We start from the raw sequence: 45,033 nt of genomic DNA on the forward strand, positions 1-45,033 counted from the left end.
TCGGCCGCCTCAAAGACTGGAGGCGCGTCGCGACACGCTATGATCGTTGCCCAAAGGCCTTCTTCTCCGCCGTAGCCCTCGCCGCTACCGTCATCTTCTGGCTCTCATCAATGAGTCCTGACCCTAGCTTTAGGCACTGCGTTGACGCTTGTCGGAATTGGGCTCAAGTCCCCATCGTTCTATCTGGTTGCCTTCGCGCTTACAGGCGCGGGATTCGGCACCTTCTTTTACGGGACCTTGCGTATGATTGTCCCCACACCCCTGCGGATGAGCGAGGCGAACTTTTCGCTTCCATTTTCACGTTCAGCTACATCGCCTTTGGGCTTCCCGTGATCCTCGCCGGCCTGATCATCCCGTGGGTCGGGCTGTCCGCCACCGTCTTCGCCTACGGAAACGCCGTGGCCGCCATGGCTGCGATTGCCGGATTGTGGCGGATGTTCGGATCGGCCAGCTAGCGCAGGCGCAAAGGCGTTGCCGCAAGTGTCCCGGCTTGCGGAACCCGGCCCCTTCCCCCGACTGCCGGAAGCGGCCCGGCCTCGGATGCAGACAGGGACATTTCTTGAATTGTATTAATTCGAAGCCGTGACTAGGATCGCACCGACGCGCCCGCTGAAAACAGCGTGCGATCAGTGAAAGGAAGATGCGATGCGATCTTCATCCACTTCATCCGATTTCACGCGCCGAGGCTTCCTCACATCGACCGCCGTCGCCGCGCTCATCGCCGCGAGCGGCGATGCGCTCGCCAGGGTGGTCGGCGGCGCCCAGCCCTTCAAGACATTCGACTACGCACCGCCGGAAACGCTGCCCGGCGGCCGCTGGTACTTCTTCACGCCGGATGAGGCGCGCACCGTGGGCGCGATCGCCGAGCGGCTGATCCCGGCCGACGACCTCAGCATGTCGGGCAAGGATGCGGGCTGCGTCGAGTTCATAGACCGGCAGCTCGCCGGGTCCTTCGGGTCGTTCGAACGGCTCTACATGCGGGGCCCCTTCCAGCAGGGCGACCAGTCCCCGCTCGTGCCGCGCGAACGCTACCGCCAGGGGCTCGCCGCGCTCGACGCCTGGAGCCGGGCCGGATCGGGACAAATGTAATTCTTCACATGCCCTTCATACACGCGATAGTTGTGCATGGTCATGTAGGCTTTGTCCTGAACGCGTTGCCGGCAATGGCCGAGATAAAGCTCCGCCAGCCCGCTTATCCGCATTTTTGCGGATTTCAGCCGCAGATTTCCGGCATTCAGCCTGTTGTCGATCTCGATCCTGAATATGTCGGCATCGCCCTTCTTCTGGAATTGCCGCCGCTGCCTTATCCCGTCCCTGTCGATATAGGATACGATCCAGGCAGTTCTCGCTTGCCCTGATCTCGTTTGCCATGTTCGTTTCGTTACTGACGACATTGGTTGATCACTTTCTGTTTCTTTTTGACATGACTGGAGAACCATCATCGATGCGATGGCGCTTCCGTTGTTTTTTCTTCTTTTGTGGAGCCGGACTATTCTGCTTCAGAGATAGTTATGAAACACTCTGCTGTGCATGTTACACATGAAGTACCTTTGTTTTGATGTATTTTACTGCATGGCTCACGAAAAGAGGCGTTCGTTGAAAATTATTCTTTCATTTTGTTTCTTATAAAATCCTCCAGATCCTGCTTGGGCGCACACCACCTCCCTCCAATTTTGAATGCGGGGATGTTTTTTGCTTTTGCCTGGTTATAAATGCGCCGAAGCACATGTTTTTCTGCACTTCCATAGAGGGCCAAGGCGATTTCCGCAGCGCCATAAAAAATCTCGCCCCGCTGTGCGCCGCCGTCTGGCCGCGGTGAATGTCCGATAGTCACTTCAGCATCTCCAGTGTGTGAGTAGAGGTCAGGTGCGTATCCGTGTCACGCATCCGTCTTCATTGTAGCTGAAACGACGATTGCCGGAACAAATTTTTTGGCTACGGGATGTTTTTGTATTGCTTTTGATAACGAATCACCTTGACCTTGATTCGTATTCGAGTGAATTTTCTCTGATTTTTGATCGGAGATACATTTTTCATGCTTTCGTCAACGTCATTTTTCCCAGAATTTATAAATTATGGATACTGACAACTGCGATCCGGACGATGGAGAGACCATCTTTGCATCCTTACACGAATCAGACATTGACGTCAGGTACTGATTCGTATGCCAATACACAGAATGAAAATGTCGCTGGAGATGCGGCGCGCATCACAAACGAATCCAACTCTGACGTTAATGTCTGATTTGTGCGGGAACGCGCCGGGGCGCTATGACGTCAGGTGTTTCTTGTTTCTTGTTTCTGTTTTCTGTTTTTCTTGATGGGGATTGTTATTGTTATTTACATAACTCATGTATTATTTTTGCATATTTGTTTTTCATTCGTGGTATTTGTAATTTTTTATGTCCTATGCTTGTTCTGGATTGCTCCGGCTGTGAAATGCAATCTCTGAATAAAGAAGTCCGGCGCCATTGCAAACTGAACAGCGAACTGAACAGCGCCCCCGTTGCCGTCCATGACGAAAGACGCCGATTTCCGGCAGATTGCCGGTCACCATGCACATGAAGAGCTGTGGGGAAGCAGGCGGCGCCCTGCCCTGGCCGACCAGCAGGGAGATCAGAGGCGACGGTGACGCGCCCGGCAGGTCCCGTAGATTGAAGGTGTAGTCCGAACCTTCTCTTGCCGCCTCATTCCGACCGTCTCGCCGCGGCAATCAGTTGCTCCAGGCGCGCGATACTGGATTCGAGATCGTTGCGGAATGCGGTCAGTCCGGCAAGTTGCGCATCCGCCTTCGCGCGTTGTGCCTTGAGAATTGCCAGCACCTGTTCCTTGTCCCTGATATCGACCAGGTCCTCGAAGTAGACGTCGATAACGGCAGCGATCTCCTCGAGGCTGAGGCCAAGATACTTCAGTGCGGCGATCTTCTCCAGCCGCTTGAGGACGTCCTCATCGTAGTAGCGATAGCCGGCCCCCTCACGGTCACCAGGCCTCAGTAATCCGAGCTTCTCGTAGTGATGAATGGTGCGATGGCTGACGCCGGCACGCTTCACAATCTCGCCGATCTGCATGAGAGAAGAGAACAACCCGTCATCCATCCCTTAAGAACGAACCTGGCATATAAATGCAGCCTTATGTCTGCCGTCGTAGCAAGTCAACAAGGGATCCGCATTGAACTGGGAAAGACGTTACCGGCGGTCCGGATGTCCACGTCGGGGTGCGCTTTGTCCCGGTTTCCAGGCGAACACTGTACAGATCAGAGCCCGCGGCCGTTCCGTGCCGCCGCGGCGATGATCGCACGCCGACGGCGGCGTTTCCGTTCGCGTTCCTCTTTGTCCTCGATCGGTAGCGGGGGATCAGGATTCGCGTCGGTCTGTTTCTCGGGGTGCGGGCCGGTGGGATCGGGGGCCGGGGTCGAGACGCCCTGTTCTGGTGCGGTCATCTTGAAATTGGCGTCGGCGGAAAGATCCGGCGTTTTCTGCACGGCGATTGTGTATCCCTTGGGGAACTCCTGCCGGCCGACAGTTCGTGCGACATCGTCCAGGGCATGGAAGCCTGCTCGGATATTTTTGCCTTCCCGGATCACGTCGGCGAGATCGTGTAACGCACCGACAACTGATCCGGTGCCGGTTCCCCTGCCCTGCCGGCCCACATTGATTTATCCGGGGTCGGCAGCACCGACTGCCCGGACGTTTAGCGGGGCGGCGCCGGACGTCGAAATCGGGACTGCGATCTGATGGTCGAGTGCCGGAGGAAAGGAGAGAGCGTCTGGCAGATCTGCTCATACCTTAACCCGGCGCGATCACTCGACCGATTCCACCGCCTGTTCGGCGGGCCGCGCCTCTTTGCGCGTCCGCCTCGAGCGGGGGTCGGATGGGGCAGGCACCTTGGCGCGCGTGGTTCGCTTGCGCGCAGGTGCCGGTTCGGATTCCACCTCCGCGACAGGAGAAGGGACTTCGGCTGCAGCTTCCGCTTGCGGTGCGGATTCGACGTTCTTGCGTCCCAGCCCCAGTCTTCTGGCAGCTTCCCGCCGTTCCTCCGAATTCCGGACCCGGTATTCTATGTTGAACGGTCGGATACGGGCGAGGTCTGGCGCGTTCTCTGCAGCAAACGCGACATCCCGGCAAGGCTTCAGGATCTGGCCATCGCGCTGGATTCCGGTCTCGGCGACGGGAGCCATGCCAGCCGCATCGTCAGCGCGGGGAACATGATGGTGCTGCCGCTGCTCGCCTGGGCCACCGTGGTGATGGTCAGCAGTGCGCCCCAAGCAGAAGCCGCGCCCCGGATTGCCGCCGTCGACACCGAGACCAGGCCGGATGCGCCCGGCGCATACGACGACCATGTCCTCGCCGAGGTCGACCGGCTCATGGCCGAACGTAAACTTTATCGCGATCGGGATCTGACGCTGGACCGGCTCTCGCGCCGCCTTGGGATTCCCGCCCGGCAGGTTTCCGGCGCGATCAACCGCAAGCTCGGCCGGAACGTGTCGCAGGCCATCAACGAATGGCGGGTCCGCGAGACGATGGAGCTTCTCGTGCAGTGCGGATCGCGATCCATGCACCTGCCAGGGATGGTTATACGCCTCCGGGCGCGCAGAAGACGCTGGAGGATGAACGGACGCTTACCGGCCGCGACTGAGCCTCACTCGTCCGCATCGGCGGCTTCCGTGGAAGTGCCGCGATCAGCGTGGATCACGCCGGCGCACCGTCGATGACAGCAAATAGAGAAGCCTGCCGCCGTGTTCAAAACTCGCGCTGGAGCCGCAATCTCGCCTGCACCTGATCCTCCGATCGCCGCCGGCTTTCGATGACCTCACCGGCGAAGCTCTTGCGTTCAGCCTTGGAGTAGAGCACCTCGATGCCGATATCGAAGGCGCTCACCGGCGACCAGATCAGATTCGATCCAACTGCCCATACATCGAAATTGCGCAGTTCCGCATAGCCAGCCTTGACTGCATTGTCATACGTCACACCCGTATAGCTGCCAAATACGCTCTGCCGCACCGACGGCGTCCAGTAGTGGAGGAAAGCGGCGGTGGCGTTCCAGCCGCGCGTCGTCTTGACATCGCCGTTGACAATGGCGCCGTCCGTCGCGATCGACAGGAAATCCCCGGCCTCCACGTCACCGACACCCAAATAGTTCAGCGCGCCATCGGCATAGGCGCCCTGGAGCCACAGCACGTCGCCCTCGGCGAAGGCCGGCAGGTTGATCGTCACGCCGCCCTGCACCGCAAAGCCATAGGTCGTATCCACCCGTTGCGCGAAGGGTCCATGGAGCGAGGCCGAATTGAGCTGGTGCAGTGCGCCGGACAGCTGCGCCGAGCCCCAGTCCTGCTCCACGCGCAGGTTGACGACGACATCCGGAAGCCGCTGACCGGCAGCGTCATACCAAGTCTCATTCACCTGACGGGTATTGCGGTCTTCCAGCGAAAGCGTCGCGGAAAAGCCGTCGCCGAACGTGGCCGTGTAGGCCAGCAGGTTGATCGTGGTGTCGGAGCCGAAGGAGCCCACCAACCCTTCCCCGAAGTTGAGGTCGTTGGCGTAGAAATCGAAGAAAGACGTGGCGTGACCAGCCGTCAGACCCGCCCACTGAATATAGGCGCTTTCAACAAGGGCGCCGTCTTCGTCCTCGCTGAAGATGCCGGAATTCTTTTCGATCTCGTAGCGGATGAAAGTCCGCAGCAGGCCGAAGTCCGTCGCGGTGCGGACATCAACCTCAAGACGGGCCTGCGCCTTGAAGCCGGTAGCGTCACGCTGGCGCCCATCGCGCGATGCGCTGACAATGTCACCGTTCGCATCGGTCTCGATAATCGTCGCCCCCCTGGGCTGGGAATAGCCGAAATCCGCGCGCACGCGCCCGCCGATCCTGATGCAGGTGTCCGTGCCCGGCACGTAGAAGAAGCCTTCGCCATGCGTCGAACAGACACGCACATAGTCGACCGGTGCACTCTTCGAAACCGGCAGATCGGCGGACCATGCCGGGATTCCCGTAACGAAAAACACTGCACCTGCCGCGAGATATAACCTTGAACGTTTCATATCCTGTCCTCTTGATATCAGCGATAGATGGATGTGCGCGGCTCGGTCAGGCCGGTTCCTGCTCGTGAATGGAGGGTTTTCCGGTGTTGGCGGCAGCGACCTTGACGCCATGGCGTTTCGGGCCAACGAGACAGGCGATACCGAGGATCAGGCCGGATATGGTTGCGATCATGCCGGCGGCGCTGACGCTGGAATGTCCGCCGAACCAGAGCGGGCCGTAGCCGGCGAGGATATAGCCGACCACCGCTGCGACGGTCGCGAACGCCACGCTCCAGGCGATCTGCGGACCCATGCGATCGGTCATCAGCCGTGCCGCGGACGGCGGGCAGATGAACATGGCGATGACGATGATCGAACCAACGGCGTCAAAGGCGGCGACGGCAGCCACCGCGACCATCACGATCAGTCCGAAACTCACCGCAGTCGGCCTCGCGCCGATGCTCTGCGCGAAGGCGGCGTCGAAGGTGCCGATCACCAGCTCCTTCCAGAACACGGTGATGAAAGCGGCGACCGCGAGAAGCACGATGGCCAGCCGCGGAAGCTGGGAGGGAATCTCGGCCAGCGCCTGCCAGTCGAGGAGCGATCCCCAGTCCTCCCCCGCGAGCCAGATCAGGCTTTCCAGATTGCCGTAGAGCGCATGTTCCACATCGAGATGCACCTTGCTGGTGTCGGTCTGCTCGAGCAGCAGCACGCCGGCGGCGAACAGCGTCGTGAACACCACCCCCATCGCCGCACCCGGCTCGACATGGCCGACCTTGCGGATCAGCTCGATCAGCAGCACTGCGACGATCGCCGCAACCGCCGCACCCACGAGCATGGGGCCGGCCGCCAGCGTGCCGGTGAGAAGGAATGCGCCGACAATGCCGGGCAATGCGACATGCGACACCGCGTCCCCGATCAGGCTCTGGCGGCGCAGGACAAGGAAATTGCCGGGCAAGGCGCAGGCGATGCTGGCGAGCACGCCGATCACGAGGGGTGTGAGGGACAACTGGACGAAGTCGTTGCTCATGATTGCACCTGCTGCAATGAAAGACGCTGGTCGAGTTCGGCAACCAGATCGGGCGGCAGCACCTCCCTGATGGCGGTGATGCCCTGATGCGTCGTACCCGCCGCCTCTTCCGGGTAGAGACGGCGGTAGAGCGCCCAGCGCGCCTCGTCCCTCACTGCTTCGGCCGCAGCCGCCTTGCCCTTCAGGGTGGCGACGCCGTCACGGCGGATCAGCCCCTTCTTCAGCAGGATGTTCAGCGTCAGGGAATCATAGATCGCCTCGCCGCGCGCCAGTGCGAGCAGACCCTGCCGCTCGTGGACATCGCGCTGGAACGCGAACTTTCGCAGGCTGCCGGCAAACAGCCCGCGACGCGGCGAGAACAGCAGCGAGATCACGAAAAGACTGAAGGCCATCAGCACGATCAGCGCGCCGGTCGGCAGCCCCCTGTCGATCGAGGAGATCGCGGCTCCGAGGTAGGCCGACACCGCCCCGATGACAGCGGCGATCAGCGTCATCGGCTCGGGACGATCGGTCCAGAAGCGGGCCGCGACGGGCGGGATGATCGTAAGCGCCACGATCAGCACGAGGCCGGCCACCTTGAGGCCGATGACGGTGACCGCGAGCAACAGCCCCATCATGGCGAGGTCGGTCGCACGCACGTTGATGCCGCGCACGGCTGCGTATTCCTGATCGAAACAGACCAGCGTGAACGGACGGCGCAGCATGAAGATCGCGGCGCCTGTCAGCAATGCCGCCACCGCAATGGTCTCGGCTTCCGAGCGCAGCATGCCGGCGGTCGAACCGACGAGATAGCCGGAAATGCCTGCCTGCCGTCCCGTCTCCAGCGACTGGATGACAGTGAGCAGGACGATGCCGAAGCCGAAAAAGACCGACAGCACGGTGCCGATCGCGGCATCTTCCGTCAGGCGCGTCCGGCGCGTGATCCATTCGACGATGATCAACCCGAGGCCGGCGCTCGCGGCCGCGCCGATCATCAGCCCGGCGATCCAGCGGCCGTCGCCTGTCACCAGGGCCATGACGATGAAGGCGAGCGCGAGGCCCGGCAACGTCGCGTGGCTGATCGCGTCACTCACCAGCGAGCGCTTGCGCAGCAGCACGAAAGTGCCGATCGCCCCGGCGCTCGCGCCGAGAATGGCAGCGCCGACCGAAACGAGCGCCGTGTTGTAACCCGCCTGAAGGAGAAGGGCGGTGAGGAAAGCGTCCATGCGTTTGATCCCGACGAGTGTTCCCGTGAACCCGAACTGGTCCCGTGAGCGATGTCCTGCCCGGTCACGAACCGGTGGCGGCGAGCTGGTCGACCTGCGCGGTCGCGAGACGCCCGCCGTAGGTGGACTGCAGATTCTCAACCGTGAAGGTCGTGGCCACCGGGCCATCGGCGATCTTGCGCACGTTCACCAGCAGGACATGGCTGAAGTAGTCGCGCACCGTCGCCAGGTCGTGATGGACGCAAATGATGGTCTTGCCGGCGGCATTCAGCGCCTTGAGCACGGAGACGATGGCGCGCTCGGTCGCCGCGTCGACGCCCGCGAAGGGCTCATCCATGATATAGAGGTCGGCTTCCTGGGCGAGCGCGCGGGCGAGAAAGACGCGCTGTTGCTGGCCGCCGGACAACTGGCCGATCTGGCGGCGGGCAAAGCTCTCCATGCCGACACGCTTCAGGCAGTCCATCGCCTTTTCGCGGTGCTTCCGGCCCGCGAAACGCAGGAAGCCGATGTCGCGGTAGAGGCCCATGATGACGACATCGAGCACCGTCGCCGGAAAATCCCAATCGACGCTGGCGCGCTGCGGGACATAGGCGATGCGGTGGCGCGCCTCTTCATAGGGCTTGCCGAACACCGTGACCTCGCCGGTGACGCGGGGCACGATGCCAAGCGCCGCCTTGATCAAGGTCGACTTTCCGGCCCCGTTAGGCCCGACGATCGCCAGCATGGCCTCCTTAGGCGTGACGAAATCCACTGAGAACAACACCGGCTTCTCGCCATAGGAAACCGTGAGACCGGCAATCGCCAACGGACTGTCGGGATAATCGCGCGCCAGCGTGACGCCATCTCGCGCCACGAGCTGCGGGGCTTGTTCGATTGCCATCTCTGATCCTTTATGAAACAGGCATGAGGAATGCTGGCGGCCGGGGGTGCCCTGTCCCGGCCGCCGGTCGTTGTCGGGAGGTCGGGTCGGAGGTCAGGAACCGAGCTTGCTGTTCAGTCCCTTCTCGGGAGCCTCACCGTCAAGCGCGCGGGTGATGACGGTCGCGTTATGGTCGATCATGCCGATGTAGGTGCCCTCGTAGGTGCCGGGTGCGCCCATGGCGTCGGAGAACAGCTCGCCGCCGATGACGACCTTGTGCCCCTTGGCGCCAGCGCCCTCGATCAGTGCCTTGATGTTGCGATCAGAAACCGAGGATTCGACGAAGATCGCGCCGATCTTCCTGTCGACCAGCACGTTGACCAGATCCTCGATCTGCTTCAGCCCCGCCTCGCTTTCCGTCGAGATGCCCTGGATACCCATCACCTCGTAGCCATAGGCCTTGCCGAAGTAGTTGAAGGCGTCATGGGCGGTGACCAGCACACGCGATGCCTCGGGCACCGTGGCGAATGCCTTGTCAGAATAATCAGCGAGCGCATCGATTTCGGCCAGGTGCCGGTCGGCATTCGCCTCGAAAGCGGCCTTGCCGTCGGGATCGAGCTTGATCAGTTCGTCGCGGGCCGCCGCGACGACGCCCTTCCACAGGCGCGGATTCATCCACACATGCGGGTCATAGCGGTTCTCGTAGTCCTCGTTGGGAAGAAGCTGATCCTTCGGCAGGCTTTCAGCCAGCGCGACGACGTTCTTGCGCTTCGCGAGATCGTGGAAGAATTCCTCGAGCTGGGCTTCCAGATAGAGGCCGTGCCAGAACACGGCATCGGCGTTGGCCATGGCCGCGATGTCTGATCGCGTCTGGCGATAGACATGCGGATCGACGCCCGGCCCCATCAACGCCTTGACGTCAACGCGGTCACCGCCGACCTGCCTGACCGCATCGGCGATCATGCCGGTCGTCGCGACGACGGTCAGTTTCTTCTCCTGCGCGGCAGCCGGCGTCATCGTCATCGCGACAGCCAGCACTGCTCCCGCCATGCCGGCCAGAACGGACCGCCTCATCTTATCGAACATGCTCGGATCTCCTTGTTGGCGAAAGCGTCTCGCCATTGATCGGATTGCATTATCAAATGCAATTGCGACTCATTTGCATAAATTGATTGACGTGCGTGCGGGCTCATTTATTCTGCAACTGCGAGCGAATTGCAATAAGGATTCGACACGGAGGACAAGAATGACTGCCGAACGGACCGAAAATCCGCAGGATGCCAGCCTTTCACGCCGACCCGCACGTGACCTTCTCGCTGTCACCGGCCTGCGGGCAACGCAGCAGCGCCTTGCCCTGACGACGCTCCTGTTCGATCGCGGCGACCGCCATGTCAGCGTCGAGACACTCCACGATGAAATGGTCCGTGCGGGCGCGCCGGGATCGATCAGCTCGATTTATCGCGGTCTGAGGGATTTCAGCGACATGGGACTGCTGCGGCGCGTCCCCGTTTATGGCTCAACCACCTGGTACGACACGCAGACCGGCCATCACCACCATTTCTATGCGGTCGATGAAGACAGGCTGATGGACGTCCCGGCCAACTGCATCACGGTTCAGGACCTGCCCCCACCGCCCGAAGGCTACGAACTGGTCAGTGTCGACGTACTCCTGCGGATCCGCCGCAAGGAAGACCGGCAAGCCGCATGACCCTGACGCCCATGACATAGACGCCCACAACCCTGACGCCGCTGCTCCCACCCGCTCTCCGACACAACCGACGGATATCCCGATGCTCCTCGTTCCCGACGAAACCCGGCAACGCCTCCGCGCCGAGCGGGACAGGTTTCCCCTCACACGCGCGCATGTCCTCGACGTCCTGCGCAACGCCGGGCTGCGGCCCACGCGCCAGCGGGTTGCCCTCGGCGGTCTCCTGTTCCGGGAGCACCACCGTCATGTCACGGCCGATGGCCTGCATCAGGAAGCGTTGGGTTCCGGCGTGACGCTCTCGCTGGCGACAGTCTACAACGCGCTGCACCAGTTTACCGAAGCCGGCCTGCTGCGGCAAATTTCCGTCGACGGCGAGCGGACCTATTTCGACACCGACACCGGCAATCATCATCATTTCTACATCGAGGCGGAGCGCCGGATCCTTGACGTTCCCCCGGGGCAGGTCCGCATCGGACGACTGCCCGAACCGCCCGCAGGCTACGAGATCGCCAAGGTCGACGTCGTCATCCGGTTGAAGCGCCGGAACGCGAACGCCGGACATGCCTGCTCCGGCCCGGCTGCTCCAGGTTGCAGACAGTGCGGCGCCTGCCGTCGCGGCGAACCGGAGTGATCATCTGCAGGTGACACGGACAGCGCACCAGATTTGCCGGCCGCCCGTCCGGATCGGGCGAATGAAACCGGCCTGAATGATCCGGACAGAAACCGACATCGCGAAAGGAACACAGTCCATGCTGACCATCGGTGCCAGGCTCCCCGCCTTCGACTTGCAGGCTGTCGTCGCGACAGACCCGTCCAGTGCGTTCACCCGCATTACGGACGCAACAGACGTAGACAAATGGAAAGTGATCTTCTTCTGGCCGAAGGATTTTACCTTCGTCTGCCCGACCGAGATCGCCGCCTTCGGCAAGCTGAAGGGCGAGTTCGCCAATCGCAACGCTGTCGTCTACGGCGTGTCGACGGATAGCGAATACGTCCACCTCGCCTGGCGGCAGCAGCACCCCGACCTCCGGGATCTGGCCATTCCCATGCTCTCCGACATCAAGCGCGAGCTGAGCACGGCGCTCGGCATCCTGCACCCGGATGAAGGCGTGGCGCTACGCGCGACCTTCATCGCCGATCCTCAAGGCGTCATCCGCTTCGTATCGGTCAATGACCTCGACGTCGGCCGCAATCCGGAGGAGGTGCTGCGGGTGCTCGACGCACTGCAAACCGGCGCGCTTTGCCCCTGCAACTGGCAGAAGGGTAACGACGTCCTGCAAGCCGCCTGACCGGACAAGGAGAGCAGGACCATGACTCATGCACCTTTTTCCCGCGCCGCCCGGACAGCTCTCACATCTCATCTGCCGTGCCTAGCCATTGTCGGCAGGGGCGACGAGTTGTGGAAGAAGCTGACCGCAGAGGCCAACCGCGCCTATGTGCGAAACGACATTGCCTCGGCACGCAAGGTTTACGGCCAGGCGCTATCCGAAGCGGAGAAGCTGTTCGACGCGGCGATGACCGGACGGGGGCTCCCGCCCGGTCCGGTCATCTATAACGTTTCGTGCCACAATCTTGCGGAACTCGAAGAGAGACAGGGAAGTCAGGACGCCGCCGGAATCTATTTCCGGCGCGCCTACGACAGGCTGATGGAAGCCGCAGGATCACCGGCCGTGCCGCTGGCGCAGCGGGTTAGCTGTGTCCAGCACCTGAAACAGGCCCTCGCGGCTCTCGTCCGGCATCTCCATGAAAATGGAGGATCGGAAACCGGCGAAACGGCCGACCTCGTAAACGACCTCGTATCCCGCGCGCACCGGACGGCCTTCAACGTCTACCACGTCGCGCGGCATGCCGAGATTGCCGATGCCGGCTGTTCCCACTGCGCAATCGGGCTCTCGTAAGCGGCCCGTTAGACATGACGCCCCCAGATATCAGGATCCCTGACGTGAACACACTCGACGACACGATGAAAGCCTTTCTCGCCAAGCAGCTGCCGATCCAGGCAACCGTCAGCCGGGACGGCCTGCCGGACATCGGCCCCAATCGGAATAGCCGAAGCCATCGATCGTCTCCGACCAGATTTCGATCTTGCCGGAAGGTGTCTTCAACGGGTTGGCAGCAGGGTCTTCACGGAAACTCCGCAGGAAGGTCTCGGGCGCGGGCGTCCCCTCGAAGTCGATGATCCCACTGGCCCAGAAGGCCTCGAATTCCGGCAGCTCGACGCCTGCGGCTATCGCGCGCGGCCTGGCGTCGTCATAGAGCACGCGCAACCAGCCTTTCGCGTCACGACCTTCTGTGTACGATCCGGCAACGCCGAGACGTTCGGCCAGCCCGCGAAAGATCTCGAAATCGTCGAGAGCCTCGCCGGCCGGTGGAAGGAGGCGGCGCATGGCGACAATATGCGCCTCGCGCGCTGAGAAGCCGATATCGTCGCGCTCCAGCGTCGTCGTCGCCGGTAATACGATATCTGCCATCTTCGCGTGGGCGTTCCAGAACTGCTCATGCGCGACGACCGTATCAGGCTTGCGCCACAGCTTCGTCAGACGATAAAGGTCCTGGTGATGATGGAACGGGTTACCGCCGGCCCAATAGATCAGCCGGATATCCGGGAAACGGTGCGAGCGACCGTTGTAGTCGAAGAGCTCACCCGGATGCTCCAGCATGTCGGCGATACGGGCGACCGGGATGAAAGCATCCACGGCGTTGCGACCCTGCGGCAGGGTCGGCCCCGAAAATCGGGCGCTGCGATGTCCGATCGAATTCGTCGCGCCATAACCCAGGGAGAAGCCGCCACCCGGCAGGCCGATCTGCCCGAGCACGGCCGCCAGCGCCACCACGGCCCAGAACGGCTGCTCGCCGTGATGAGCCCGCTGAAGCGACCACATCGCTGTCACCAGTGTCCGCTCGCGCCCCAGTGCGCTTGCAAGCTCCTCGATCGTCTCTCGCGGTGCGCCGGTAATCCCCGCCGCCCAAGCGGCATCCTTGACGATGCCGTCGACATGCCCGAACAGGTAGGCATCGAGACGTTCCCAACCGATGCAATGGGTCGCAAGGAAATCCTTGTCATGGCGGCCGTCCTCGACCACGCCATGAGCGAGCGCCAGCATCAGGGCAGTGTCGGTGTTCGGCCGGATGGGCAGCCACTCGGCATGGGCACCGGGTTCGGTGTCCTCACGGTTCGGGCCGACATTAACGATCCGGACGCCGCGCTCGACAAGTCCCGCCATGGCGTCGCGATGGCGATGGCGACCCGCACCGCCGGACTCGTTCTGTGTCGTCTTGGCAGGCATGCCTCCAAAGCTGACGATGAGGCGGGTATTCTGGACGAGCGTGTCCCATGAATCGCTGTTCGCGAGCACCACGTCGATCGGTGCAATGATGTGGGGCAGGATCACGCTGCCCGCGCCGAAACTGTAGGAATCGACGCTGCGCACATAACCGCCCAGCACGTTCAGGAAACGATGGAGATGGCCAACGGAATGATGAAAACGACCGGCACTTGCCCAGCCGCAGGATCCCCCGAAGATTGCGTCGTTGCCATGGGTGTCGATCACCCGTCGCAGTTCCACCGCAAGCAACTCGAATGCCTCGTCCCATGACACCTCGACGAAGGGTTCCGTGCCGCGTCCTTCGCGGCTCTCCCATCCGCCCTTCAGCCCAGCCTGCCCGGACAGCGGGGCGAAGAATGCGTTGCGGCGCATTATTGGCCGCCAGCATGTGCAATCCAATCGGAGAGGGATCTGGATCCTGCGCCCAGGGCACGATGAGCGGCTGCCCGCCTGCATCGCGTTGCACTTCGTAGATTCCCCAATGCGAAGCGGTGTAATGTGCGCTATTCACCGATTACCTCTACTTCCAGGATCATCAAGAACTGCCCCAACCGCCGCCGAGAGGACTTGCCGGAGGTGTCGGATAGAACACCGCGTACCGGAGAACGACCCTCGTACCGCATTTTAGATCGTTTCTGGCGCCGCTGCCATGCCCACAAGAAGCAAAAGGTCGCAGCGACCGAGCGTCTGTAATCAGCTCGCCGCGCCGCACGAAGCTCGGCCTCTCAAAGTACAACTGACGGGATCATATCACGACCTGCACGACGTAATGGACGCCGATGACGATACCAATGCCGCCAAGGGTTCGACGGAGCAACATTTCAGGCAGCCAGGGCTGCAAGGCCGCACCCGCATAAGTACCCGCGAAACCACCGATGCCGAGTGCAATGCCGAGCGGCCAATCGGGAGCAATATTCCCATGGTAGCCGAGACTCAGCACAATGTATGTGATGAGCCCGGCCACTGAGGTCACCAGGGTGGACGTCAATGCCGCAGGGGCGACACTGGAGACGGCGAAGCCCATGCCTACCAGGATCGGAGCCAGAAGAGAACCGCCGCCGATACCGTAGATGCCGCCGATGACGCCGACTACGAGGGCCAGGCCGATAATCAAAAGCCGCTGGCGACCGTGAACATCGTGCCCCTCACGGGAAGGCGTATGTTTGCCGAACAGCAACCAGATGCCGAGCGGAATCAGCACCGAGGCGACCACCAGAAGAAATTCCTCTGGCCCGGACAGCCACCAGACACGGATGATCGCGCCAACGACAGTGCCGGGAATCGTGCCTGCAACCAGCAGCCAGGTCAGCGACCGGCGAATCCGCATACGGCCGTTGTAACGCAGCAGCCCGCCAGGAATAGCAACGAGATTGTACAGCAGGTTCGTAGGTGTCACGGAGGGGCTTGGCGTATGCAGCACGCTTAACTGTACAGGCATGAGGAATACTGCGCCGGAAACTCCGACGGGAGCAGTCATCATCGCAATCAGGAACGCCAACACGGCCGCCAGAAGAAGCGTCACGGGTGTACCCTCTCTTTCTCACGACCAATAATAATACGGTGTTTTGCAGAACGGTGGATCCTGGACCCATCGGCAGATGGAGCGCTGCTTGTCGGAACCGGCGACGCCGGGATCGCGACGTGGACCCCACTGAAGTTGCAGGCCGCTACTTGAGCGCCTATGTCAGCCGGAATGAGAAAGATCCACTTTCCCATGGACACTCCATAGGCTGCTTATAATTACTTTTACATCAACAGGCCGCCGCGCTCGTACCAGCCTTTGGAGCGGTTCACGATCCACACGACGGAGAGCATCACTGGCACTTCGATCAGCACCCCGACGACGGTGGCGAGCGCCGCGCCGGACTGGAAGCCGAACAGGCTGATGGCGGCGGCAACCGCAAGCTCGAAGAAGTTCGAAGCGCCGATCAGGGCTGACGGCCCCGCCACGCAATGCTTCTCGCCGGTGACACGGTTCAGCAAATAGGCCAGCCCGGCGTTGAAATAGACCTGGATCAGGATCGGAACGGCGAGCAACGCGATAACGAGCGGCTGGGCCAGTATCTGTCCGCCCTGAAAACCGAACAGCAAAACGAGCGTGGCGAGCAGCGCCGCCAGCGAAAGCGGCTGGAGCCGGTCGAGGAAACGTTTCAGGGTCGGTTCTCCGCCCGTGGCGAGCAGGCGGCGGCGCACGAACTGCGCGGCGATCACGGGGACAACGATATAGAGCGCCACCGAGAGGACCAGCGTATCCCACGGCACGGTGATGGCCGAGAGGCCAAGCAGCAGGCCGACAACCGGCGCGAACGCAAACACCATGATGGCGTCGTTGAGCGCCACCTGGCTCAACGTGAAATGCGGCTCGCCCCTGGTCAGGTTCGACCAGACGAACACCATTGCCGTGCAGGGCGCGGCCGCAAGGATGATGAGGCCGGCGATATAGCTGTCGATCTGGTCAACCGGCAGGTAGGGCCGGAACAGGTATCCGATGAACAGCCAGCCGAGCGACGCCATCGAAAACGGCTTCACCGCCCAATTGACGAACAGCGTCACGCCGATGCCGCGCCAGTGCTCCTTGACCTGCCCGAGCGCGGTAAAGTCGATCTTGACCAGCATCGGCACGATCATCAGCCAGATGAGCACCGCGACCGGCAGATTGACCTTGGCGACCTCCGCCGTGCCGATGGTATGGAAGATGCCCGGCAGGAAATGGCCCAACGTGACACCGGCGACAATGCAGAGCGCGACCCAGAGCGTGAGATAGCGTTCAAAGGTGGACATGGCGAATGTGGCGGGGACAGATTCGGCGGGCGCGGATTGGGTCGGGACAGACATGCTGCATCCTTATGCCGTCGCCACGCGGCGGCCGTGTTCGTCCACCACGCGCTCGCCGTCCTCCTTGATGAACTCCCTCCGCTGCGGCGGCAGCAGGTCGAGCACCTGTTCGGACGGGCGGCAGAGCCGCACGCCCTTCGGGCTGACGACGATGGGTCTGTTGATCAGGATCGGATGCGCCAGCATGGCGTCGAGAAGCTGGTCGTCGGTCAGGGCCGGATCGTCAAGGCCAAGCTCCGCATAGGGCGTGCCCTTCTGGCGCAGCAGGGCGCGGACCGGGATGGCCATGCGCCCGATGAGTTGCGCGAGCAGCGCCCGTGTCGGCGGCGTTTTCAGATATTCGATGACATGCGGCTCGATACCGGCATTGCGGATCATGGCGAGCGTGTTGCGCGACGTGCCGCAGGCAGGGTTGTGATAGATGATGACGTCCATGGTTCACCTTATGTCGGGCTCACCTCATATCAGGTCGGGCCGGGGCGGCGTGCCCCCTTCGCTCTGGCCGATCTCGCGCAGCTTCGCGCCGAGGACCGTCCTGTCGAGGCTTTCGATGGGTAGGGATGCAAAGATGGAAACGCGGTTTCTCAGATAGCGGAACGCGGTGACGAAGGCCGCCTCCTTCTCGATGTCCACCCCCTCGGCGGCGGCGGGATCCTCTATGCCCCAATGCGCTGCCATCGGCTGCCCCGGCCACATCGGACAGGTCTCACCGGCCGCGGCGTCGCAGACAGTGAATACGAAATCCGGCACGGGCGCGCCCGGCTCGGCGAATTCGTCCCAGCTTTTCGATCGCAGCCCTTCTGTGGGGTAATCGTAGCTCTCCAGCACCTTGAGGGCGAAGGGATTGACCGTCCCCGTCGGCCGGCTGCCCGCCGAGAAAGCGCGGAATCGGCCGGCACCATCCCTGTTGAGAATGCTCTCCGCCATGATCGAGCGGGCGGAATTGCCGGCGCAGATGAACAGCACGTTGTAGATGCGGCCGGTCGGGTGGGCGTCAGGCATCGGCCTGCTCCCCGACAGGCTCGCAGCAGCAGGACAATGTGGCGATGGCGGGATTGCACACTTCGGGATGGCCCTGGCAGCAGTCCCGCATGAGGAACGTGATAAGACCGGCAAGGGCCGGATAGGCGGCGCTGTAGATGATCGAACGCCCCTCGCGGCGGGACACGACCAGCCCGGCATGTTCCAGCTGGCCCAAGTGGAACGACATGCGCGAGGACGACGCGCCATCCATCGCCTCCCCGATCGCCCCGGCCGGCAAACCTTGAGGGCCGGCCGTCACCAGCAGGCGGACGATGCGCAGCCGCGTTTCCTGAGAAAGCGCGGCGAAGGCTTCGAGGGCTTGCTTTTCGTTCATCGTGGCCTCAATATATCGATATCTATTGAAATATGGATACATGAAGATGAACGACAGCGCCAGCCCCCGAAAGATGAATTTTGAGATGAATTTTCACGGCGATGCCTCGCTGGGCGCCCTGCTGGCCGCGCTGGAGCCGCACACCGGCAAGGCTCTGGTCATCGACTACGGCGGGCCCAGGATCAGGCCGGGCTATCATGTGACCGAAGTCAAGGCCGGCTCCTTCGTTACCCTCGATTGCGGCGCAAACCCCGAGTCGTGGCGCGAGACGATCCTGCAAGTCGAGGACTGCGGCCCGATAGAGGACCGCGATTACCTGTCCGTCGACAAGTTTCGCGGCATTCTCGACCGGGTCGGGCGACAGATCGCACTCGATCCCGACGCCCGGGTGACTTTCGAGGTCGGCCCGCCCGGCACGGCGATGCAGGTTTTCGACGTGGACGCGCTGCATCCGGAAAGCAGCTTTGTCGTGCTGCGGCTCGCTGCCCGCCCGGCTATCTGCAAGCCGAGACACCGGGCCGGGCAGGCAGCGCCGGCGTGTTGCGGCCCGCAAGCGACGGCAGGGACCTGCTGCGCGAGGTGATGAGCGGGTTTGACGCGGCTCCGCGGCGGGTGTTCAGGTTGCTGTCAGCAAGCGTCCCCATTGATGACCCGGCCATTCACGCCTGCCGTACAGCCGGGACAACGCATGCTCGATCTCTCATCCGACCGCGCGATGGCGGCGCTGACCGGCGCCACCGTGGCGGGCATGGGCCTTGCCGCTTTCGACGCTTTCGCCGCTCCCGGATACTGGGGACCCGTGGGCCTCGCGCTCGTCTATCTCGCGGGCGGGCTGCCGGCGAGTTGGCGGGCGCTGGCGGCGCTGTGGCGCGAGCGCATCCTCGACATCGACCTGCTGATGGTAGTGGCCGCGCTCGCCGCCGCCGCCGTCGGCGCGCCGCTGGAGGGGGCGGTGCTGCTCACCCTCTTCAGCATCTCCACCACGCTCGAACACCGCGCCATGGGCCGGGCACGGCGTGCGGTCGAGGCGCTGATGGCGCTGCGCCCCGACACCGCCCTGAAGCGCCTGCCTGACGGAGTGGTGAGCGAGGTGCCGGTCGCGGAACTCGTTCCAGGCGACGTCGTGGTGCTGCGGCCCGGCGCGCGGGTGCCGGCGGACGGCACGATCCTCAGCGGCGAGGGCTCGCTCGACGAGGCCACCATCACCGGCGAATCGATGCCGGTGCACAAGCGCCCCGGCGCCAAGGTTTTCGAGGCGACGGTGAACCTCGACGGCGTGCTGGCGGTCACGGTCGGGCGCTCCGTCGCCGACAGCACCGTGGCGCGGATGATCGCGCTTGTGACCGAGGCGCAGGCCGCCCGCGCGCCCTCGGAGCGCTTCAGCGCCTGGTTCGGCCAGCGCTATACGGTCGCCGTGCTGGCGGGGTCCGCCCTCGCCTTCGCCCTCTTCCTGGGGCTCGGCTGGCCGGCGCGGGAGGCGCTCTACCGCGCGGCGACGCTGCTCGTCGCGGCAAGCCCCTGTGCCATCGTGATCTCGGTCCCCGCCGCCATCCTCTCGGCGCTTGCGGCGGCGGCGAGGGGCGGCGTGCTGTTCAAGGGCGGCGCGGTGCTGGAAACGCTGGCGGACGTCGACATATTCGCCTTCGACAAGACCGGCACGCTCACCACCGGCAAGGCGGAGGTGACGGCGGTCGCGGCCGGCGGCGACGAGACCGCGTTTCTCGCGCTGCTCGCGGGGCTGGAAGCGCAGTCCGAACACCCGATCGCCGACGCCATCCGCCGCTACGCGCAGACGCGCGGCGTCACCCCCGCCACGGTGCGCGACGTGCAGGCCATCCCGAGCGAGGGCATCCGCGGAACCGACGCCGCGGGCGTGGTCTGGGCGGGCAACCGCCGCATGGCGGCGCGGATGACCGCCCGCATCCATGCGCTGGCCGACGCGCCGGCTTCGGAACCCGACACGCGGCCCGATTTTGCGGCGCTCGCGGACAGCGCGGAAACGGTGGTCTATCTGGGGCGCGGCAGCCGGGTTCTGGGCGCCGTCAGCGTGGCCGACCGCCCGCGCGCGACGTCGGCGGCGGGGCTTGCGGCGCTGCGGGCCGAGGGCGTGACGGCCATCGCCATGATGACGGGAGACCGCCGGCCCGTGGGAATCAGGATCGGCGCGGAACTCGGCTTCGCGCCGCAGGACGTCCATGCCGATCTGCTGCCGCAGGACAAGGTGCGGCTCGTCGGCGAGCTGACCGCGCGGGGCAAGGTGGCCTTCGTCGGCGACGGCGTCAACGATGCCGCGGCTCTGGCGCGCGCCGACATCGGCATCGCCATGGGGGCGGCGGGCAGCGACGTCGCGCTCGCCGCCGCCGACGTGGCGCTGCTGTCCGACGACATGCAGCGCCTCGCCGCCGCCCGCAGGCTGGCGCGGCGCACGCGGCGCATCATCCGCCAGAACCTGGTCTTCGCCATCGGCGCGATGGCGGTGCTGGTCGCATCCAGCCTGTTCCTCGCCCTGCCGCTGCCGCTCGCCGTGCTGGGGCACGAGGGCGGCACCGTGCTCGTGGTGCTCAACGGGCTCAGGCTCCTCGCCGATCCCATCCGCGGCGACCGGAGCTGACGATCCGGCTCCGGCCGTCGGCGCGATCAGCTCCGCTGCGGCACGACCATGCGCCGCAGGGTGCCATCGTGCAGCCAGAAGGCATGGAAGAGCGCGCCGGCCGCGTGCACGACGATGAGGATGACGAAGGCTGGCTTCGATATCTCGTGCACCTCGTTCCACGGCTCGCCGAGATAGAAGCCGAGCAGGCCGGTGACCGGAGCGGCGAACAGCAGCAGATAGAAGAGATGATGCGCGCCGGTGGCCGCCAGCCCCAGCGCGCCGCCACCGATCGGCGCCGGGGCGCCTTGCACGATACGCAGCAGCAGACGCAGCGCCGCCAGCGCGAGAACCGCGATGCCGACCCAGTAGTGGGCGTTGCCGAGCGCCGTTTCCGTGCCGGAAAGGACCTTGCCTTCCTCGGCGGCCTCGACCATCTCCGCCATGCTCTCTCCGAAGACGAGCTGGAAGATGACGAGCGCGGCGACAAGCCAGTGAAGCGCGATCTGCGCGGGTGAATATCCGGTTCGTACAAGCGCGGACATGGGTCAGTTCTCCTGTGTGCCGGGCGCCCCGGGGGCGGGTGCGCGCGTGCCGGAAGACGGAAACGGTGAAGCGGCGGGCGGCCGCTGAGGGGCGGCCGCGGCGCACAGATCGGCAAGGCTGCCGCCGGGGGCGAACTCCACATCGAGGCGGCGCAGCGCCAGTGTGTCGGGCGCCATCCGCGCCTCGATGCGGTTGCCGCGCGTGTCGCGGAGATGAATCCTGTAGCAGCCGCCGTCGGTGCGGATTCGCCGCACCTGCCAGCCCATCGCCCGGCCCATCTCCTCCGCCGCCCGGCCGGCCGCCTCCCGCGGCTGCCAGCTCGCCATCGGCACGCCGCAGCGATCATCGGCCAGCGCGCCGCCGGCACCTGTTCCACCCCACAGCACGAGCGCCATCAGGATACACCGTTTCATCCCGTCAATCCCTTCCAGCGATCTTTTGCCAGCGGTTATTGGCCAGCGGCTGTTTGCCTGCGGTCATTTGAACAGTTCCAGAAAGTGCGGCGATGAACTAGCGTTCCCGGCTACCGGGATGAGCGAATAGCCTGACGGGAGACTGAACGGGGCAGCGGCGCGCGTTCAGCCGCCTGTCAGTTCGCAGGCCGACGAGCATGGAACGGAAGGCGAAGGAACGGGCATGCGCATCCTTCTGGTCGAAGACGATCACGGCATCGGCGATGCCGTGCACGCCCAGATCGCCTCCGACGGCCACACGCCCGACCGGGTGGCGACGCTCGCCGACGCGCGCGCCTGCGCCGATACCGTCGTCTACGACCTGATCCTGCTCGACCTGATGCTGCCCGACGGTGCCGGCCTCGGCTTCCTGCGCGCCTTGCGCCGGCAGGGCTCGGCGGTGCCGGTCATCATCCTCACCGCCCGCGACCGGATCACGGAGCGGATCGAGGGGCTCAACGCCGGCGCGGACGATTATCTCGTCAAGCCGTTCGATCTCGCCGAGCTGTCGGCCCGCATCGGCGCGGTGGCGCGGCGCTATGCGGGCAACCCCAACCCGCTGGTCGAACTCGGCCACCTCGCCATCGACCTCGCCGCCCGCCGCATCACCGGCCCGGAAGGAGAGATCGCCCTGAGCCAGCGCGAATGGGCGGTGTTCGAGACCCTGCTGCAGCGCCCCGGCAACATCGTGCCGAAATCCGTGCTGGAGGAACGGCTCTATTCCTTCGATGCGGAGGTGGAGAGCAACACCATCGAGGTCTACGTCAGCCGTCTGCGCCGCAAGCTCGGGCGGGGCAGCGTCGAAACGCTGCGCGGCCTCGGCTACCGGCTGGGGCGCGGGTGAAAGCGGTGGATGCGCGCCGCCCCCGAACCCGCCCGCGCAGCCTGCGGCGCGACCTCGCGCTCGGCCTTTCCGCCGGGCTCTGCCTCTTCTGGCTCTTGGCGATGGCCGCCGCCGCGCAGATCGTCCGGCACGAGCTGGAGGAGATCTTCGATTCCGCCCTGCGCCAGACCGCCGAGCGCATCCTGCCGCTCGCGGTGATCGAGCTGATCAACGACGAGGAAGCACCCGGGACCCGCCAGGTCTCCGCCGTGGGGCCGCGGCGCGAGGGCCAGATCACCTATGTCGTGCGCGAGCGCGACGGGCGCATCGTGCTCGCCTCCGACGACGCCGACCTGGCGGTCTTCGGCCGGCCGCTGGCCGAAGGCTTCCACACCGTGAACGACCATCGCATCTATGCGCGATACGCCGTGTCGGGCACCTACCGGATCGAGGTGGCGGAGCCGTTTTCCTACCGGCGCGAGGCGCGGTGGGAAACCATCGGCTTCATGTTCCTGCCGTTGCTCCTGCTGCTGCCGGCGAGCCTTATCGGCATCGCGCTCTTCACCCGTGCGCGCCTTGCCCCAGTGGCGGCGCTGTCGGCGGAGGTGGCGGGGCGCGACGCCTCGGACCTCTCGGCCCTGACCACGCCCGGCCTGCAGGAGGAACTGGCGCCGATCCGCGACGCGGTGGACCGGCTGATGGCGCGGCTTGCGCGCACGCTGGAGGCCGAGCGCGCCTTCACCGCCAACGCCGCGCACGAATTGCGCACGCCCGTGGCGGCCGTGCTGGCGCAGACCCAGCGGCTGGTGGCGGAGGCGCCCGAGGGACCGTTGCGCCAGCGGGCGCTTACCATCGAGACGGAACTGAAGCGCCTCGCCCGGCTCGCCGAAAAGCTGCTACACCTGTCGCGGGCGGAAGGCGGCGGCGTGCTGGCCGGGATCGAATGCGACATGGCGCTGATCCTCGCCCTGGTGGCGGAGGATTTTTTCCGCGCGGGACACGGGGAGCGCCTGCGGCTCGCCCTGCCGGAAGGCGGCGCCCGGATGCGCGTCGACCCCGACGCCTTCGCCATCCTTGCCCGCAACCTCATCGAGAATGCGCTGATCCATGGCGATGCCGCCGCGCCCGTCGAGGTGAAGCTCTCCTTTGGCGGCACACTCACCGTCGCCAACGCCGGCCCCGCCGTGCCGGCCGACAGGCTCGCGCGGCTGACGGATCGCTTCGAGCGGGCGGGCAGCACGGCGAGCGGCTCCGGTCTCGGCCTTGCCATCGCCGCGGCGATCGCGAAGGGCACCGGCGCCGCCCTCACCCTCGCCTCACCCGCTCCGGGCCGGAATGACGGCTTCGAGGCCCGGTTCCAGCCGCAGGCACCGCCCGCGACGGCTCGCTGAGCGGCGAGCTCATTCGCGCCATCGTCCCGGACTGGCGCACTGGCGCCTGGTTCTGCGGCTCCGCCGGTTTCGGCGCGGCGCTGCGGCGGAACCTGGCCGCGCATGGGATACCCGTGCAGGAGAGGTTCCAGCGGGAAGCTGTTCGACCTGCTGCAACCGATGACGATACTCGCTCTACACAGCCTGCCCACTGTCCGCGCCCGAGCGATTGCCTCGACGAGGGGCACGATGCAACAAAGCGACCTGCCCGGCGCCCGCCCCGGGCGGGAGGCGCAGCAGGCGCATGCCGTTGGCGATGACCACCAGCACCGAGAGCTGATGGACCAGCATCCCGCCCGCCATATGGACATGGCCGCTGAACACGCCCGCCAGCAGGCCGGCCACGGTCAGCAGCGCGATGATCAGGTTCTGGCGCATGTTGGCGAGCGTCGCGCGCGAGATGGCGATCGCCTCGGGGATCTTGCCGAGGTCGTCGGACATCAGCGCGATATCGGCGGTCTCGATCGCCACGTCGCTGCCCGCCGCGCCCATGGCGATCGAGGTGTCGGCCGCCGCGAGTGCCGGCGCATCGTTGATGCCGTCGCCGATCATCGCCACATGGCTGCCCCCGGCGCGGAACTGCCGGATCAGTTCCAGCTTCTGCTCGGGAAGCAGACCCGCGTGGATATCGTCGATGCCGACCTCGGCCGCCACGGCCTGCGCCGCCTGCTTCTGGTTGCCGGTCAGCATGGCGATGTTTGTGACGCCGATCTCGCGCAGCCGGGCGATGGCGGCCCTGGCCGTCGGGCGCGGCCGGTCCGACAGGCCGAGGATACCCGCCACCCTGCCGTCGAGCGCCACGATCACCGGCGTGCGCCCACGCTCCAGCAGCCCGGCCAGCGCCGCCCCGGCCTCGGGATCGAGCGCGATGCCCAGCCGGTCCATCAGCCACCGGCTGCCGGCCGCGATCTCGCGGCCGGCATGGCGGGCGACGATGCCCATTCCCGCCTGCTCCTCGACCGCATCCGGCGCCGGGATCTCGCCCGCCGCCCGGCCGGCCTCGACGATCGGCCGGCCGAGCGGATGGTCCGAGCCGGATTCGGCGATCGCCGCCCAGTGCAGCACCTCATCGCCGTCGTGGCCGCCGAGGGCGACTACTTCGGCCAGGCTCGGCCGACCCTCGGTCAGGGTGCCGGTCTTGTCGAGGGCGAGCGCGGTGATCCTGCCCGCGCTTTCCAGATGCTGCCCGCCCTTGATCAGGATGCCCGAGCGCGCCGCCCGGCCGATGCCCGCCACGATCGACACCGGAGTCGAGATCACCAATGCGCCGGGGCAGCCGACGACGAGCAGGGTCAGCGCCAGCCGGATGTCGCGGGTCGCAAGCCAGGTTCCCAGCGCCAGCAGCATGATCGCCGGCGTGTACCACTGCGCGAAGCGCTCGATCATGCGCTGGCTGGGAGCGCGCTCCTCCTGCGCCTCCTCGACGCGGCGGATGATGCGCGCCAGCGTGGTGTCGGCGCCGATGCCGGTGGCGCGGATGCGCAGGAGGCCGTTCTCGGCGATGGTGCCGGCATGGACACGGGCGCCGGGCGCTTTCTCGGCCGGGATCGGCTCGCCGGTGATCGGGGCGTCGTTGACGGCGGCGTTGCCCCCGGTGACCTCGCCGTCGACGGGAATGCGCTGGCCAGCCTTGACCAGCACGATCTCGCCCGGCCGCACCGCGCCCGCCGCCACCTCGACCGGCCGGCCGTCGCGGATCACGGTCGCGACTTCGGGCGCGGCCTTCAGCAGGTCGGCCAGCGCGCCGCGGGTCTGGCGCATCGTCCGTGCTTCGAGCCAGGCGCCGAGCATGAACAGGAAGGTGACCGCCGCCGCCTCCCAGTATTCGCCGATCACCAGCGCGCCGGTTGCGGCGACGGTGACCAAAAGCTCAATGGAGAGATGCCGGATGCGCAGTGCCTGCACCGCGCGCACGGCAATGTCAGAGCCGGCGAGGAATGCGGCAGCGATCATCAGCGCCGCCCGGACCTCGCGCGCATCGAAACCGTAGCGCGCAACGAGGCCGATGATGATCAGCGCGCCGCTGCCGATGGTCAGCCACAGGCGCCGGGTGGCGGGGTGCGAAAGCCCCGCCCGAATGGAGGTGAACATGTCGGTGTTCCCTGTGCCGGATGCCGGAAATCCCGCCGCCCGACGGGGCGGCGGGGCATGGAGATCAGAAGGCCGCGGGCCGCGCCTCGTAGCCCGTCGAACGCACGGCCTGCACGAGGGTGTCGACCGGGGCACGGGCGGGATTGTGGTCGATCTCGATGCGGCCGGTGCTGAAATGCACCCTGGCGTCTTCGACGCCGGGCAGGGCCTTCAGCGCCTTCTCGATCTTCGCCACGCAGGACGGGCACGAAAACTCGTCGCTGCGAAGAATGGTTTTAAGTTTCTCGGACATCGGTCTGCTCCTTTGGCTCTCTGCCGGGCCGGCTGACGGCCGGAGGTTGCTGGCAACGGAAAGATATGCTGTCCTCTCACGCACAGGGATTGGCGATATGGGCAAGGAGTCCTTGCATGGAAGCACAGGCGGCGAACTGGGACGATCTGCGCCTGTTTCTGGCGGTGGCGCGGGTGGGCACGCTCTCGGGCGCGGCGCGCACGCTCGGGGTCAATCATTCGACCGTGTTCCGCCGGGTCGGCGCTTTCGAGGACCGGCTCCGCGTGCGGCTGTTCGAGCGGCTGCCCAACGGCTATGCCTTGACCCCGGCGGGCGAGGAGATGCGCGACGCGGCGATGCGGATCGAGGAGCAGATCGCCGCTCTCAGCCGCAGGGTCACCGGGCGGGATCTGCGGCTCGGCGGCACGGTCCGCATCACCACCGTCGACATGCTGGCGCTTGGCGTGCTGCCCGGCCATCTGGCGGCGTTCCGTGCGCAATATCCAGGGATCGTGCTGGACGTGGTGGTGTCGAACGCAGCCCTCGACCTGACCCGGCGCGAGGCCGATGTCGCGCTGCGCGTCGGCAATGCCCCGTCCGAGACGCTGGTGGGCCGGCGGGTGGCGCGGCTGGCCTTTGCGATCTACGCTGCGGCCGGTGGCCCGACCGTGCAGGACGGGGAATTGACAGCGCGGGACTGGATCGGCTTCGACGACGAGCACGCGCCGCTGGCGCGGCACATGGCCCGGCTCTATCCGCAGGCGCGGCTGGCTTTTCGCACCAATTCGATCCCGGCGGCGATCGGCGCGGCGCGGGCGGGGACGGGGCTGGCGCCGCTGCCCTGCGGCCTCGCGGACCGCGATCCCGGCCTGATCCGCATCGCCGAGATGCCCGAGCCGTTCACGCTGGACCTGTGGCTGCTCACCCACGAAGACCTGCGCGCCACCGCCCGCATCCGCGCCTTCATGGACTTCATGGCCGAGGCCTTTGCAGCGGAGGCCGACCTGCTCGAAGGACGCCGCCCGGGACGGCCCTCCAGCGCCCCTCCTGCCGGACAGGACCAGGACGGCGGGAAACGCAACTGCGTTTCCTGAGACAGCGCATCGCGCTTCAAAAGCCTCCGGTTCGTCACAGGACCGGGCAGCTTTCATCCCGTGCCCAATCGGAAAAGCTGAGATAATAGGCGTGGACATCATTGAAACCGGCGCGCATGGCGGCAATGGCCGCGAGTGCCGCCCGTCCGCCACCGTCGCAATGGGTCACGATGTGATCGCCGGGCTGAAACCCGGCAGCCGAGAGCATCCGCCGCAGCGTTCCGGCGGAATTGACGCGTCCGTCTTCGAGCAGATCGGCATGGGGCAGAAGCCGCGCGCCTGGAAGATGACCGGCCCGCGCGTTGTTGCGGCTGTCGGTGCCGGAGAACTCCGCCTCCGTCCTTGCGTCGAGAATGGCGGTACTGCCGAGTTCCGCCTTGAGGCGGTCACGCGTCACGAGGCCGACGGGACCCGCATGGACCCTGGCGCGGAACGCCTCCCCTGCGTCATGGACCGGAATCGAAAGGGCGACACTCTCCCCTTTGAGGGCGGGCCAGCCTCCGTTCACGATGACTGCCCTTGCGCCAAAGAATTGCAGGACGAACCAGACACGCGCGGCTTCCGTCATGCGGCCGTCATCGAAGATCACCGCCGTCAGCGCATCCGTCAGCCCGAGAGCCGAGATTTCCGCCTGCCAGTGGTCCAGGTTGTCGAAGGACGATTGCTCGGTTCTGGCGGCTTCGATCCACGCCTCGACCGGCACCCGGATCGCGCTTTCCGCATGGTCCGCCGCAAAGGAGTCGCGGTCACGCACGTCCAACAGGAACGGGCGGTCGAGACGCGGAATGTCGGCGGCTTCGATGACGGGATCGGCCATGGCGCTGCCTTTCGTGAAGTTTCGGCGACGGCAAGCCTACGGGATTGCATTGCGCGATACAATATCCGATAACGAAGAACGATATTGGAAAACGATATGATCGAAAACCCGCACGATCGCAAGCTGGAGCATCACGACCTGCTCTCGGGGCTGGTCCGGCTGCATGTGCTGCATCACGCCGCCGAGCACGAGATCTACGGGCAATGGATGATCGACGAACTGGCCAGCCATGGCTATCGGCTCTCGCCCGGCACGCTCTACCCCATGCTGCACAAGATGGAGCGGGACGGTTATCTCACGTCCCGCAGCGAGCGCGACGGCCGCACGGTGCGCAAGTTCTATTCCATCACCGAAAAAGGCAAGGCGGGCCTGGCTCTGGCCAAGGAGCGGGTCCGCGAATTCACCGGCGAGGCCATGCGACAATGACCGACACATCCGCAAACAACAGCAGTGCCGCGGCCAAAGGCACGTCCGGCGAGGTTCTGGCGGCTTTCCTCAAGCTGGGCCTGACGTCCTTCGGCGGGCCGATCGCGCATCTGGGCTATTTTCGCGAGGAATTCGTCGCCCGGCGCGACTGGATCGACGATCGCGGCTATGCCGATCTGGTGGCGCTGTGCCAGTTCCTGCCCGGCCCGGCCTCCAGCCAGGTCGGCTTCGCGCTGGGGTTGCAGCGGGCGGGGCCGCTGGGGGCGCTCGCGGCTTTCGCGGGATTCACCCTGCCATCGGCCATCCTGCTGATCCTGTTCGCCTGGTGGGCGGCGGCCTTGTCCGGCCCGCTAGGCCAGGGCGTGATGCACGGGCTGAAGGTCGTCGCGGTGGCGATCGTGGCGCAGGCGGTCTGGGGCATGGCCCGCACGCTCTGCCCCGATCGCGAACGCGCGGGGATCGCGGTCGCCGCCGTGCTGGTCGCGATCTTCGTCGGCGGCGCGGCCGGCCAGTTGGGCGCGATCCTGTTGGGAGGGCTGGCGGGCCTGTGGCTGTGCCGCGAGGCCGGGACCGGGGCTGGGACCGCCCTGCACTTTCCCGTCTCGCGCCGCGCGGGCGCCTTTGCGCTGATCCTGTTCTTCGCCCTGCTGATCGGCCTGCCGCTCATGGCCGCAGCGATCCCGGCGCAGGGGCTGGCAGTCGTCGATGCCTTCTACCGCGCCGGCGCGCTGGTCTTCGGCGGCGGCCATGTGGTGCTGCCGCTGCTGGAGGCGGAGGTGGTGGCGCCCGGCTGGGTCTCGCCCGACGCTTTCCTTGCCGGCTATGGCGCGGCGCAGGCGGTGCCGGGGCCGCTCTTCACCTTCGCCGCCTATCTGGGCGCGGCGCTGGAACCCGCCCCGAACGGGATCGCCGGCGCGATGATCGCGCTTCTGTCGATCTTCCTGCCCGGCTTCCTGCTGCTGGTCGGCGCGCTGCCGTTCTGGAACGCCCTGCGCGCGCAACCGAGGGTCCGGGCGCCGATGGCCGGGGCCAATGCGGCGGTGGTCGGCATCCTGGGTGCGGCACTCTACCACCCCGTCTGGACCGGCGCGATCCTGCGGCCCGAGGATTTCGCGCTGGCGCTGGTCTGTTTCAGCGCTCTGGTGGTCTGGAAGGCACCGCCGTGGATCGTCGTGCTGGTTGCCGCCACCGGCGGGGCGGTGCTGACGCTGATCTGACCCTCACCGCCCGTCACCGCTGACATGCGGCCCGGTCCCGGGCAGGGATATCGTCATCGACGCGTTGAATTCTCCCGTCGCGATTTCCACTTTCACAGGAAATCGGTGCGCTTGATGCGGATCAAGGCCCGGTTTCCCGAATCGGAAGACGGTGCGGTGGTGCGGAACAGAGGTTGATCCAACTGATGGCCGGCGTGCGGCGGGCAAGTGTGCAAGTAAAGACAAGTGTGCAAGTGAAGATGCTGCTGGCCCTGCTGGTCGCGGCGGCGCTGCTGGTTGCGCCCTTCGCCCACGCTCTGTCCGTCACATGCCACGACCGGGCGGATCAGGTGCATGCGACCGATGCGGGAAGCCCACAGCACGCAACCGCTGCCGAACAGGATGACCACTCCGATCATTCCCCGGCTGCAGAGCGTGGGGATTGCTGCACTTTTGCCTGTGGCGCCTGTCCCGTCGCGACGGACAGAGCGGCCGGCATGACCCTCGTCCCGGTTTACGCCAGCCAACACTATGAGCGGTCCGACCGGATCGCTTCCGGGCGATCGATCCCGCCCCCTCTCGCTCCTCCTCGATTCCGGGCCTGATCCGGTCCGGGCCGTGCGGTTCCTGCGCGCGGCCCGGCCTTCCCGCGCGCGCCACGCGGCGCGTCCAGGCCAATTCGCCGGCATTGCATCGGCACGGAACCGAGTATCCCATCATGAAACGCCGCGACTTTCCCGGCCGGCTGAAGGCCGATGCCGCCGCGCGTGACGCACGCGTCACGCGCGTGATGTTCCCGATACCGGCGTGGACCCATATCCGCCCTGCCGGACGGGAAGGCGCAACTGCCCGGGAAGACGACACCCACGCCGTTTCCGCCTTCGTCCAACGGATCAATTGCATCGGGACAAGTCCCATCCCTCCCGGAGACATCCGCCGATGACCGATCACGAATCCCATGCCGGCCGTCATGGCCACCACGACCGTCATGCCCATGCCCAGCACCGCCATTCGGCCGGCGGCACAGTCATGGCTGCCACCGGCTCCGGCCATGCCGAACATGGCGGTCATGGCGGGCATGACCACGGTGCGATGGTCGCGGATTTCCGCCGTCGCTTCTGGATCACGCTGATCCTGACACCGCCGATCCTGCTGCTGTCGCCGATGATCCAGCACTGGTTCGGGATCGCCGGGGCGATGGCTTTTCCCGGCGACCGCTACGTGCTCTTCGCGCTCTCGACCATCGTCTATGTCTATGGCGGCTGGCCGTTCCTGACGGGCCTCGCCTCGGAACTGCGCAAGCGTCAGCCCGGCATGATGACCCTGATCGCGCTGGCGATCTCGGCCGCCTATTTCTTCTCGGCCGCCGTCACCTTCGGTTTCCCGGGCGAGGAATTCTACTGGGAACTGGTGACGCTGATCGCCATCATGCTGCTCGGCCACTGGATCGAGATGCGCTCGGTGATGGGCGCCTCGCGGGCGCTGGAAGAACTCGTCCGCCTTCTCCCCGACAGCGCGACGAGGATCGACGCGGACGGCACGATGCACGAGGTTGCGATCTCGGCACTTCAGCCCGGCGACCGCGTGCTGGTGCGCCCGGGCGCCAAGGTGCCGGTCGATGGCGAGATCGTCGAGGGATCGTCGGGCTTCAACGAGGCGATGCTGACCGGCGAATCCCGGCCCGTCACCAGGGGCGTCGGCGCCACCGCCATCGGCGGCGCGATCAACGGCGCCAGTGCCGTGACCATGAAGGTGACCGCCACCGGCGATGCCACCTATCTGGCGCAGGTCATCGACCTGGTGACAAGGGCACAGGCCACCCGGTCGCGCACCCAGGACCTCGCCAATCGCGCCGCCTCGTGGCTGACCTGGATCGCGCTCACGGTCGGTTTCGGAACGCTCGCCGTCTGGTGGCTGGTGCTGGACGCGCCGTTCGAATTCGCGATGGCACGGATGGTGACGGTGATGGTCGTCGCCTGTCCGCATGCGCTGGGTCTTGCCGTGCCGCTGGTCGTTGCGGTCAGCACCTCGCTGTCGGCCGGCAACGGGCTGCTGATCCGCGACCGCGCCGCCTTCGAGCGGGCGCGCAACCTCGATACCGTGGTCTTCGACAAGACCGGCACGCTGACCGAGGGGCGGTTCGGCGTCAGCGACATCGTGCTGCTGGCGGAGGGCGAGCAGAATACGGAACTGGCCTTCGCCGCCGCGGCCGAAAGCCAGTCCGAACACCCCATCGCCCACGGCATCGTCGCCGAGGCGAAGGCCCGCAACCTGACCGTGCCGAAGGCCAGCGAGGTGCGCAACATCACCGGCGAGGGCATCACCGCCCGCGTCGACGGACAGGATATCCGCATCGTCAGCCCCGGCCATCTCGCACGGCAGGGCAACGCCATCGCCCATGACAGCCTCGGGCGCCTTGAAGCACAGGGCAAGACGGTCGTCGTTCTCGTCCGCGACGGCACGCCGCGCGCCCTCCTCGCGCTGGCCGACATCGTGCGCCCGGAATCGAAGGAGGCCATCGCCGAACTCAAGTCCCTCGGGATCAGTTCCGTCATGCTCACCGGCGATGCCGAGGGCGTCGCGAAGGCAGTGTCGGGGGAACTCGGCATCACCGAATACTTCGCCGAGGTGCTGCCCGATCAGAAGTCGCGGAAGATCGAGGAGTTGCAGGCGCGCGGGCGTTCCGTCGCCATGGTCGGCGACGGGGTGAACGACGCGCCCGCGCTGGTCGTGGCCGATCTCGGCATCGCCATCGGCGCCGGCACCGACGTCGCCGTGGAATCGGCCGATGTCGTGCTGGTCAGAAGCGACCCGCGCGACGTGGCGGCGATCCTCGGCCTGTCGCGCGCCACCTGGCGCAAGATGGTGCAGAACCTGATCTGGGCGACGGCCTACAATGCGCTGGCCGTGCCGATGGCGGCCGGCATCACTTTCGGCACCGGCTTCCTGATGACGCCCGCGGTGGCCGCAGTGTTCATGTCCGCGAGCACCGTCATCGTCGCCGTCAACGCCCAGTTCCTGCGCTCCTACAGGCGGCACGGATGAGCGGCAATTTCCGTGCGAACTTGACGCCGATCCCTTCATTGCCGGGCAGGCGGCAACATGCTGCGGCATTCAGGCGCCTGCTCATCCTTCTTGTGTCGCGCCGGAACCGGTGCGGCGCGACAGTGAAATCCGCAAGCGAGATATGACGATGCGACACAATCACATTCCAGGCCGGCGCGCCTTTCTGACGGCCGTCGGCGCATTCTCCGTGCTGATGTCCATGGCAGGTGGCGGACAGGCCGGGGCGCTGCCCCCGGTGACCGTCACCAGGGATCCGTCCTGCGGATGCTGCGACGGCTGGGTCGCGCATATCGAGGCCGCAGGCTTCCAGGTGCGGGTAGTGAACTCGCCGGATGCCGACAGCCTCAGGCAACGGCTCGGCGTGCCGGCCGACCTGGTGTCGTGCCATACCGCTGAAGTGGGCGGCTATGTGGTCGAGGGGCACGTTCCCGCCGCCGCGATCCGCCGCCTGCTGGTCGAGCGGCCCGAGGCGACGGGGCTGGCCATTCCCGGAATGCCGGCCGGCGCGCCCGGTATGGATTTCCCCGGCGTCCAGCCGGAGCCATATGAAGCGTTCCTCTTCGATCCGACCATCCGGACCTTCGGACGCTTTGTCGGCTCGCGGGAAATCTGAGCGAGGCACCCGCATGACCGCCCCGCCCGCCGGGTATCCGGGACAATGCCGACAGGAGGGAATCCCGCCGGTCGTCGGCGCTGTCATCGCGATCTGCATCCTGTTGCTTGCCATCGGCGCACTGGTTCTTCAGGCGCGGTCGCACGCCGGTCCTGCCGGACTCGCCATCCATCACCAGCAGGCCGCCGCCACGACGCCTTTCTGCGCCGGGCACCACCTGCCGGACATGCAGGACGCGGCTCTCTACGCCGGCTGCGCAAGTGATGAGAGCGGCGGGTATCCCGCGGATTGCTGTCAGTCCTGCCTGATCGTCGCCCTTTCTGTCGGATCGCCGATACCCGCCCCGCCCCTGCGCGGCGAATTCTTCATGGTCAGGTATCCCGATCCGCTCGGACGATCCCCGGAAGGCCCCCTGAGGCCGCCACGCCTCGTCGCCATGTGAAGCGCCGCACCGGCGCAGATCCGCAAGACCATGCGAACAGGGCGGAGACCCGCGACCGCGAACCGGATTGTCGGCGCTCCGCGATCAAAGGATGAAATCAATGTTACGAACCGCAATCGTTCTTTCCGTCGGCATTCTGGCAGGGCTGCCGGGCGCCGCTCTGGCCCAGGTCGGGCATGCCCCCCACCACAGCGGAACACCGCTGGCGAAGACGGTAGAGACGGACAGGCGCGTGCCCGACGTCACCCGCGCCTATGTCGAGGCGATGGATGCGATGCACGGGCCGATGATGGACGGGGTCATGGCCGGCGATCCCGATGTCGCCTTCGTCCGGGGCATGATCCCGCATCATCAGGGCGCGATCGACATGGCCAGAATCGTCCAGCAGTACGGCGACGATCCGAAGACAAAAGAATGGGCCGCCCAGATCATCGAGGCGCAGGAACGCGAGATCGCCGAAATGCGGGCATGGCTGGAGGCGAATGCCGGCGTGTTGCCTGCGGCGCTCGGCCAGACCGGCGGGACCGTCTACACGGCCAACGAAGGCGGCGGCTCCATCAGCGCCATCGACCTCGGCACCGGAGCGGTCACGACGGTTTCGCTCCCGGTCGCGCCCCATAACGTCGATCTGACGCCGGATGGCAGGCTGCTGCTGGCGGTCGGAGATCCTGCCCCCGAGGGAGATCACGGATCGAACGGGCACGGGCATGGCGCGGAATCTGCCGCCGCGGGGCTGCTGGTCATTCTTGATCCGCAGAACATCGCGGCGCGCGGGACGATCGTCGCGGTGGGCCCTCACCCGGCCCACGTGGTCGCCGACCGGCTGGGGCGCGCCTATGTCTCGCTTGCCGGCGGAGACGAGATTGCCGTGGTCGACCTTGCACAAGCAGAGGTCATCGCGCGCATCGCGACGGGCGCCTATCCCCACGGTCTGCGGCTCAACCCGGGTGAAACCGAACTCTACGTCGCCAATGTCGAGGACGGGTCGGTGTCCGTCGTCGATACGCAGGCGCTTGCCGAGGTCGCGCGCATTCCGGTGGGCAAGGCGCCCGTTCAGGTCGGCTTCACGCCCCCGGGTGACCAGGTTTATGTCTCGCTTCGCGACGAGAACCGTGTGGCTGTCATCGACACCGCGTCCCGCGCGGTGACGAACAGGATCGGCGTGGGGCCGAATCCGATCCAGGTGTTCGCGACCACGGATGGGGCTTTCGTCTACGTGGCCAATCAGGGCACCGGGGATGCGCCGAACGACACCGTGTCGGTGATCGACACCGCAACCGGACGGGTGGTGGAAACCCTCACCGCCGGCGGCGGCGCCCACGGCGTGTCGGCATCGGCGGATGGCGCCTGGGTGTTCGTGACGAACATCGCCGATGACAGCGCCTCGGTCATCGACGTCAAGCGGCGCGAGGTCGTCGGCACGGTGCCGGTCGGCGATCGGCCCAATGGCATCGTCCACGCCAGCCCGGTCCGCTGAGCGGCCGGCGCCGGAGCCTGCTCCGGCGCCGATTCAATCATGCTCGGCGCCGGCTGGAGATTTCGACAGTCTTTCCGGTAAGGTTGCAGCCATGGACATCGCCCCCGCGACCCGGCTCGGATGACATGTCTTCAGCTGATCCGGCTGTGTCATGTCCACAGTCTATCTCCCGATGGTCGAGGCCGTCGCTACAGTCTTGCTTGAGAAAATGCGCCATTCGTGCGCCCATCCGTGCGCCTTGGAAACAATGTCACCGGTGGGCAATGTCCGGCGGATTGTCTGGAAGCAGTTGGTCCTGAACAGAGGTACCCGTTGCCTCCTTGGGGTCAATGAGGGTAATTCTGGTCATGTTCTTTCTCTCCGATTTGCCTGGAGGGGAGGAATTGCCGGTTCGTCGATGGCAGTCGGCGAGCCGGCCCATTTCGGGCTGATGCTTGCGGAAGCACAGATCCATTCAGTTGGCCGGCGCAACCCTGCCGGGAAGACTGAGGTCGCCGGATGCGACCTTGAACACGTTGTCGACGCAGAGCAGCGGCGCATGCAGGTTGGCGTTGACCTTCAGCCCGGCCGTGACCCCGTCGAACGACGCCCCCGTGATACCTCCGATGAGCGAAACCGGGATGGACACCTCGACCTTTTCGCCGCTGAACGTGGTCGGATATTCTGGACTGTCGATCAGCAGCGGGACGTTCGGCCAAGTGGGTGGAACCTTCGGAGTTGCGCCCTTGGGAATATCGATGACCTTGAGGCCACCGCCGCACGCCTTGTCCTCGGCCAGCACCACCCAGTGCGGGTGCCAGACGTGACGGTTCTTGCCGCCATAGGCGGCATCGTCGAAATCCGGGTGGAAGGTCACGGCGAGCGCCACGATCCCCTGATCCGGCTCGAAACCGATATCGCCGCTGTCGAGGGTGGTCGGCCAGACATAGGCGTAGACGGCCGATCCTTCGAATTTGCCGGTGGCGTCAGGCTTGTCCTTGCCCGCTTCGCCACGAACGCGAGTGGTGAAGATGGCGTTGTCGCCGCGTGTGACGATCGTCGTTTGGATGATGTCAAAGGAGGCCCTCACGGCCTCGGATGGCGCGGGCGTGATCGACTGCGCGGCGGCGGTGTGAGTCGCGACCAACGCAGCCGCGAGAACAGCCGCTGCCCAAAGGGTGTTTTTCAGCATGTCATGAACCTCTTTCTTCATTCGCCTGGAGGGAAGGACGATCCTTTTGGAACGCATTCCAGGTGGCAGCCCGAAATGAAGGATCGGCGGTTTCGTGTTCGCGGCAGTCGATCCGTAGATCCTGCTGGCCGAAGGCCGCGTCCACGAAATTGCAGTGATGCGGCCTTGCCGCACCGGCATGGGCATGAGGCCGGAAATAGCGGCAGCTCACGCACATGCGCTGAACAGGTATGGCGTTCGTCTCCTGCATGTGGCGGATCATCGCGATCAACGTGACAAGCAGGTGCTCCTGCTCGTCGGGGACCAGCGATGCGACAGCCTGCTCGGCGATGCCCGTGACGGCATGCCCGGCCTCCAGTGCCGCTCTGCCTTGCTCCGTCAGAAGGATATTCACGGAACGGCGATCGACAGGATCAGGATGCTTCACGATCAGTCCCTTTCGCTCCAGGGCTGCGATCGAATCCGTTGCCGTCGGCTGGGAGACGCCAAGCTGGAAGGCGAGATCCTTCACACTGAGGCCGGCCGGCCGGCCATCGAGATGATCGAGAATGGCATATTGGGTCGGATTGACGCCGGCGGCCTTCGCCCTCTGCCAATCATCCGCGCGCATGGCGGTGGCGATACGGGTCAAACCTTCGCGAATGCGGTGGTGAAGAGGGGTCGGGGGCTTCGGCGTTTCCATAGTCGGAGTATACATAGGATTCCTATATATTGGCAAGCCGCCTTCATGGGCCGTCAAGCGTGTATCGGGATTGACTGGCGTCGTTCCTCCATTGTGCCGCTCTTCAATACGGGGCCCGTCCCTCTTCCTTGCCCCACACTGAGGGACGCCTCAGCATCGTTCGGGCTCCCATATCGCGACTGAAAGATTCTCGCGGTGACAGGGGTTGTAGGCTTTCAACAAAGACACGTCACAAATCGGCTGCGGAGATCGTCATAGGAGTGTAACGCCTGAAGGAGACCACTGATGACGACCAAGCCCGTAAACCACTACAAAACCGTTCCCACCGTCTTTGCCGCGCTGGAAAAGGTGCATGGCGCGATCGACGAGCACGGCCTCGATCGGATGCTGCACCATCTCGTCCAGCTTCGAGCCTCCCAGATCAACGGTTGCGCATATTGCGTGAAGATGCACACCAAGGAAGCGCGTGACGATGGCGAAACCAGCGAACGGCTCGACCGCCTCGTGGTTTGGGACCATGTAAACGATTTCTCGCCCAAGGAACGCGCCGCGCTCGCCTGGACGGAAGCGCTGACCCAGATCGAGCGGAAGACGGATTACGGCGCATTGCGCGCCGAGCTGCGCACGCATTTCAGCGACACCGAGATCAGCGCGCTGACCGCGACAGTGGCGATGATCAATCTCTGGAACCGCATCCAGGTATCCACGCACTGATATGGACAAGCACGAAACGGACCTGTTCGAAGCCCGGCGCCCGTTCCTGACCGGGCTGGCCTACCGCATCCTCGGCTCGCTCGCCGAAGCCGAGGATGCGGTTCAGGACACCTGGCTGAAATGGCAGGGTGCCAAGCGCGGGGCAGTTTCCAACCCCGCCGCCTGGCTCACCACCACCTGCACGCGCCGTTGCATCGACATGCTGCGCTCGGCCCGGCGGGCGCGGGTCGATTATGTCGGCGCGTGGCTGCCGGAGCCGATCCAGACCATGACCGACGAGACCCCCGAAAGCGCGGTAGAACTGTCGTCCTCGCTCTCCCTCGCCTTCCTGCTCATACTGGAACGGCTCGCGCCGAAGGAGCGGGCCGCCTATGTGCTGCGCGAGATATTCGACCAGCCCTATGAGGATGTCGCGGCGACACTGGGCATTCAGGAGGCGACATGCCGTAAACTCGTATCACGCGCGCGCAATCGCGTCGGTCTGGCCAAGCCGGGTTCCGTCGTCCCGAAAGAGCGGCAGGAAAAGCTGCTCGCGGCCTTCCAGGAAGCGATCACGACTGGGACCACGGCTCAACTCGCCGCACTGATGGCTGAAGACATCGAGCTTCGGACCGATGGCGGAGGCAAGGCGCTCGCACTGCTGCAACCCCTTTTGGGCAAGGCCGGTGTGCTCAGCTTCCTCGGCGAAACCCTGCATCGGTCCTGGCAGAGCTTCAGATGGCAGCCTGTGCACATCAACGGCACACGGGGGGCGCTCGTTTTCGACGGGGCGCAGATCGTCGCCTCGATCAGCCTCGCCTGCGATGGGCAGGGTCGCCTGTCGCGCGTCTACATCATGCGCAACCCGGACAAGCTGGCGCGCATCGGCGAAGCCGAAAGGAGGGTTCAATGACTGGCTCCAATCGGCCTGCGGTTTCGTCGGGCTGGGGCAATCTGCTCTCTGGCGCCAACCTTGTCCGCTCGCTTGCGCTGAGCGGCGGGGTCGCCCTTCATGCTGTCAACCTTTACATCTCGACCACGATCCTGCCTTCGGTCGTGCGCGAGATCGGCGGTTTCGACTACTACGCCTGGAACACTACCCTGTTCGTCATCGCCTCGATTCTTGGCGCGGCGCTGTCGTCGCCGCTCCTCGCACGGGCCGGCCCGAGGGGCAGCTATGTCGCGGCAGTGCTCGGCTTCATTGCCGGCACGCTGGTTTGTGCCGCCGCGAATACGATGGAGATCATGCTGGCCGGGCGGTTCGTACAGGGGTTCGGAGGGGGTATCCTTTTGGCCCTAGCCTATGCCATGGTGCGCCGGGTGTTCGCCGAGCCGCTCTGGCCCCGGGCTTTAGCCCTCCTGTCGAGCATGTGGGGCATTGCGACCCTACTGGGTCCCGCTGTTGGCGGCGTCTTTGCCGAACTCGGTTTCTGGCGTGGCGCGTTCCTGTTTCTGATCCCCGCTGCCAGCCTGGTCGCCCTTGCATCGCTCTTCGTCTTGCCGCCGCGCGTAGAAAAACGAACTGAGAGCAAGCCGCTTCCAATCGTTCAGCTTGCTCTCCTGACGCTTGCGGTATTCGCCGCATCCTGGGGCGGCATGGGCGCGAACCTTTCATCCACCGTCGTTGGCATGGTCACCGCCCTCGGTCTGGTCGGGCTTGTCATCGTGACGGAGCGAAAGTCCAGGCATAGGCTGCTACCGGCCGGAAAGTTCGAGCTCCCCACCGCTCTGGGCAGCCTCTACATGGCTTCCGCGTTGCTCGCCGTCACCGTCACCTGCACGGAGATCTTCCTGCCACTCTTCTTGCAGGAACTGCATGGCCGTTCTCCAATGGAGGCCGGGTACATCGCGGCTGTAATGTCTGCGGGGTGGACGGCGGCGGCGATCTATGGATCCGGCCTTAAAGGCGATCGCCGCACCAGTGCAGTGCGCGCGGGACCTGTGCTCTCGCTTGCATCGATGGCGACCCTCGCCGCGGTCATGCCGTGGACGGGGGCGGATGGCGACTGGCTCCCCCTGGCGCTCATCTGCACAGCCCTGGTGACAGGAGGCGCGGGCGTCGGCCTTGCCTATCCGCACCTGTCGGCAATGATCCTGCATTTGGCGCCGCAGGGCGAAGAAGACAAGGCAGCATCGTCCATCATGACGGTGCAGCTCTGCGCCACCGCATTCGGTGCGGCCATTGCTGGACTGGCGGTCAATCTCGCAGGAGCGAGCAGCACTCCCGACGACATGGATGCGGCCAATGCGGCGCGGTGGCTGTTCGTGACAGTGGCAGTCGCGCCGATCACCTGCCTCGTTGTCATGAACACTGTGTCGTTCAAAGGCGCCGACCATGCGTCTTGACGATCCACCATCCTGACGATCCATATGGGTGAACCTCGCCGACCCGGGAAGCGACGCGGTGACGGCCACGGCTTGAGGACTGCCACTGGCGGTTCACGCACGCCTGTCCGCGACAAGCAGATTCAACGCATTGACAAAGCTGCGGGCCGCCGGACCGAATGGCTCGTCAAGGCGACGGGCTAGATAGCTCTCGGATTCGAGTTGACTGCGACGCCCGAGTGATTTCGTGGCAAGCCGGACCAGCCTTCCGCTTTCGAGATCCTCCCTGACCCGCCATAGCGGAAGCCTTCCCCAGCCGACGCCTGTCACGATGAGCGCATGCTTGGCATCTTGCGTGTTCACCCGGCAGGTCTGCGGCGAGATAACGCCGAAATCTCGACCCTGCGATTGCGCAGTCGGGTCAGCTAGCACAATCTGGAGGTGGTTCGCGATGTCCGAAACCTCGACCTGCCGTTCGGAGCCCAACGTCGCCAGCGGATGACCGGGGGCGACGACGGCCACCTGATGAACGGGGGCGAGCGCTTCGAAGACCACCCTGGGGTCACGGAAATCCTCACCGACCATGATCGCGAGCGTCGCGCGCTTTTCGATCAACGCCTGCAACGGCCCGCCAAGCGGCTCGACAGAGAGTCGGATCGTGACTGATGGGTGAAGGCGGCGCATCGCGGCAATAGCCAATCCGGCCACCGTGACCGGAAACAGCGTATCGACCGCGATCGATAGGTCAAGCTCGACATCCTCCCCGAAACCACGCGCCCTCGCGCGCATCGCATCGACGCGCAGCAGAATGTCGCGCGCGTCGGCAAGGATTGCCTCTCCCTGAGGCGTGAGCTTCGGGCGATGGCCAGATCGATCGAACAGCAGGAGGCCGAGTTGCGCTTCCAGGTTGGCAACGGCCGTGCTGACGCCCGACTGCGCCCGCGACAGGTGACTCGCGCCTGCACGGAAACTCCCGCTTCCGGCGACCGCGACAAATGTCCGGATCTGATCGAGGGTAAGCGCGTCCAGCATGATCACCTCCAACGATCATTTTGATACGAACTATATCACTTATGGTGGACTGATGACAGGCATATCCTTCGGGCGAGATCGAAAGTGGTAAGGAGAATACGATGACAAAGGTTCTTGTGCTTTATTACTCGTCCTACGGACATATCGAGACAATGGCCGATGCGGTGGCTCAAGGTGTGCGTGAGACTAGCGCAACTGTTGCGGTCAGGCGCGTCCCGGAACTGGTTCCCGAAACCGTAGCGACGAAATCCGGCTACAAACTCGATCAGCCGGCACCCGTTGCGAGCGTTGCCGAATTGGTCAACTACGACGCAATCATCATCGGCACACCGACAAGGTTCGGCAACATGGCCGCGCAGATGAAGAACTTCCTCGACCAGACCGGCGGGCTCTGGTTCGAGGATAGGCTTGTCGGAAAAGTCGGCAGCGTGTTCACCTCCACCGGAAGCCAGCATGGCGGGCAGGAAACGACCATCCAGTCCACCCACTCCGTGCTGATGCATCTGGGGATGATCGTCGTCGGTCTGCCCTACAGCTTCAAGGGACAGATGCGCATGGACGAGATCACCGGCTGTTCGCCCTACGGCGCCTCCACGCTTGCTGACGATGGCGAGGGCGGCGATCGTCAGCCAAGCGCCAACGAGCTGGAGGGCGCGCGCTTCCAGGGGCGGCATGTCGCGAATATCGCCATCGCCCTGGCGGCCGGACGGCTGAGCGAGGCCGCGTGATGGTAACGCTGGCGCCTGCCTCAACGCCGGTATCGACGCGCTGGGACGCCGTGTTCCTGCTTGTCGGCGCCGGCGTCGTCGCCGCCTTCCAGGTCGGCAAGGCGGTTATCGCCATTCCGATGTTGCAGTCCGATATGGGGCTTGATCTGGCAGCCATCGGTTGGCTGACCGGCGTCTTCGCCTTGCTCGGGCTGATCGGCGGCATTTCCGTCGGCGCATTTGTCGCCAGCTTTGGCGCGCGGCGCATTCTCCTTCTTGGTCTTCTCATAACCGCAATCGGCGCCGCGCAAGGCGCCACGGCTTCATCGTTCAGTCCGCTTCTGATCTCGCGCATTGTCGAAGGCTCGGGCTTTCTGCTCATCACTGTTGCAGCGCCATCCGTTCTGGAGCATGTCACGGCGCGGCCGCAGCGCGACTGCGCCTTCGCGCTGTGGAGCTGCTTCATGCCTGCCGGCATGGCAATCGCGATGCTGGCTGGCCCACTCTTCAGCAACTGGCGTGCCCTTTGGTGGGCAAGCAGCATCCTCGCTCTGGCCATCGCTGCGATGGTTGCATTGGTGATTCCGGCGGCGCGGGAGCATGTGGGCTGGTTGTGGAGCAAACTTGGCAGGGATGCGGTATCGACCATCGTGACCGGTGGTCCCGCGATGCTTGCGCTTGCCTTCGCTTTCTACAGTCTGATGTTTTTCGCACTGTTCGGCTTCCTGCCCGTATTGCTGATGGAGCGGATGCAGGTCTCGCACCAGACAGCGGGACTGCTCAGTGCGATGGCAACGGCTGCCAACATCTCCGGCAATCTCGCCGCCGGGTTTCTGCTGTCGCGCGGTGTCACGCGCTCCACCCTGATCGTATGCGCGAGTGTTGCGATGGGCATCACCGGCTTCGGAATCTTCATGCCCGTGCTGCCGGACATACCCACCTTCATGCTCTGCGTCATGTTTTCTGCTGTGGGCGGATTGATCCCGGCAACGCTCCTCTCGACCGCTCCGCTCGCAGCGCCCACCGCCGGGCTTGTGCCGATCGTCCTCGGGCTAGTGATACAGGGGAGTAATCTGGGGCAGATCGTGGGTCCGGTAGCGGTCGGAGGAGCAATCCAGGCCTATGGCTGGCCTGCCGCCGCCTTCATCGTCGCGATTGCCGCGTGGATGGCTGCGATAACCGCAGTTGCACTTGGCCGCGCTCTCCGACGACACGCAGATTCAGACCGAGACACATGAAACGCGGATCATATCGATCGGCAGAGCCGGTATCGGCAAGAAGCGGTGGACTGCTTTCCGTACCCAAGAGTCTGAAGCTGAATTTATTCTCTTTACCAGAGTGCTTGCGCCTCCTGTCTGTGAATAAACTGTCCAAATTGTAGAAGGCCACTTATGCCGGACGTCGCTAACCTACTCGCTTTCGCTCTCATCGCCCTCGGCATGGTCCTGACGCCGGGTCCGAACATGATCTATCTGATCTCGCGCTCGATCTCTCAGGGGCCTGTCGCCGGTCTGGTCTCGCTTGGCGGGGTGGCGCTCGGATTCGTCTTCTACATGCTCTGCGCTGCGCTTGGCATCACCGCACTCGTGTTGGCCGTACCCTACGCCTACGACGCCATTCGCTTCGCCGGAGCGATCTATCTGCTCTGGCTAGCGTGGCAGGCTGTCCGTCCGGGCGGGCGCTCCCCCTTTCATCTGCGCGACCTGCCCAAAGACAGCCCGCGCAAGCTGTTCGCCATGGGCTTCCTCACGAATCTGCTCAATCCGAAGATCGCATCGCTCTACCTTTCTCTCTTGCCGCAGTTCATAGACCCGGACGTTGGCAACGTGCTGACGCAATCGCTGGCCCTCGGCTTCACCCAGATCGCCATCAGCATTTGCGTCAATGCCATGATCGCTGTATCGGCCGGATCGATCGCCGTCTTCCTTGCGCACCATCCGACATGGGCGCAGATCCAGCGCTGGCTGATGGGAACGGTCCTTGCTGCGCTTGCGGTAAAGATGCTGACAGACGCACGCCGGTAAGTCCGTCCCTCGACTTCGAGTCAGAACAAAATTAGAACTGACCCGCTACTGAACGGCCACGGGCTTCAGGCGCGCTTGTCCCTGTTCTCAATTCCGCCATCGAGGATGCCCCGAGGCAGGTCCGCAAGCATGGTTTTGAATGGCTTGGGATCATCGAGCGCTCCGGCCAGGATGACTGCGCCCTGGACCGCGATCACTGCTGCTTCTGCCCGCCGCCTGGCCTCATCAGGCTCAACTCCGCCATCGCAGGCAACCGCCGCAAGTGCGGCGATCCAGCGTTCAAAGACCGCAGCCAACCTCTTGCCCAACAACTGCCTGCTCTGCCCGACAACAAAGGCGGCCAGTATGCAGCGGTTGCGACCGCTGTCGTAGAAGGCGTCGAGAGCCCCCACCATGCGGTCCAAGCGTTCGGCCGGCATGCCTGCGTTTTGCAAAGGCGCGATGACGTTCGCGTCAAGCCATGCATCGACCCTGTCGAGCACCGCCGAGGCCATCTCCTCCTTTCCTCCGGGGAAGTGGTGATAGAGGCTCGATCGACCCAGGCCCGTGGCAGAAGCGATGTCGGCCAACGAGGCGCCGTCGTACCCCGAGGCACGGAAGGTCGCTAGGGTCAGGACCCATTGATTTGAGGTAGCGATTATGATTCATGCTGCCGTGAAGGAGCCTGAATTTGAGTGATTTATTCTGGCTGACGGACGAGCAGATGGCGCGTCTTCAGCCCTATTTTCCGAA

The 45,033-nt window shown here is 65.0% G+C and carries 49 protein-coding genes and 2 pseudogenes; 25 read left to right on the top strand and 26 right to left on the bottom strand.

The window, feature by feature from the left end; translation table 11 throughout:
* From ACOYJQ_RS17915 to ACOYJQ_RS17925, 3 genes and pseudogenes are all read left to right on the top strand, one after another.
* A pseudogene (locus tag ACOYJQ_RS17915) lies at positions 1-104 on the top strand (IS5/IS1182 family transposase); the annotation flags it as partial.
* A gap of 541 nt (positions 105-645) precedes the next feature.
* A complete protein-coding gene (locus ACOYJQ_RS17920) occupies positions 646-1,089 on the top strand; it encodes a gluconate 2-dehydrogenase subunit 3 family protein (RefSeq protein WP_433460395.1) in 444 nt (147 codons plus the stop codon).
* Between the two features lie 74 nt (positions 1,090-1,163).
* Complete coding sequence (locus ACOYJQ_RS17925) at positions 1,164-1,358, top strand: hypothetical protein (RefSeq protein WP_433460397.1); 195 nt, start codon at positions 1,164-1,166, stop codon at positions 1,356-1,358.
* A gap of 245 nt (positions 1,359-1,603) precedes the next feature.
* On the opposite strand, the gene ACOYJQ_RS17930 is transcribed toward ACOYJQ_RS17925, so the two are convergent.
* The 4 genes from ACOYJQ_RS17930 to ACOYJQ_RS17945 form a co-directional block, all read right to left on the bottom strand.
* On the bottom strand, positions 1,604-1,834 hold the full coding sequence (locus tag ACOYJQ_RS17930; RefSeq protein WP_433460399.1) for a hypothetical protein: 231 nt from the start codon (positions 1,832-1,834) through the stop codon (positions 1,604-1,606).
* An 852-nt stretch (positions 1,835-2,686) separates the two neighbouring features.
* Complete coding sequence (locus ACOYJQ_RS17935; RefSeq protein WP_433460400.1) at positions 2,687-3,094, bottom strand: MerR family transcriptional regulator; 408 nt, start codon at positions 3,092-3,094, stop codon at positions 2,687-2,689.
* 158 nt (positions 3,095-3,252) lie between these two features.
* Entirely contained in the window at positions 3,253-3,648 is a 396-nt protein-coding gene (locus ACOYJQ_RS17940) for a hypothetical protein (protein WP_433460401.1), read from the bottom strand.
* 150 nt (positions 3,649-3,798) lie between these two features.
* The gene (locus tag ACOYJQ_RS17945) at positions 3,799-4,176 is read right to left on the bottom strand and encodes a hypothetical protein (protein WP_433460402.1); all 378 of its coding nucleotides are present in this window, start codon (positions 4,174-4,176) and stop codon (positions 3,799-3,801) included.
* Positions 4,177-4,203: 27 nt separating this feature from the next.
* On the opposite strand from ACOYJQ_RS17945, the gene ACOYJQ_RS17950 reads away from it, so the two are divergent.
* Positions 4,204-4,710, top strand: coding sequence for a hypothetical protein (locus ACOYJQ_RS17950; protein ID WP_433460403.1), 507 nt, complete (start codon positions 4,204-4,206; stop codon positions 4,708-4,710).
* A 28-nt stretch (positions 4,711-4,738) separates the two neighbouring features.
* Here ACOYJQ_RS17950 and ACOYJQ_RS17955 read toward each other — a convergent pair whose 3' ends face one another.
* The 5 genes from ACOYJQ_RS17955 to ACOYJQ_RS17975 all read right to left on the bottom strand — a co-directional run bounded on the left by ACOYJQ_RS17955 (position 4,739) and on the right by ACOYJQ_RS17975 (position 10,193).
* On the bottom strand, positions 4,739-6,034 hold the full coding sequence (locus tag ACOYJQ_RS17955) for a porin (RefSeq protein WP_433460405.1): 1,296 nt from the start codon (positions 6,032-6,034) through the stop codon (positions 4,739-4,741).
* A 46-nt stretch (positions 6,035-6,080) separates the two neighbouring features.
* Positions 6,081-7,043, bottom strand: coding sequence for a metal ABC transporter permease (locus tag ACOYJQ_RS17960; protein WP_433460407.1), 963 nt, complete (start codon positions 7,041-7,043; stop codon positions 6,081-6,083).
* The gene (locus tag ACOYJQ_RS17965) at positions 7,040-8,248 is read right to left on the bottom strand and encodes a metal ABC transporter permease (RefSeq protein WP_433460408.1); all 1,209 of its coding nucleotides are present in this window, start codon (positions 8,246-8,248) and stop codon (positions 7,040-7,042) included. The genes ACOYJQ_RS17960 and ACOYJQ_RS17965 overlap by 4 nt, the downstream gene beginning before the upstream one ends.
* 64 nt (positions 8,249-8,312) lie before the next feature.
* Positions 8,313-9,128: a metal ABC transporter ATP-binding protein gene (locus ACOYJQ_RS17970; protein WP_433460409.1), complete on the bottom strand. Its 816-nt coding sequence runs from the start codon at positions 9,126-9,128 to the stop codon at positions 8,313-8,315.
* A 93-nt stretch (positions 9,129-9,221) separates the two neighbouring features.
* The gene (locus tag ACOYJQ_RS17975; protein WP_433460410.1) at positions 9,222-10,193 is read right to left on the bottom strand and encodes a metal ABC transporter solute-binding protein, Zn/Mn family; all 972 of its coding nucleotides are present in this window, start codon (positions 10,191-10,193) and stop codon (positions 9,222-9,224) included.
* Between the two features lie 160 nt (positions 10,194-10,353).
* On the opposite strand from ACOYJQ_RS17975, the gene irrA (ACOYJQ_RS17980) reads away from it, so the two are divergent.
* The 4 genes from irrA (ACOYJQ_RS17980) (at position 10,354) to ACOYJQ_RS17995 (ending at position 12,713) form a co-directional block, all read left to right on the top strand.
* Positions 10,354-10,815 (top strand): iron response transcriptional regulator IrrA, encoded by a 462-nt coding sequence (gene irrA / locus ACOYJQ_RS17980; RefSeq protein ID WP_433460411.1) that lies wholly within the window; start codon positions 10,354-10,356, stop codon positions 10,813-10,815.
* A gap of 82 nt (positions 10,816-10,897) precedes the next feature.
* Entirely contained in the window at positions 10,898-11,446 is a 549-nt protein-coding gene (gene irrA / locus ACOYJQ_RS17985; protein ID WP_433460412.1) for an iron response transcriptional regulator IrrA, read from the top strand.
* Positions 11,447-11,564: 118 nt separating this feature from the next.
* Positions 11,565-12,104: a peroxiredoxin gene (locus ACOYJQ_RS17990; protein ID WP_433460413.1), complete on the top strand. Its 540-nt coding sequence runs from the start codon at positions 11,565-11,567 to the stop codon at positions 12,102-12,104.
* Positions 12,105-12,212: 108 nt separating this feature from the next.
* Positions 12,213-12,713: a hypothetical protein gene (locus ACOYJQ_RS17995; protein ID WP_433460414.1), complete on the top strand. Its 501-nt coding sequence runs from the start codon at positions 12,213-12,215 to the stop codon at positions 12,711-12,713.
* A 108-nt stretch (positions 12,714-12,821) separates the two neighbouring features.
* Here ACOYJQ_RS17995 and ACOYJQ_RS18000 read toward each other — a convergent pair whose 3' ends face one another.
* The 7 genes and pseudogenes from ACOYJQ_RS18000 to ACOYJQ_RS18030 form a co-directional block, all read right to left on the bottom strand.
* Positions 12,822-14,513: a molybdopterin-dependent oxidoreductase gene (locus tag ACOYJQ_RS18000; protein WP_433460415.1), complete on the bottom strand. Its 1,692-nt coding sequence runs from the start codon at positions 14,511-14,513 to the stop codon at positions 12,822-12,824.
* Between the two features lie 37 nt (positions 14,514-14,550).
* Positions 14,551-14,652 (bottom strand): annotated as a pseudogene (locus ACOYJQ_RS18005) (hypothetical protein); the annotation flags it as partial.
* A 234-nt stretch (positions 14,653-14,886) separates the two neighbouring features.
* Positions 14,887-15,663, bottom strand: coding sequence for a sulfite exporter TauE/SafE family protein (locus ACOYJQ_RS18010; protein WP_433460417.1), 777 nt, complete (start codon positions 15,661-15,663; stop codon positions 14,887-14,889).
* A gap of 224 nt (positions 15,664-15,887) precedes the next feature.
* Entirely contained in the window at positions 15,888-16,922 is a 1,035-nt protein-coding gene (arsB, locus tag ACOYJQ_RS18015; protein ID WP_433460454.1) for an ACR3 family arsenite efflux transporter, read from the bottom strand.
* Between the two features lie 63 nt (positions 16,923-16,985).
* A complete protein-coding gene (arsC, locus tag ACOYJQ_RS18020) occupies positions 16,986-17,411 on the bottom strand; it encodes an arsenate reductase (glutaredoxin) (protein ID WP_433460418.1) in 426 nt (141 codons plus the stop codon).
* A 24-nt stretch (positions 17,412-17,435) separates the two neighbouring features.
* On the bottom strand, positions 17,436-17,978 hold the full coding sequence (locus ACOYJQ_RS18025; RefSeq protein ID WP_433460420.1) for an arsenate reductase ArsC: 543 nt from the start codon (positions 17,976-17,978) through the stop codon (positions 17,436-17,438).
* Complete coding sequence (locus tag ACOYJQ_RS18030) at positions 17,971-18,333, bottom strand: ArsR/SmtB family transcription factor (protein ID WP_433460421.1); 363 nt, start codon at positions 18,331-18,333, stop codon at positions 17,971-17,973. The genes ACOYJQ_RS18025 and ACOYJQ_RS18030 overlap by 8 nt, the downstream gene beginning before the upstream one ends.
* Positions 18,334-18,379: 46 nt before the next feature.
* On the opposite strand from ACOYJQ_RS18030, the gene ACOYJQ_RS18035 reads away from it, so the two are divergent.
* A complete protein-coding gene (locus tag ACOYJQ_RS18035; protein ID WP_433460422.1) occupies positions 18,380-18,916 on the top strand; it encodes a DUF6428 family protein in 537 nt (178 codons plus the stop codon).
* A gap of 105 nt (positions 18,917-19,021) precedes the next feature.
* Positions 19,022-20,944, top strand: coding sequence for a heavy metal translocating P-type ATPase (locus ACOYJQ_RS18040; protein ID WP_433460423.1), 1,923 nt, complete (start codon positions 19,022-19,024; stop codon positions 20,942-20,944).
* 26 nt (positions 20,945-20,970) lie between these two features.
* Here ACOYJQ_RS18040 and ACOYJQ_RS18045 read toward each other — a convergent pair whose 3' ends face one another.
* Positions 20,971-21,468 (bottom strand): cytochrome b, encoded by a 498-nt coding sequence (locus ACOYJQ_RS18045; protein ID WP_433460424.1) that lies wholly within the window; start codon positions 21,466-21,468, stop codon positions 20,971-20,973.
* Between the two features lie 3 nt (positions 21,469-21,471).
* Positions 21,472-21,882 (bottom strand): PepSY domain-containing protein, encoded by a 411-nt coding sequence (locus ACOYJQ_RS18050; protein WP_433460425.1) that lies wholly within the window; start codon positions 21,880-21,882, stop codon positions 21,472-21,474.
* A 223-nt stretch (positions 21,883-22,105) separates the two neighbouring features.
* Here ACOYJQ_RS18050 and ACOYJQ_RS18055 point away from each other — a divergent pair, with 223 nt between their 5' ends.
* Positions 22,106-22,765 carry a response regulator gene (locus tag ACOYJQ_RS18055; RefSeq protein ID WP_433460426.1) on the top strand — a complete coding sequence of 220 codons (660 nt, stop codon included), beginning with the start codon at positions 22,106-22,108 and terminating at the stop codon, positions 22,763-22,765.
* A 5-nt stretch (positions 22,766-22,770) separates the two neighbouring features.
* The gene (locus ACOYJQ_RS18060) at positions 22,771-24,135 is read left to right on the top strand and encodes an ATP-binding protein (RefSeq protein ID WP_433460427.1); all 1,365 of its coding nucleotides are present in this window, start codon (positions 22,771-22,773) and stop codon (positions 24,133-24,135) included.
* Between the two features lie 174 nt (positions 24,136-24,309).
* On the opposite strand, the gene ACOYJQ_RS18065 is transcribed toward ACOYJQ_RS18060, so the two are convergent.
* Together ACOYJQ_RS18065 and ACOYJQ_RS18070 are read right to left on the bottom strand one after the other, a co-directional pair.
* Entirely contained in the window at positions 24,310-26,265 is a 1,956-nt protein-coding gene (locus tag ACOYJQ_RS18065; protein WP_433460428.1) for a heavy metal translocating P-type ATPase, read from the bottom strand.
* A gap of 64 nt (positions 26,266-26,329) precedes the next feature.
* Positions 26,330-26,557 carry a heavy-metal-associated domain-containing protein gene (locus ACOYJQ_RS18070; protein WP_433460429.1) on the bottom strand — a complete coding sequence of 76 codons (228 nt, stop codon included), beginning with the start codon at positions 26,555-26,557 and terminating at the stop codon, positions 26,330-26,332.
* 116 nt (positions 26,558-26,673) lie between these two features.
* On the opposite strand from ACOYJQ_RS18070, the gene ACOYJQ_RS18075 reads away from it, so the two are divergent.
* Positions 26,674-27,630 (top strand): LysR family transcriptional regulator, encoded by a 957-nt coding sequence (locus ACOYJQ_RS18075; protein ID WP_433460430.1) that lies wholly within the window; start codon positions 26,674-26,676, stop codon positions 27,628-27,630.
* 34 nt (positions 27,631-27,664) lie between these two features.
* Here the strand turns inward: ACOYJQ_RS18075 and ACOYJQ_RS18080 are convergent, their stop codons facing one another.
* A complete protein-coding gene (locus ACOYJQ_RS18080) occupies positions 27,665-28,447 on the bottom strand; it encodes a sulfurtransferase (RefSeq protein WP_433460432.1) in 783 nt (260 codons plus the stop codon).
* A gap of 84 nt (positions 28,448-28,531) precedes the next feature.
* Between ACOYJQ_RS18080 and ACOYJQ_RS18085 the strand changes: the two genes are divergently transcribed.
* Positions 28,532-28,873, top strand: a complete 342-nt coding sequence (locus ACOYJQ_RS18085) for a PadR family transcriptional regulator (protein ID WP_433460434.1) — start codon at positions 28,532-28,534, stop codon at positions 28,871-28,873.
* Positions 28,870-30,090 carry a chromate efflux transporter gene (gene chrA / locus ACOYJQ_RS18090; protein ID WP_433460436.1) on the top strand — a complete coding sequence of 407 codons (1,221 nt, stop codon included), beginning with the start codon at positions 28,870-28,872 and terminating at the stop codon, positions 30,088-30,090. Before ACOYJQ_RS18085 ends, chrA begins: the two co-directional genes overlap by 4 nt.
* 92 nt (positions 30,091-30,182) lie before the next feature.
* Here the strand turns inward: chrA and ACOYJQ_RS18095 are convergent, their stop codons facing one another.
* Positions 30,183-30,479 (bottom strand): hypothetical protein, encoded by a 297-nt coding sequence (locus ACOYJQ_RS18095; RefSeq protein WP_433460437.1) that lies wholly within the window; start codon positions 30,477-30,479, stop codon positions 30,183-30,185.
* Between the two features lie 529 nt (positions 30,480-31,008).
* Here ACOYJQ_RS18095 and ACOYJQ_RS18100 point away from each other — a divergent pair.
* The 4 genes from ACOYJQ_RS18100 (at position 31,009) to copM (ending at position 35,667) form a co-directional block, all read left to right on the top strand.
* Positions 31,009-33,114: a heavy metal translocating P-type ATPase gene (locus tag ACOYJQ_RS18100; protein WP_433460439.1), complete on the top strand. Its 2,106-nt coding sequence runs from the start codon at positions 31,009-31,011 to the stop codon at positions 33,112-33,114.
* 148 nt (positions 33,115-33,262) lie between these two features.
* On the top strand, positions 33,263-33,748 hold the full coding sequence (locus tag ACOYJQ_RS18105; RefSeq protein WP_433460441.1) for a DUF411 domain-containing protein: 486 nt from the start codon (positions 33,263-33,265) through the stop codon (positions 33,746-33,748).
* A gap of 13 nt (positions 33,749-33,761) precedes the next feature.
* Positions 33,762-34,190, top strand: coding sequence for a hypothetical protein (locus tag ACOYJQ_RS18110; RefSeq protein WP_433460442.1), 429 nt, complete (start codon positions 33,762-33,764; stop codon positions 34,188-34,190).
* A 100-nt stretch (positions 34,191-34,290) separates the two neighbouring features.
* Positions 34,291-35,667: a CopM family metallochaperone gene (copM, locus tag ACOYJQ_RS18115; protein ID WP_433460443.1), complete on the top strand. Its 1,377-nt coding sequence runs from the start codon at positions 34,291-34,293 to the stop codon at positions 35,665-35,667.
* Between the two features lie 454 nt (positions 35,668-36,121).
* Here copM and ACOYJQ_RS18120 read toward each other — a convergent pair whose 3' ends face one another.
* Both ACOYJQ_RS18120 and ACOYJQ_RS18125 read right to left on the bottom strand, forming a co-directional pair.
* Entirely contained in the window at positions 36,122-36,859 is a 738-nt protein-coding gene (locus tag ACOYJQ_RS18120; RefSeq protein WP_433460444.1) for a hypothetical protein, read from the bottom strand.
* The gene (locus tag ACOYJQ_RS18125) at positions 36,840-37,469 is read right to left on the bottom strand and encodes a MarR family winged helix-turn-helix transcriptional regulator (RefSeq protein WP_433460445.1); all 630 of its coding nucleotides are present in this window, start codon (positions 37,467-37,469) and stop codon (positions 36,840-36,842) included. The genes ACOYJQ_RS18120 and ACOYJQ_RS18125 overlap by 20 nt, the downstream gene beginning before the upstream one ends.
* A gap of 336 nt (positions 37,470-37,805) precedes the next feature.
* Here ACOYJQ_RS18125 and ACOYJQ_RS18130 point away from each other — a divergent pair, with 336 nt between their 5' ends.
* Genes ACOYJQ_RS18130 through ACOYJQ_RS18140 form a run of 3 tightly spaced genes read left to right on the top strand, consistent with a single transcriptional unit; the run spans position 37,806 to position 40,559 of the window.
* Positions 37,806-38,234 (top strand): carboxymuconolactone decarboxylase family protein, encoded by a 429-nt coding sequence (locus ACOYJQ_RS18130; RefSeq protein ID WP_433460446.1) that lies wholly within the window; start codon positions 37,806-37,808, stop codon positions 38,232-38,234.
* 1 nt (position 38,235) lies between these two features.
* A complete protein-coding gene (sigJ, locus tag ACOYJQ_RS18135; protein ID WP_433460447.1) occupies positions 38,236-39,126 on the top strand; it encodes an RNA polymerase sigma factor SigJ in 891 nt (296 codons plus the stop codon).
* Positions 39,123-40,559: an MFS transporter gene (locus ACOYJQ_RS18140; protein WP_433460448.1), complete on the top strand. Its 1,437-nt coding sequence runs from the start codon at positions 39,123-39,125 to the stop codon at positions 40,557-40,559. The genes sigJ and ACOYJQ_RS18140 overlap by 4 nt, the downstream gene beginning before the upstream one ends.
* 93 nt (positions 40,560-40,652) lie before the next feature.
* Here the strand turns inward: ACOYJQ_RS18140 and ACOYJQ_RS18145 are convergent, their stop codons facing one another.
* On the bottom strand, positions 40,653-41,570 hold the full coding sequence (locus ACOYJQ_RS18145; RefSeq protein ID WP_433460449.1) for a LysR family transcriptional regulator: 918 nt from the start codon (positions 41,568-41,570) through the stop codon (positions 40,653-40,655).
* Between the two features lie 101 nt (positions 41,571-41,671).
* Between ACOYJQ_RS18145 and wrbA the strand changes: the two genes are divergently transcribed.
* The 3 genes from wrbA to ACOYJQ_RS18160 all read left to right on the top strand — a co-directional run bounded on the left by wrbA (position 41,672) and on the right by ACOYJQ_RS18160 (position 44,301).
* Positions 41,672-42,298, top strand: a complete 627-nt coding sequence (gene wrbA / locus ACOYJQ_RS18150; RefSeq protein WP_433460450.1) for an NAD(P)H:quinone oxidoreductase — start codon at positions 41,672-41,674, stop codon at positions 42,296-42,298.
* Positions 42,298-43,515: an MFS transporter gene (locus tag ACOYJQ_RS18155; RefSeq protein WP_433460451.1), complete on the top strand. Its 1,218-nt coding sequence runs from the start codon at positions 42,298-42,300 to the stop codon at positions 43,513-43,515. The genes wrbA and ACOYJQ_RS18155 overlap by 1 nt, the downstream gene beginning before the upstream one ends.
* Before the next feature lie 153 nt (positions 43,516-43,668).
* Positions 43,669-44,301: a LysE family translocator gene (locus tag ACOYJQ_RS18160; RefSeq protein ID WP_433460452.1), complete on the top strand. Its 633-nt coding sequence runs from the start codon at positions 43,669-43,671 to the stop codon at positions 44,299-44,301.
* 65 nt (positions 44,302-44,366) lie between these two features.
* On the opposite strand, the gene ACOYJQ_RS18165 is transcribed toward ACOYJQ_RS18160, so the two are convergent.
* Positions 44,367-44,945: a TetR/AcrR family transcriptional regulator gene (locus ACOYJQ_RS18165; RefSeq protein ID WP_433460455.1), complete on the bottom strand. Its 579-nt coding sequence runs from the start codon at positions 44,943-44,945 to the stop codon at positions 44,367-44,369.
* Between the last annotated feature and the right edge of the window lie 88 nt (positions 44,946-45,033).

This window comes from Pseudochelatococcus sp. (genome assembly GCF_050946405.1).
In the GTDB taxonomy this organism is placed as follows: domain Bacteria; phylum Pseudomonadota; class Alphaproteobacteria; order Rhizobiales; family Beijerinckiaceae; genus Pseudochelatococcus.

What these genes read in the sequence shown, in the direction of transcription:
- ACOYJQ_RS17975 (WP_433460410.1), bottom strand. Translation starts at nt 10,193, where the DNA reads ATGTTCGATAAGATGAGGCGGTCCGTTCTGGCCGGCATGGCGGGAGCA.
- ACOYJQ_RS17920 (WP_433460395.1), top strand. Translation starts at nt 646, where the DNA reads ATGCGATCTTCATCCACTTCATCCGATTTCACGCGCCGAGGCTTCCTC.
- ACOYJQ_RS18065 (WP_433460428.1), bottom strand. Translation starts at nt 26,265, where the DNA reads ATGTTCACCTCCATTCGGGCGGGGCTTTCGCACCCCGCCACCCGGCGC.
- ACOYJQ_RS18120 (WP_433460444.1), bottom strand. Translation starts at nt 36,859, where the DNA reads ATGAAGAAAGAGGTTCATGACATGCTGAAAAACACCCTTTGGGCAGCG.
- irrA (WP_433460411.1), top strand. Translation starts at nt 10,354, where the DNA reads ATGACTGCCGAACGGACCGAAAATCCGCAGGATGCCAGCCTTTCACGC.
- ACOYJQ_RS18160 (WP_433460452.1), top strand. Translation starts at nt 43,669, where the DNA reads ATGCCGGACGTCGCTAACCTACTCGCTTTCGCTCTCATCGCCCTCGGC.
- ACOYJQ_RS18130 (WP_433460446.1), top strand. Translation starts at nt 37,806, where the DNA reads ATGACGACCAAGCCCGTAAACCACTACAAAACCGTTCCCACCGTCTTT.
- ACOYJQ_RS17945 (WP_433460402.1), bottom strand. Translation starts at nt 4,176, where the DNA reads ATGGCTCCCGTCGCCGAGACCGGAATCCAGCGCGATGGCCAGATCCTG.
- ACOYJQ_RS17935 (WP_433460400.1), bottom strand. Translation starts at nt 3,094, where the DNA reads ATGGATGACGGGTTGTTCTCTTCTCTCATGCAGATCGGCGAGATTGTG.
- ACOYJQ_RS18045 (WP_433460424.1), bottom strand. Translation starts at nt 21,468, where the DNA reads ATGTCCGCGCTTGTACGAACCGGATATTCACCCGCGCAGATCGCGCTT.
- ACOYJQ_RS18030 (WP_433460421.1), bottom strand. Translation starts at nt 18,333, where the DNA reads ATGAACGAAAAGCAAGCCCTCGAAGCCTTCGCCGCGCTTTCTCAGGAA.
- ACOYJQ_RS18155 (WP_433460451.1), top strand. Translation starts at nt 42,298, where the DNA reads ATGGTAACGCTGGCGCCTGCCTCAACGCCGGTATCGACGCGCTGGGAC.
- arsB (WP_433460454.1), bottom strand. Translation starts at nt 16,922, where the DNA reads ATGTCCACCTTTGAACGCTATCTCACGCTCTGGGTCGCGCTCTGCATT.
- sigJ (WP_433460447.1), top strand. Translation starts at nt 38,236, where the DNA reads ATGGACAAGCACGAAACGGACCTGTTCGAAGCCCGGCGCCCGTTCCTG.
- irrA (WP_433460412.1), top strand. Translation starts at nt 10,898, where the DNA reads ATGCTCCTCGTTCCCGACGAAACCCGGCAACGCCTCCGCGCCGAGCGG.
- ACOYJQ_RS18035 (WP_433460422.1), top strand. Translation starts at nt 18,380, where the DNA reads ATGAACGACAGCGCCAGCCCCCGAAAGATGAATTTTGAGATGAATTTT.
- wrbA (WP_433460450.1), top strand. Translation starts at nt 41,672, where the DNA reads ATGACAAAGGTTCTTGTGCTTTATTACTCGTCCTACGGACATATCGAG.
- ACOYJQ_RS18000 (WP_433460415.1), bottom strand. Translation starts at nt 14,513, where the DNA reads ATGCGCCGCAACGCATTCTTCGCCCCGCTGTCCGGGCAGGCTGGGCTG.
- ACOYJQ_RS18145 (WP_433460449.1), bottom strand. Translation starts at nt 41,570, where the DNA reads ATGCTGGACGCGCTTACCCTCGATCAGATCCGGACATTTGTCGCGGTC.
- ACOYJQ_RS17970 (WP_433460409.1), bottom strand. Translation starts at nt 9,128, where the DNA reads ATGGCAATCGAACAAGCCCCGCAGCTCGTGGCGCGAGATGGCGTCACG.
- ACOYJQ_RS18140 (WP_433460448.1), top strand. Translation starts at nt 39,123, where the DNA reads ATGACTGGCTCCAATCGGCCTGCGGTTTCGTCGGGCTGGGGCAATCTG.
- ACOYJQ_RS18100 (WP_433460439.1), top strand. Translation starts at nt 31,009, where the DNA reads ATGACCGATCACGAATCCCATGCCGGCCGTCATGGCCACCACGACCGT.
- ACOYJQ_RS18075 (WP_433460430.1), top strand. Translation starts at nt 26,674, where the DNA reads ATGGAAGCACAGGCGGCGAACTGGGACGATCTGCGCCTGTTTCTGGCG.
- ACOYJQ_RS17960 (WP_433460407.1), bottom strand. Translation starts at nt 7,043, where the DNA reads ATGAGCAACGACTTCGTCCAGTTGTCCCTCACACCCCTCGTGATCGGC.
- chrA (WP_433460436.1), top strand. Translation starts at nt 28,870, where the DNA reads ATGACCGACACATCCGCAAACAACAGCAGTGCCGCGGCCAAAGGCACG.
- ACOYJQ_RS18040 (WP_433460423.1), top strand. Translation starts at nt 19,022, where the DNA reads ATGCTCGATCTCTCATCCGACCGCGCGATGGCGGCGCTGACCGGCGCC.
- ACOYJQ_RS18055 (WP_433460426.1), top strand. Translation starts at nt 22,106, where the DNA reads ATGCGCATCCTTCTGGTCGAAGACGATCACGGCATCGGCGATGCCGTG.
- ACOYJQ_RS18070 (WP_433460429.1), bottom strand. Translation starts at nt 26,557, where the DNA reads ATGTCCGAGAAACTTAAAACCATTCTTCGCAGCGACGAGTTTTCGTGC.
- arsC (WP_433460418.1), bottom strand. Translation starts at nt 17,411, where the DNA reads ATGGACGTCATCATCTATCACAACCCTGCCTGCGGCACGTCGCGCAAC.
- ACOYJQ_RS18080 (WP_433460432.1), bottom strand. Translation starts at nt 28,447, where the DNA reads ATGGCCGATCCCGTCATCGAAGCCGCCGACATTCCGCGTCTCGACCGC.
- ACOYJQ_RS18110 (WP_433460442.1), top strand. Translation starts at nt 33,762, where the DNA reads ATGACCGCCCCGCCCGCCGGGTATCCGGGACAATGCCGACAGGAGGGA.
- copM (WP_433460443.1), top strand. Translation starts at nt 34,291, where the DNA reads ATGTTACGAACCGCAATCGTTCTTTCCGTCGGCATTCTGGCAGGGCTG.
- ACOYJQ_RS18025 (WP_433460420.1), bottom strand. Translation starts at nt 17,978, where the DNA reads ATGCCTGACGCCCACCCGACCGGCCGCATCTACAACGTGCTGTTCATC.
- ACOYJQ_RS17990 (WP_433460413.1), top strand. Translation starts at nt 11,565, where the DNA reads ATGCTGACCATCGGTGCCAGGCTCCCCGCCTTCGACTTGCAGGCTGTC.
- ACOYJQ_RS18050 (WP_433460425.1), bottom strand. Translation starts at nt 21,882, where the DNA reads ATGAAACGGTGTATCCTGATGGCGCTCGTGCTGTGGGGTGGAACAGGT.
- ACOYJQ_RS17950 (WP_433460403.1), top strand. Translation starts at nt 4,204, where the DNA reads ATGATGGTGCTGCCGCTGCTCGCCTGGGCCACCGTGGTGATGGTCAGC.
- ACOYJQ_RS17925 (WP_433460397.1), top strand. Translation starts at nt 1,164, where the DNA reads ATGGCCGAGATAAAGCTCCGCCAGCCCGCTTATCCGCATTTTTGCGGA.
- ACOYJQ_RS17955 (WP_433460405.1), bottom strand. Translation starts at nt 6,034, where the DNA reads ATGAAACGTTCAAGGTTATATCTCGCGGCAGGTGCAGTGTTTTTCGTT.
- ACOYJQ_RS18105 (WP_433460441.1), top strand. Translation starts at nt 33,263, where the DNA reads ATGCGACACAATCACATTCCAGGCCGGCGCGCCTTTCTGACGGCCGTC.
- ACOYJQ_RS17965 (WP_433460408.1), bottom strand. Translation starts at nt 8,248, where the DNA reads ATGGACGCTTTCCTCACCGCCCTTCTCCTTCAGGCGGGTTACAACACG.